58 protein-coding genes and 1 pseudogene (1 of these 59 cut by a window edge) are annotated in these 56,495 nt (G+C 63.4%); 20 read left to right on the forward strand and 39 right to left on the reverse strand.

The window, feature by feature from the left end:
• Positions 1-245 precede the first annotated feature (245 nt).
• Positions 246-1,985 (reverse strand): phosphodiesterase, encoded by a 1,740-nt coding sequence (locus RR42_RS35575; RefSeq protein ID WP_043356956.1) that lies wholly within the window; start codon positions 1,983-1,985, stop codon positions 246-248.
• Positions 1,986-2,348: 363 nt separating this feature from the next.
• Positions 2,349-3,953, reverse strand: a complete 1,605-nt coding sequence (locus RR42_RS35580) for a methyl-accepting chemotaxis protein (RefSeq protein ID WP_052495197.1) — start codon at positions 3,951-3,953, stop codon at positions 2,349-2,351.
• Positions 3,954-4,930: 977 nt separating this feature from the next.
• Between RR42_RS35580 and RR42_RS41890 the strand changes: the two genes are divergently transcribed.
• On the forward strand, positions 4,931-5,296 hold the full coding sequence (locus RR42_RS41890; RefSeq protein ID WP_419188902.1) for a DUF3562 domain-containing protein: 366 nt from the start codon (positions 4,931-4,933) through the stop codon (positions 5,294-5,296).
• 96 nt (positions 5,297-5,392) lie between these two features.
• Here RR42_RS41890 and RR42_RS39275 read toward each other — a convergent pair whose 3' ends face one another.
• The gene (locus RR42_RS39275; RefSeq protein ID WP_330218533.1) at positions 5,393-5,851 is read right to left on the reverse strand and encodes a glycosyltransferase family 4 protein; all 459 of its coding nucleotides are present in this window, start codon (positions 5,849-5,851) and stop codon (positions 5,393-5,395) included.
• A 444-nt stretch (positions 5,852-6,295) separates the two neighbouring features.
• The gene (locus tag RR42_RS35590) at positions 6,296-7,126 is read right to left on the reverse strand and encodes a DUF6969 family protein (protein ID WP_201777378.1); all 831 of its coding nucleotides are present in this window, start codon (positions 7,124-7,126) and stop codon (positions 6,296-6,298) included.
• Positions 7,127-7,453: 327 nt separating this feature from the next.
• On the opposite strand from RR42_RS35590, the gene RR42_RS35600 reads away from it, so the two are divergent.
• The 7 genes from RR42_RS35600 (at position 7,454) to RR42_RS41390 (ending at position 10,737) form a co-directional block, all read left to right on the forward strand.
• Positions 7,454-7,888, forward strand: coding sequence for a c-type cytochrome (locus RR42_RS35600; RefSeq protein ID WP_043356962.1), 435 nt, complete (start codon positions 7,454-7,456; stop codon positions 7,886-7,888).
• 10 nt (positions 7,889-7,898) lie between these two features.
• Positions 7,899-8,285: a thioredoxin family protein gene (locus tag RR42_RS35605; RefSeq protein ID WP_043356964.1), complete on the forward strand. Its 387-nt coding sequence runs from the start codon at positions 7,899-7,901 to the stop codon at positions 8,283-8,285.
• Positions 8,285-9,013 (forward strand): cytochrome c biogenesis CcdA family protein, encoded by a 729-nt coding sequence (locus RR42_RS35610; RefSeq protein ID WP_043356966.1) that lies wholly within the window; start codon positions 8,285-8,287, stop codon positions 9,011-9,013. The genes RR42_RS35605 and RR42_RS35610 overlap by 1 nt, the downstream gene beginning before the upstream one ends.
• Positions 9,014-9,125: 112 nt before the next feature.
• On the forward strand, positions 9,126-9,566 hold the full coding sequence (locus tag RR42_RS35615) for a hypothetical protein (protein ID WP_043356968.1): 441 nt from the start codon (positions 9,126-9,128) through the stop codon (positions 9,564-9,566).
• Between the two features lie 110 nt (positions 9,567-9,676).
• Entirely contained in the window at positions 9,677-9,886 is a 210-nt protein-coding gene (locus tag RR42_RS35620; protein WP_043356970.1) for a YgaP family membrane protein, read from the forward strand.
• Between the two features lie 2 nt (positions 9,887-9,888).
• A complete protein-coding gene (locus tag RR42_RS35625) occupies positions 9,889-10,446 on the forward strand; it encodes an RNA polymerase sigma factor (RefSeq protein WP_043356971.1) in 558 nt (185 codons plus the stop codon).
• A 27-nt stretch (positions 10,447-10,473) separates the two neighbouring features.
• A complete protein-coding gene (locus RR42_RS41390) occupies positions 10,474-10,737 on the forward strand; it encodes a GDCCVxC domain-containing (seleno)protein (RefSeq protein WP_082055234.1) in 264 nt (87 codons plus the stop codon).
• A gap of 109 nt (positions 10,738-10,846) precedes the next feature.
• Here the strand turns inward: RR42_RS41390 and RR42_RS39290 are convergent.
• A pseudogene (locus RR42_RS39290) lies at positions 10,847-11,085 on the reverse strand (EamA family transporter); the annotation flags it as partial.
• Between the two features lie 253 nt (positions 11,086-11,338).
• Here RR42_RS39290 and RR42_RS35630 point away from each other — a divergent pair.
• From RR42_RS35630 to RR42_RS35670, 8 genes are all read left to right on the forward strand, one after another.
• A complete protein-coding gene (locus RR42_RS35630) occupies positions 11,339-11,992 on the forward strand; it encodes an ArsR/SmtB family transcription factor (protein WP_043356972.1) in 654 nt (217 codons plus the stop codon).
• 7 nt (positions 11,993-11,999) lie between these two features.
• Complete coding sequence (locus RR42_RS35635) at positions 12,000-12,350, forward strand: DsrE/DsrF/TusD sulfur relay family protein (protein ID WP_043358518.1); 351 nt, start codon at positions 12,000-12,002, stop codon at positions 12,348-12,350.
• 13 nt (positions 12,351-12,363) lie between these two features.
• Positions 12,364-13,119, forward strand: a complete 756-nt coding sequence (locus RR42_RS35640; protein ID WP_043356974.1) for an MBL fold metallo-hydrolase — start codon at positions 12,364-12,366, stop codon at positions 13,117-13,119.
• The gene (locus RR42_RS35645; RefSeq protein WP_082055235.1) at positions 13,116-14,411 is read left to right on the forward strand and encodes an MFS transporter; all 1,296 of its coding nucleotides are present in this window, start codon (positions 13,116-13,118) and stop codon (positions 14,409-14,411) included. The genes RR42_RS35640 and RR42_RS35645 overlap by 4 nt, the downstream gene beginning before the upstream one ends.
• Positions 14,412-14,469: 58 nt before the next feature.
• Entirely contained in the window at positions 14,470-14,883 is a 414-nt protein-coding gene (locus RR42_RS35650) for a hypothetical protein (protein WP_144410052.1), read from the forward strand.
• A gap of 1,401 nt (positions 14,884-16,284) precedes the next feature.
• Positions 16,285-16,605 carry a hypothetical protein gene (locus RR42_RS41395; protein WP_082055237.1) on the forward strand — a complete coding sequence of 107 codons (321 nt, stop codon included), beginning with the start codon at positions 16,285-16,287 and terminating at the stop codon, positions 16,603-16,605.
• A 91-nt stretch (positions 16,606-16,696) separates the two neighbouring features.
• On the forward strand, positions 16,697-16,963 hold the full coding sequence (locus RR42_RS35665) for a PepSY domain-containing protein (protein ID WP_043356983.1): 267 nt from the start codon (positions 16,697-16,699) through the stop codon (positions 16,961-16,963).
• Positions 16,964-16,984: 21 nt separating this feature from the next.
• Positions 16,985-17,536 (forward strand): cytochrome b/b6 domain-containing protein, encoded by a 552-nt coding sequence (locus tag RR42_RS35670; RefSeq protein ID WP_043356985.1) that lies wholly within the window; start codon positions 16,985-16,987, stop codon positions 17,534-17,536.
• A gap of 503 nt (positions 17,537-18,039) precedes the next feature.
• On the opposite strand, the gene flgL is transcribed toward RR42_RS35670, so the two are convergent.
• The 11 genes from flgL to flgB form a co-directional block, all read right to left on the reverse strand.
• Complete coding sequence (flgL, locus tag RR42_RS35675; protein ID WP_043356987.1) at positions 18,040-19,272, reverse strand: flagellar hook-associated protein FlgL; 1,233 nt, start codon at positions 19,270-19,272, stop codon at positions 18,040-18,042.
• A gap of 37 nt (positions 19,273-19,309) precedes the next feature.
• Positions 19,310-21,223, reverse strand: a complete 1,914-nt coding sequence (flgK, locus tag RR42_RS35680) for a flagellar hook-associated protein FlgK (protein WP_043356990.1) — start codon at positions 21,221-21,223, stop codon at positions 19,310-19,312.
• 215 nt (positions 21,224-21,438) lie between these two features.
• Positions 21,439-22,461, reverse strand: coding sequence for a flagellar assembly peptidoglycan hydrolase FlgJ (gene flgJ / locus RR42_RS35685; protein ID WP_043356992.1), 1,023 nt, complete (start codon positions 22,459-22,461; stop codon positions 21,439-21,441).
• 2 nt (positions 22,462-22,463) lie between these two features.
• Positions 22,464-23,597, reverse strand: coding sequence for a flagellar basal body P-ring protein FlgI (locus RR42_RS35690; protein ID WP_043358519.1), 1,134 nt, complete (start codon positions 23,595-23,597; stop codon positions 22,464-22,466).
• A 14-nt stretch (positions 23,598-23,611) separates the two neighbouring features.
• The gene (gene flgH / locus RR42_RS35695) at positions 23,612-24,295 is read right to left on the reverse strand and encodes a flagellar basal body L-ring protein FlgH (protein WP_043356994.1); all 684 of its coding nucleotides are present in this window, start codon (positions 24,293-24,295) and stop codon (positions 23,612-23,614) included.
• Positions 24,292-25,077, reverse strand: a complete 786-nt coding sequence (gene flgG, locus RR42_RS35700; RefSeq protein ID WP_043356996.1) for a flagellar basal-body rod protein FlgG — start codon at positions 25,075-25,077, stop codon at positions 24,292-24,294. The genes flgH and flgG overlap by 4 nt, the downstream gene beginning before the upstream one ends.
• Before the next feature lie 51 nt (positions 25,078-25,128).
• Positions 25,129-25,872: a flagellar basal-body rod protein FlgF gene (flgF, locus tag RR42_RS35705; protein WP_043356997.1), complete on the reverse strand. Its 744-nt coding sequence runs from the start codon at positions 25,870-25,872 to the stop codon at positions 25,129-25,131.
• Positions 25,873-25,922: 50 nt separating this feature from the next.
• On the reverse strand, positions 25,923-27,164 hold the full coding sequence (gene flgE, locus RR42_RS35710; protein WP_043356999.1) for a flagellar hook protein FlgE: 1,242 nt from the start codon (positions 27,162-27,164) through the stop codon (positions 25,923-25,925).
• 56 nt (positions 27,165-27,220) lie between these two features.
• On the reverse strand, positions 27,221-27,892 hold the full coding sequence (locus tag RR42_RS35715; protein ID WP_043357001.1) for a flagellar hook assembly protein FlgD: 672 nt from the start codon (positions 27,890-27,892) through the stop codon (positions 27,221-27,223).
• A 14-nt stretch (positions 27,893-27,906) separates the two neighbouring features.
• Positions 27,907-28,314, reverse strand: a complete 408-nt coding sequence (gene flgC, locus RR42_RS35720) for a flagellar basal body rod protein FlgC (RefSeq protein WP_006162655.1) — start codon at positions 28,312-28,314, stop codon at positions 27,907-27,909.
• 7 nt (positions 28,315-28,321) lie between these two features.
• Complete coding sequence (gene flgB, locus RR42_RS35725; protein WP_043357003.1) at positions 28,322-28,732, reverse strand: flagellar basal body rod protein FlgB; 411 nt, start codon at positions 28,730-28,732, stop codon at positions 28,322-28,324.
• A 222-nt stretch (positions 28,733-28,954) separates the two neighbouring features.
• Between flgB and flgA the strand changes: the two genes are divergently transcribed.
• The 3 genes from flgA (at position 28,955) to RR42_RS35740 (ending at position 30,658) form a co-directional block, all read left to right on the forward strand.
• On the forward strand, positions 28,955-29,674 hold the full coding sequence (flgA, locus tag RR42_RS35730; RefSeq protein WP_043357005.1) for a flagellar basal body P-ring formation chaperone FlgA: 720 nt from the start codon (positions 28,955-28,957) through the stop codon (positions 29,672-29,674).
• A gap of 165 nt (positions 29,675-29,839) precedes the next feature.
• Positions 29,840-30,145 (forward strand): flagellar biosynthesis anti-sigma factor FlgM, encoded by a 306-nt coding sequence (gene flgM, locus RR42_RS35735; protein ID WP_043357007.1) that lies wholly within the window; start codon positions 29,840-29,842, stop codon positions 30,143-30,145.
• 54 nt (positions 30,146-30,199) lie between these two features.
• Positions 30,200-30,658: a flagella synthesis protein FlgN gene (locus RR42_RS35740; protein WP_043357008.1), complete on the forward strand. Its 459-nt coding sequence runs from the start codon at positions 30,200-30,202 to the stop codon at positions 30,656-30,658.
• A gap of 231 nt (positions 30,659-30,889) precedes the next feature.
• On the opposite strand, the gene RR42_RS35745 is transcribed toward RR42_RS35740, so the two are convergent.
• The 22 genes from RR42_RS35745 to RR42_RS35850 all read right to left on the reverse strand — a co-directional run bounded on the left by RR42_RS35745 (position 30,890) and on the right by RR42_RS35850 (position 54,267).
• Positions 30,890-31,321 carry a flagellar protein FlhE gene (locus tag RR42_RS35745; protein ID WP_043357009.1) on the reverse strand — a complete coding sequence of 144 codons (432 nt, stop codon included), beginning with the start codon at positions 31,319-31,321 and terminating at the stop codon, positions 30,890-30,892.
• Positions 31,318-32,034 (reverse strand): RNA polymerase sigma factor FliA, encoded by a 717-nt coding sequence (locus RR42_RS35750; RefSeq protein ID WP_006162649.1) that lies wholly within the window; start codon positions 32,032-32,034, stop codon positions 31,318-31,320. Before RR42_RS35750 ends, RR42_RS35745 begins: the two co-directional genes overlap by 4 nt.
• Before the next feature lie 40 nt (positions 32,035-32,074).
• Positions 32,075-32,893 carry a MinD/ParA family ATP-binding protein gene (locus RR42_RS35755; RefSeq protein WP_173430744.1) on the reverse strand — a complete coding sequence of 273 codons (819 nt, stop codon included), beginning with the start codon at positions 32,891-32,893 and terminating at the stop codon, positions 32,075-32,077.
• Positions 32,894-32,896: 3 nt separating this feature from the next.
• Complete coding sequence (gene flhF / locus RR42_RS35760) at positions 32,897-35,338, reverse strand: flagellar biosynthesis protein FlhF (protein ID WP_082055238.1); 2,442 nt, start codon at positions 35,336-35,338, stop codon at positions 32,897-32,899.
• A gap of 13 nt (positions 35,339-35,351) precedes the next feature.
• On the reverse strand, positions 35,352-37,439 hold the full coding sequence (flhA, locus tag RR42_RS35765; protein WP_043357011.1) for a flagellar biosynthesis protein FlhA: 2,088 nt from the start codon (positions 37,437-37,439) through the stop codon (positions 35,352-35,354).
• A complete protein-coding gene (gene flhB / locus RR42_RS35770; protein ID WP_043357012.1) occupies positions 37,436-38,578 on the reverse strand; it encodes a flagellar biosynthesis protein FlhB in 1,143 nt (380 codons plus the stop codon). Before flhB ends, flhA begins: the two co-directional genes overlap by 4 nt.
• 263 nt (positions 38,579-38,841) lie before the next feature.
• A complete protein-coding gene (gene cheZ, locus RR42_RS35775; protein ID WP_043358525.1) occupies positions 38,842-39,477 on the reverse strand; it encodes a protein phosphatase CheZ in 636 nt (211 codons plus the stop codon).
• A gap of 10 nt (positions 39,478-39,487) precedes the next feature.
• The gene (gene cheY, locus RR42_RS35780; RefSeq protein ID WP_043357014.1) at positions 39,488-39,883 is read right to left on the reverse strand and encodes a chemotaxis response regulator CheY; all 396 of its coding nucleotides are present in this window, start codon (positions 39,881-39,883) and stop codon (positions 39,488-39,490) included.
• 88 nt (positions 39,884-39,971) lie between these two features.
• The gene (locus tag RR42_RS35785) at positions 39,972-41,048 is read right to left on the reverse strand and encodes a protein-glutamate methylesterase/protein-glutamine glutaminase (protein ID WP_043357016.1); all 1,077 of its coding nucleotides are present in this window, start codon (positions 41,046-41,048) and stop codon (positions 39,972-39,974) included.
• Positions 41,049-41,071: 23 nt separating this feature from the next.
• Positions 41,072-41,734: a chemoreceptor glutamine deamidase CheD gene (gene cheD / locus RR42_RS35790; RefSeq protein WP_043358526.1), complete on the reverse strand. Its 663-nt coding sequence runs from the start codon at positions 41,732-41,734 to the stop codon at positions 41,072-41,074.
• Positions 41,734-42,636, reverse strand: coding sequence for a CheR family methyltransferase (locus RR42_RS35795; protein ID WP_043357018.1), 903 nt, complete (start codon positions 42,634-42,636; stop codon positions 41,734-41,736). Before RR42_RS35795 ends, cheD begins: the two co-directional genes overlap by 1 nt.
• 71 nt (positions 42,637-42,707) lie before the next feature.
• A complete protein-coding gene (cheW, locus tag RR42_RS35800; protein ID WP_043357020.1) occupies positions 42,708-43,202 on the reverse strand; it encodes a chemotaxis protein CheW in 495 nt (164 codons plus the stop codon).
• Positions 43,203-43,223: 21 nt separating this feature from the next.
• Positions 43,224-45,254, reverse strand: coding sequence for a chemotaxis protein CheA (gene cheA, locus RR42_RS35805; protein ID WP_043357023.1), 2,031 nt, complete (start codon positions 45,252-45,254; stop codon positions 43,224-43,226).
• Positions 45,255-45,313: 59 nt separating this feature from the next.
• Positions 45,314-46,336, reverse strand: coding sequence for a flagellar motor protein MotB (gene motB, locus RR42_RS35810; protein WP_043357025.1), 1,023 nt, complete (start codon positions 46,334-46,336; stop codon positions 45,314-45,316).
• An 18-nt stretch (positions 46,337-46,354) separates the two neighbouring features.
• Positions 46,355-47,218, reverse strand: coding sequence for a flagellar motor stator protein MotA (gene motA, locus RR42_RS35815; protein WP_043357027.1), 864 nt, complete (start codon positions 47,216-47,218; stop codon positions 46,355-46,357).
• Between the two features lie 240 nt (positions 47,219-47,458).
• Positions 47,459-48,064 carry a flagellar transcriptional regulator FlhC gene (flhC, locus tag RR42_RS35820; RefSeq protein WP_043357029.1) on the reverse strand — a complete coding sequence of 202 codons (606 nt, stop codon included), beginning with the start codon at positions 48,062-48,064 and terminating at the stop codon, positions 47,459-47,461.
• Complete coding sequence (flhD, locus tag RR42_RS35825; protein ID WP_006162633.1) at positions 48,061-48,378, reverse strand: flagellar transcriptional regulator FlhD; 318 nt, start codon at positions 48,376-48,378, stop codon at positions 48,061-48,063. The genes flhC and flhD overlap by 4 nt, the downstream gene beginning before the upstream one ends.
• 415 nt (positions 48,379-48,793) lie before the next feature.
• Positions 48,794-49,525 carry a DUF4088 family protein gene (locus RR42_RS35830; protein WP_043357031.1) on the reverse strand — a complete coding sequence of 244 codons (732 nt, stop codon included), beginning with the start codon at positions 49,523-49,525 and terminating at the stop codon, positions 48,794-48,796.
• Positions 49,526-49,575: 50 nt separating this feature from the next.
• A complete protein-coding gene (locus RR42_RS35835) occupies positions 49,576-51,399 on the reverse strand; it encodes a methyl-accepting chemotaxis protein (protein WP_043357033.1) in 1,824 nt (607 codons plus the stop codon).
• Between the two features lie 153 nt (positions 51,400-51,552).
• Positions 51,553-53,193 (reverse strand): methyl-accepting chemotaxis protein, encoded by a 1,641-nt coding sequence (locus tag RR42_RS35840; protein WP_043357034.1) that lies wholly within the window; start codon positions 53,191-53,193, stop codon positions 51,553-51,555.
• A gap of 45 nt (positions 53,194-53,238) precedes the next feature.
• Entirely contained in the window at positions 53,239-53,715 is a 477-nt protein-coding gene (locus RR42_RS35845; protein ID WP_043357035.1) for a chemotaxis protein CheW, read from the reverse strand.
• Positions 53,716-53,883: 168 nt separating this feature from the next.
• Entirely contained in the window at positions 53,884-54,267 is a 384-nt protein-coding gene (locus tag RR42_RS35850) for a response regulator (RefSeq protein WP_043357037.1), read from the reverse strand.
• 335 nt (positions 54,268-54,602) lie between these two features.
• Between RR42_RS35850 and RR42_RS35855 the strand changes: the two genes are divergently transcribed.
• Positions 54,603-55,355, forward strand: coding sequence for a hypothetical protein (locus RR42_RS35855; RefSeq protein WP_043357039.1), 753 nt, complete (start codon positions 54,603-54,605; stop codon positions 55,353-55,355).
• A 43-nt stretch (positions 55,356-55,398) separates the two neighbouring features.
• On the opposite strand, the gene RR42_RS35860 is transcribed toward RR42_RS35855, so the two are convergent.
• Positions 55,399-56,495 carry the 3' portion of a putative bifunctional diguanylate cyclase/phosphodiesterase gene (locus tag RR42_RS35860; RefSeq protein ID WP_043357040.1) on the reverse strand. Its footprint extends 865 nt past the window's final position, so 1,097 of the gene's 1,962 nt are visible here — the last part of the coding sequence; the start codon falls outside the window, past its right edge; the stop codon is at positions 55,399-55,401.

Below are 56,495 nucleotides of genomic sequence, written 5' to 3' on the forward strand. Positions count from 1 at the left end.
CTTTCCAAGAAATGCATTTGCTACCATCGGCGGGCCTAGGGTGGAGCAACTCGTCTCCGACATCGGCGGTGACAGGGCGCCGCTTTCGCGTGACCACGCAGCAGGACCTATGCCGTGTTCAAGTACCGCGTGAGCCGAAAGCGGCACTGCTGGGGCCGTGCAGTTCTGTGTCCACTCAAGCCAGGGCGCCGGACACGAGCGCGCAGATGCGTCAGCTCCAGTCAGGCGCAGCAATTGGTATCAGGTCAATTGTTACGACAGACATAAAAGTTGTCGCCAGACCGCTTCGCTTCACGTTTCGCGGCAGCAGCCAGAGTGGCAATATCGTCGCAACCAATATTTGAACATAGGCCAACCGGGACAACACCTACTGCAATTGTCACAAATCCATAGAAGCGCAAATCTCCATGGCGGTCCTCACTCTGGATGCCACCAGCCTCGATATCGACAGGTGCATAGAGTTGTACTGCGCTCGCGTTGAATCGCTTCATCGCTGTGCGGACGCGTGATTCCCAGTCCTCGGTCTGAAAAAGGATAAGAAAATCGTCCCCTCCCACGTGCCCAAGGAAATCCTTGTGCTGGTCGCACGCCTCGCTCAGAACGCCCGCCGCCAGCTTTAGCATTTCATCCCCCAGCCAGTAGCCATAATGGTCATTGAAGGGCTTGAAGCTGTTGAGGTCGCAATAGCATGCATGAAAGGGGGCACCACTCTCAACCAGTCTTCTGATATGAGCATCGATTGGCATATTGCCCGGCAGGAACGTCAGCGGGTTGGCATATCTCGCCGCCTCGATGCGTACTTCCGTGACGGCGCGCACCAAGTCTTCCCCTGTCGCCAGACCGACATACTGACCCTGCTCGACGATGACCAGCCCATCAGACAGATAGCGTTGGTCCTCGCTAGTCAACAGTTGGGCCAACTGCTCCATCGACGCGTTCTTCTCCACCAGCATTGGAGAAGTGTTTGCGAACTCCATGCAACTCCTCCTGCCAAAGAGTTCCCGATGATAAGGAAGCGCGTAGGCGTCAACAAAAGTCCGCCGATTAATCAGACCGATGGGCCTACCACTCTTCACAATAGCGACAGCATGCAGACTCGGATGCCTCGTCAAGATATTTAGGACATCGTCGTTACGCGTTGCCGGCGCTACGCTTGGTGCGTTTATCAAGAGCCTACTCGCCGAAAACGCGCGAGGTGCCAACTTGACCGCTTCTGGAAACACCGATATCGCATTGGCACCAATGGCGGCCCGTGCTTGCGCCTCAAGCTTTACGCTAGGCTTTGGACTTGGCTTGCCAAGCACGAACCCCTGCGCAAATGTAATGCCAATGTCACGGCAGACCGTCAGGTCTTCCACAGTCTCAAGGCCCTCTGCTATCAATATGGCGTTGCCGGCATTGGCGAGCTCCTGCATACACCGCAGCGCAGCAAGGCGAAAAGGAGATTTTGCGACACCGTTGACGATGGAGCGGTCAATCTTGACGTAATCTGGCCGCAAGGCAATCCAGAGACCGAGATTAGCATTGCCCTGCCCATAGTCATCCAGCGCGAGTTGGGCCCCCGCTTCTCTAAGCACGCGAAGGGAGGATTCCAGGGACTCCAGAGGCTCCGGACTAGTCTGTTCGGTGAGTTCGACGACTATCCGTTCAACGGGAAATCGAACCGCGCCCAAGAATTGGCGAACATCGATTTCGCAACTGACCATCTCGCGGATGGCCTCCGCACTGAAATTGAGAAATAGTTTTCCTGGCAGGCCCGCTCGCGCAAAAGCAGCAATGCATACCCGGGCCGCGAACCGCTCCAGCCGAACCATGCGACCCTCGCGTTGCGCCTGCTCGAAGAGTTCCTGAGGACTCTCTAGAGCCGACCCCACGGGGCCTCGAATCAATGCCTCGTATCCCAGAATCTCTCCCGAGGCAAGGCACCCGATAGGCTGGAAAACCGCTCTTAGCAGCTCCTGCTCTATGCATTCTGCAATGGACATAGTCACGGAAAATACCTAATACAACTACGAATTTCTATCCACCTGAACGCCACCGCAAGTACACCAACACGTACTGACTCCCTGGCCACATCAGAATGGTGTCTGACTGCATGACTCTGACATGTCCGGCGAACTCCCAACTAGGCGCGCGGACGTTAACAGAGAAATATGACATTGCGATGACGAGATGCTTACCAAATGCAGCCACGCCGGCAAGAATGACCGGCGCGTGGAGCGTCCAAGACAAATTTCGGGCTGTGCTGGACGGGCCATACTGATATCGGATGCCCCCGGTAATTGCGGTTTAGATGTATCCCCAACAGCGCAGCCAGCCGTCGAGCCAATCTGAACTAGCCGAGTCGGTCATGCTCGGGTAAGACCAGAGACGTCAAGCTTGAAAGTCGCCACATCGACAGAAAGACCTTCAGCCTGTTGATGCAGCATGCTTGCCGCAGCGGCGACTTGCTCGACCAACGCGGAGTTCTGCTGTGTCGATGCGTCCATCGCATGCACCGCTGTGCTGAGCCTTTGAATCTTGTCCGCCTGACTCTGACTAGTCGCCTGCATCGCGGTAGCGAACGCTACTGTCCGCTCAACCGATTGCCGTACGCCGGCCATTGACACAGTCGCGTCGCGAGCCAGAGCCGCACCTGCATCCACGTCCGCTACGGTTCTTGCGATGACTCCACCAATCTCCTTTGCAGCGGCGGCACAGCGTTGAGCCAGCGTTCGCACTTCCGCAGCAACGACCGCAAAGCCGCGCCCTTGGCTACCTGCCCTGGCAGCCTCCACGGAAGCGTTCAACGCCAGTATGTTCGTCTGAAAAGCGATAGTCTCGATAAGCTGCACAATCTCAGCAACCGAGCGGGAATGGCCATGCAAGTCGGTCATCTTTCCGGCGAGACGCTCTGTGACCTTGCTTCCATCTGTCGTCGCTTCCAGCATGGCGGCCGCGATTGCGCTGGACTCCTTCGCTTCGGCCCGGGCTTGGTTGACATCTTCAAGCAGCTCTTGCATTGACGTCGCTGCCCGCTCGAGCAAGACAGCCTGCTGCTCAGTGCGCAACGATAAATCTTGATTGCCCGACGATATCTCCTTCGTCGCGACCGAGACCGAGGCTGCGGCATCCTTAATACCAGACAGAATGTTCCTGAGCTCCAACTGCATCTTGGCCAGATTTGCCAGCATGCTGGAGGTATCCCCCTTTCGTACTGCAATGGCCAGGCTGAGGTCACCGGCAGCGATACGGTCGACGACGCGCGTCGCGTCCGCTGGCTCACCACCAAGCTCGGTCCTCACTTGCCGAGCAATGGCATAGGCCATCGCCACCGAGGCAAGCAGGCTGATGGCAAGCAGTCCCACCATGATGAGTTGGGCTGAGCTTTGCGACGCCGAGGCAGAAGCCATCGTAGCCTTCGCCTGTGCCAATTGCTGGTCTTTGAGCTTCCGGACCGTCACCGTGAGGCGTTGCAGTTGCTCCGCAAGGAAATGGCCATCCACGGATACGGTGGCGTCGAACTGGATGGCATCAAGCGGCTGCCGCAGCATCAGCTCGATATAGGCGCTGGCCATCTCCTTCGCCTTCTTGTGTTCGCTGCGCGCGTCTGCAACGACGCTGTTTGTGGTGAGGCGGGTGTCGGCAAGCAGGGTGTCGAGTGTCTTCATCCCATTCAACATCTCCTGTTTTGCGACCTCACGTTCCTCCCCGCTCGTGGCGGCCGTCAATGAGAGTTGGGCACGGGCGGTCTCGGCGATGGCGGATTGCGCTTGCTCCGCAATCAAGGCGCCACCCAGGTCGTTATCGTACAGATGGTCTGTGGTATGCCTGACAAATACGAGGCTTCCTATCCCGGTCACACCGACGGCTGCACCGAATACATAGACAAAAGCGAGCGCGAAGCATAGCCGAGCGATGAGCGACAGTGAGCGGAAGCGGCGCAAAATGGGAAACTGGGTAGGAAGAGACATGCTTGGACCTAATGAGGGGAGTCCGGCCTTTAACGCCATGGCTTCCGCAATCTTTAGGGAGCATCACAAAAGCTTCATAAAACTCCCTCACCCCGAGCATCATTCAAGGCATCCGCCGACGCTGACAGGATGCTGCTGAAAAGAGTTGAAAATAATGATGTGAGTGCGCCCGGCCAAGGAGCATTTTCCGCCCGCAGAAAATTTCACAAAATTGCAACAATTACGCGCTAGGGTGTCCACCCGGCACACAGGTACATGCTCCGTTGGGGGTGACGATTTTTGACACAATCCGTATCGGTGTGCCTCTCTTCCCGCTAACCTCGCCGACATCTAGCCAGCTTCGAAACTGAGACGTCCTCGCGTACATAGCTGGCAATCGTACTTGGCCGCCGTCAACTCCCATGACGGCTGTGGCTGATGACAAATATGGCTCCATCCAGCGCGGCCCGAGTACCCCGAGTACCTTAGCCCTAGCACATTCAGGTACCCACTGGCGCATGTCGCGTGTTATTGGCATTGAGCCCCCTCATTGCGGACGTAGCCTGCAGACCACTTGTGGAATCGGCCTCCCGGCGGCATTGGACTAGGCGATGAATCTCTTTGATGGCAATGGACCGCTCACGGAGCAAATCCCAGGACCAGTTGGCACCTCAAAGGCGACATGCAGCTCGCCTCTATGTCGGAAATTCAAGGCAACGCGTAAGACTGGGCACCTTGCCAACAAGCGTTGGTCATGTTTTGCATGTGTCGTAATCTCACCTCCAACGAGCGTCGGCGGCGGAAACACACTCACCTCAGCAATGGCCCTAAAAGTTGACTAGAGTAATAAACCGTCCCTACCGGCGGCGCACCGCCTCGGAGGTGATGGGCTTGAGGAGAAGCGGATGCACATGGAGCCCTGCCGTCACATCGAATTGATGGCAAAGAGCAGTACAGCGCTTACGCCCGTTGGCCGCCCAAGAAGAAAGTGGGGAACTATGAAAACAGAGGACCAAGACCATCTAGTCGTAAGAATCGCGATGGAGACAGGCTTCCCCGCCGAGGTCGTCCGGGAAACCTACCTCGCTGCTTTCCTAGAACTAAGCGCCGATGCCCGAGTTCACGTCTATCTGCCTTTGTTCGCAGCAAAGCGCGCAATCGCTCGGCTGCGCAATGTCAACGGCGAGTCCGGAATTCAAACACTCTCCTCCGGCTTGACGGCACAAGAGGCCCTTATGGACTTTCAGGTAGAAGTGGAACCTGAGCTCCGTGCGAACCGCCCCGCCGCGAGCGAGGCCGGAGTTGCGAGCCACCACTCTGCTCACGATGGCGCAGCATTGGTACCGAGCGCTATATGTGGGTAGCTCGACGCGCCCTATTGTGTCCGAATCTTATGGCACCGCGCAACGGGCGCGAAATAGTCCGTGTCGACTCCGTGCAGAATCGTTGTGACCGGCACCTTATAATACGGCGAGTCGCTCAGCTTGGTCGCCACGTAACCGCTTACGGCGATAACATGGTGTTCCTAGCCATGCACGCAAGGAATTGCCCACACTGCGACTCTGGTGGTCATTGTGTTTGGTGAACACAATGCATGGCCGACGGACTGCAACAAGCCTGGTAAGCATAACAAGCTTATGGTCGGAGGAGCCATTGACATGAATGATGTCGAATCGCCCGAAGCTGAGAAGCCGCCAGAGCACCCACAACTCCTTTAACCAAGCAAGACCCCGTGGCGAGAAGTCAAGTGCCTGCAAGCGAACCAATGCGAGTGAGCCCGCCAGCCGAAATAGCCTGCTCGTGTGAGGAACGGCCAGTGTTATATCGTGGTTCCGCGCCAATTCACCCAACAGGCTCATAACGTAAGTATCGTGGCCTCCGCCATTTCCTCGGTGGAAATTCGTGAGTAGAACTTTCATATCTATTCCGTTGCCCGGTTCCCGACGACATGCAAGTTAGGCGATTATTACGGAAAATGACAAGCCACGTTCACTTGGGCTTACCCCGACAGTGGGGTTGGCGCAGGCAAGCCAGGATTGAGCGCTAATAACGCGCGACCTGCGAAGGAGAGAGCATGAGCAGAGGGAGTGCCAGAGAGACGATGACGACTAAGCGTGGAGTACATCGCCACGGGACCGCAAACACTGCCTCGGCGAACGACCCTCTACGATTTCGATGGCACAGCTGATGTCAACATAGCCCCGTTGCAAGACGAGTAAGGTGTTAAGAATTGATGCCTCAAACGTTGCCCTCCGGATTGCGGAATCGCTGTGGCACTGCGCCTACTCGTCGCCAAAACAAGAAAATCTGATAGGGGCGAACTGGGGAAAGCCAAAAGAGGCAGTTGGCCGATAGCATCTCAATCAAGGCCAGGAAGACCTGTGGTCGCTCTGGACCAAAGAATCCAACGACCCATCCCAATCAGAAAGTTTCGAGTCGACGTCAATTGCAAGCTCTGAGAGCACCTCAAGCGACTCGTTGGAAAGCACGCTGTCGCCCTTGAATCCGAAGAGCACCTCATCTCGCCTCACAAGCAAGTCCCGTATTTCGGTTCTAAAAAGGCGCGTGACCGATTCGATGACGGCATCCACATCCGCATTGCCGGTGTCCAGCACCATGCGGTCCAGCAGTTCAGTCGTTGTTTCGGTGCTGAGCATCAAATCGCCGGTCACCCAGCTGTTGACCATAAAGAGGCTCTTCGGAAGCCCCTTGGCATCGAAGCCGATTGTCAGCAGATGCCTCGTGCTGACCGAATGTTCGGCTCCCCCCGTATGTTTTGAGAACACCACTTCTCGCCGCGACCGAAACCGTCGACCCCAAAGTTCGGGGCGCGCAAACAAGTGAATATGTCCATGTTCCGAGGTGCCAGGCCGGTCCTCGGGGGAGTGTGAGTGATAGAACCACTGGTACCCGCTCTTCACGTCGATAGCATCTTCTTCCGGATAGTGCGTCCATTGCCTCGGCGCCTGACCGCGCAACAGGCCACCTAAAAGATGTTCCTCTCGCTGGGCCAGGTCCGCATAGACATTGAGCAAGCGCAAGCCAGCGACGCGCGCGGCGTCACTGGCCGGACTCGTTGACTGCCGGAGCCAGGCCACGGATATCAGCTCTTGGGGGCGCATTTCGGGGCACATTTTGGCGCGCACTTGTTGGCGCCGCACTTTGCCTTCTCCATGCTCTTCCTGGGCGCGCACTTGCCCGCGCATTTTGCACCGCACTTCGCCGTCTCAGCCCTCGGCTGGCACTTTGCTGAGCCCTTCATCTCCTGTGTCTGTGCGGCCGCCGGCAATGCCAAGGTGGCGGCGGTCAGGGTGGCGAGCGATATGAGTTTCAGTGGTGTTTTCATGATGCCTCCTTGGGAGTAAGGTAACGCGAGGTTGCAGCAGGCTTCCTCGACCACTAAGAGGGCCCCAGGCGCCAAGCGGGTTCGCGCCATCAAAGAATTTTTTCTGCGCAGAACGCGAACCGTTTTCGCATCAGGTCGCCTCTTAGTGGGTGTTCCTCCCACGAAAAGGGTCGCCATGAAAAAACTCACGCTCACCGCGCTGATGGCGCTGTGTACTGCCTCGGTCCTGTTCTCCCCGACCGCTTCCGCCGAGGGTGATGCGAGTGCGCTGACCGTGCGCCCTGCTGGCTACAAGCCCCGCGAGGGCGACGCAAAGCTCGGCGAAAGGCTCTTCCACGACCCCAAGCTGTCAACGAACGGGATGTCCTGCGCGACCTGCCACGCCAACCATGCCTCGTATTCGGACAGTTTTGCGAAGCCCTATCCACACACGGTCGTCATGGCTAGGGACCAACTGGGACGCAAGCAGGTTTACCTGGACGAGATGATTCAGGCCTGCATGGTGATGCCCATGGCCGCCAAGCCGCTGCCCTGGGACTCAAAGGAATTGGCGGCGCTGGTCGCCTTCGTTGAACAAGAGCAAAGAACGTTTAAGCCGACGAAACAGTAAAGGAGGTGCTATGAAAATCTTGCGAACAGTCGTTGCGATTGGCCTCACCACTCTGGTTTCGTTGGCCAGGGCCGGCGAAATCCGGCCTTACACACCACAGGTGTTCGACCAACTGACCCACGCGGGCAACCCCGTGGTCGTTGAGGTCAGCGCAACTTGGTGCCCGACCTGCAAGGCACAAAAGCCCGTCATCGAAGGCCTCCTGAAGCAGTCCGCCTACCAGGATGTAACGGTGCTGACCGTCGACTTCGACACCAACAAGGCCGCGCTGAAGAAGTTCAAGGTTGGCATGCAAAGCACGCTGGTGGCCTTCAAGGGCGCTTCGGAAGTCGGGCGGTCGGTTGGCGATACGACGCCTTCCGGCATCGAAAGCCTCATCAGGAAAACGGTCAATTGATGGAACTCGGTTTCGGCTCCTACGGATTTGGCTTTCTGGCCGGGCTCCTTTCAACGCTGTCGCCTTGCGTCCTGCCTCTTGTTCCCGTCCTGCTCGGGTCGGCAACAAGTATGCACCCGCGTGCACCACTCGCACTCGCCGGTGGTCTGGCCATTTCCTACGCAACTATCGGGACCCTGCTCGCCTGGGCCGGGACGGCCCTGAGCATCGACACCGGTGTTTTTCGTCTTCTGGGGGCGACGACGCTCGCCCTGCTGGGCGTCGTCCTGCTGTCAGGTAGCCTGCAGCAGCGCTTCGCCACCGCCACGTCGGGCCTGAGCGCCGCTGGCAGCAGCCTGATTTCCCTGGCACAACCTGACGGGCTGTGGGGCCAGTTCGCCATTGGCCTAATGTTGGGCGTGGTGTGGAGTCCCTGCGTGGGCCCCACCCTTGGTGCGGCTGTCGTGCTTGCCAGCCAGGGTTCGCATTTGCCGCAGGCCGCGCTGCTCATGGGCGTATTTGGAATCGGCGCGGCCTTACCCGTCGTAGCCTTGGCCTACGTTTCTCGTGGTGCCATGGTGAAAATGCGCGGCAACCTCATGCGGGCGGGAAAGACTGGAAAAATTGCGATGGGCGTCATCATGGTGGCCGTCGCCGGGCTTATGCTGAGCGGAACCGACAAGGCCATGGAGGCCTGGCTGGTGGACCATTCCCCTGCGTGGCTCACCGCATTGACCACGCGTTTCTAACCCTGATTCCTAAACATCTTCAAAGAGGCTTCCCGTGCGCAAACATCCAGTCAGCCTTCGCAGGCTCGCTACACTCGCTCTCAGCATCGCTTTCCTCAGCGCCGGCACGGCTATGGCAGCCCCGCTGAACGTACAGGCGACCATGGTTCCCAAGGAGCAAATCAAGCTCGATTTCAAGGACGGCACGGGACATTTCGTGCTGATGGTCAAAAGGGAAGGCACCGCTTCCGGTTCAGGCTTGCTCGATGGAGCACAAATCGTCGAATACGGACGTCACGACATCGTACCCGGCGTTTCCGGTGACCCGAGCGGCTACCTGGTTGCCACCAAGGGCGAGGGCAACGTGGCCTATATCAAGTGGACCGTCCGCGCCGTCTTCCTGCCCGGCAAGGACGGCAAGCCAGAAATTAACGACAACGGCTTCTGGGAGGTTGTCTCAGGCACCGGCAGCTTCAAGAGCCTGAAAGGCGCCGGAACCCTGCACATCAAGTCTGCCAATCCTACTGACCGCATCTTCATTCTGGACGGCCAGATGGTTGCCGCGCAGCAGTAAATGGACGCATGGACGCGTTTCTTTCATTCTCGGCGAACCGTTTTTCCCGATAGAAGCCTCTTAGTTTTCGAGGACGGTCCTCAACTGCTGACCGATAAAAGGAAATCGCCATGTTCTATGTGAAGAATGTCCCGAATTGGGAACGCACCCTGCGCGTCATCATGGGCCTGATGAGCCTGGGCTATGCCGTGATGAACTGGGGTGGTTCGAGCTTGGCCATCGGCCTGGGCATCACGGGCGCGATGCTGGCCATGACCGGCTTGTTCGGCTTTTGTCCCATGTGCGCGATGGTGGGTCGCAAACTGGACAAGAGGCAGTAGCCATGGCGGCGAGCGGAATCGAACGTGAAAACCTGATACTGGCCGCGCAGACGGGAGACCCGGCCGCCATCTCCCGTCTGCTGGCTGTCTGTCAGGCCGATGCGCGGCGCTATGCCTACAAGCACTGCCAGGCCAGCGATGTCGACGATGCCGTACAGGAGTCGCTGCTTATCATCTCGCGCAAGGTCAAAGGACTCAAGGCGGCGGCGGCGTTTTCTTCCTGGCTCTTCATGGTCATCAAGCGCGAATGCCGCAGGCTTGAGCGGATGATGTTCAAACACGACCCGCTGCCGGAGGATATTGCCGAGGAACTGCTGGCCCGCAGAAGTGACGATGCCCTCCGGGTTGACCTCGCCAATGCCCTCGAGTCCCTGCCCGCGCACTATCTGGAAGTTGTTCTGCTGCGCGATTTCGAAGAATTGACGATTGCCGAGATTGCGCAACGCCTGGGCGAGCCCCATGGCGCCATCAAGAGCCGGTTACATCGCGCACGGGAATTGGTGCGCGAATACATGCTGGGTCCGGATATCACCCCGCATCCGCCACCCGCTGGGCCGTGAGCAAGCGGAAGACCAGAGGCGAAAAATATGAGCACGCCCCCAACGGATGCAACTACAGTTCAATTGCGTTCGACACTGACCTGTCCGGCGTGTGGCCAGGCCGTCGAACTTGAAATGCCCACAGATGCGTGCCTCTTCTTTTACGAGTGCGAGGGCTGCCATATGCGGCTTCGTCCGTTGCCTGGCGACTGCTGGGTCTTTTGCAGCTACGGCTCCGTGAAGTGTCCGTCCATGCAGAGAGCTCGTCGCTGTTGCAGCGTCAGCGCGATATCAGAGGTGAGGCCGCAGTAAAGACCACGGTCGGATTGCCGCCGAAGAACATTGGGCCCAAGGCAGGGACGAATAGCGTTTCTGGAGGATGCGCAGCTCCCTCCCCAACAGGGATTGCTGGAGGTTTGGCCTCAACGTTCAGAAGCAATGAAGCTGACGCACCATCAGTCACCACGAGCCCCTCCTTCAAAGGTGCCGGCCAGCCACGCTGCCAGCGAGAATTGCGCCCAATCCCAGCCCAATCCCTAGGTAGAGGAGCCCGGCCAACAACAGCGGAGCAACGGACCCGACCAGCATTTTGGCCAGAGGCGTACTTGCTCCAAAGAGCAGAGCGGCGGCTAACGCAGGTGCGGCAGCGCGGATGGACATGTAGAAATCGGAGCAAGGAAGACAACATCTATTATCGCGCTAACTGCGGCGACCCCGGGGCACTCCAGCACTTGAAGCTCTTTCCTGCGCCCCCACGGCCATCAATGATGACGGCCATCCTCAGTAGTACCCAGGCCGTTTCCACAGGGGCCACTGCGCCCTCCCTCCGAAAGAATGGATGCCTTCCCTTAAGAAGCACTACAACCTCGAAGGTAAACTTGCCGGACATTCTAACACTCTCTAGAATGTCGAAATGAGAGAACTAAAGAACCACCTGTATGAGCAGGTAGCGCGCATCGGAAAAGCTATCGCCAGCCCCAAACGATTGGAGTTGATTGAACTCCTGTGCCAAGGGGAAAAGTCTGTCGAGACACTGGCTGTCCAGGCAGAAATCAGCGTGAAGCTGACGAGTGCGCATCTCAAGGAGCTTCGCAATGCAGGTCTAGTTGAGACCCGCAGGGACGGCAAATATGTGCTGTACCGCCTGGCAAGCACCAGCGTTGCTGACCTATGGGTGAACCTGCGGTCGGAAGCCGAAGAGCGGCTGGTGGACTTGCAGGTGGCGCTCGCGTCTATCGTCGACCACAGCGACGACTTGGAGGAGCTCGACCGGGCTGCCATCCTGAAGAAGGCCAAGGCTGGGGAAGTACTAATTCTTGACGTGCGGCCAGCCGAGGAATTCGCCGCTGCCCACTTGCCGCACGCTCGTTCGTTGCCGTTGAGCGAACTTAAGAAGAAGCTCGCTGCCCTCCCAAAGGACACGCCAGTGGTTGCCTATTGTCGAGGACCCTTCTGCCTGATGGCCAGGGACGCCGTCAAACTGCTGCGAAACAAGGGCTACCGCGCCTTCCACTTGGCTGATGGGGTAGCCGAGTGGCGCGCGCATGGGCTGCCTGTAGAGGCGTAGATTGACCATGAAGACTCTTGTCGTACTCAACGATGCTCCATATGGCAACGAACGTACTTACAACGGCACACGGTTGGCAGGGGCACTAGCTCGCCAGGAAGGCAACGAAGTCAGGGGCTTCCTCATGGGCGACGCGGCATTGGCTGCGCACCGTCACCAGAAGGTGCCAAGCGGCTTCTACAACCTCGAGGCGATGCTCGGCTCCGTTGTCAGCCACGCCGGTGTCATCGATGTCTGTGGCTCCTGCATGGATGCGCGCGGCATGACGGCGGAAGGCCTTATTGCAGGCGCTCACCGCAGCAATCTCGACGAGTTGATGCAATGGACCACCTGGTCCGACAAGGCGCTGGTGTTTTGACAAAGGAGTTCCGATGTTCTTCCGTCAGCGTCTCGCAGAGAACGCCACTCTTTCCTATTTCTTTGGCTGCGCTGGTATCGGCAAGGCCGTTGCCGTCGACGTGGTTGCCGGTGATGAGGACTGGTTCATCGCCGAAGCCAAAAACGCGGGCGTCGTGATTGCCCACGTCATCGACACACATGTGCATGCTGACCACTACTCTGGCAGCCCCGTGCTGGCGCGACGAGTCGGCGCGCCGTATTACCTGCACGAAAGCAACAAGACCCAGGTCGCGTTCGACTTCGCGCCCCTGACCGATGGACAGCGGCTTGAGGCGGGCAATGTGCTGGTCGACGTGTTGCACACTCCCGGCCATACACTCGACAGCGTCTGCTTGCTTGTACGCGACCTGCGCCGAGGCGACGAGCCTTGGTTTGTCATCACCGGTGACACGCTCTTCGTCGGCGCTGTCGGACGTCCGGACCTCGCTGGTCAAGAGCGAGAGATGGCCGCCCGGTTGTACGACAGCTTGCACCAGAAGCTCCTGACCCTGCCTGCCGACCTTGAGATTTACCCGGGACACCAGGCCGGTAGCGCCTGTGGCGCGGGGTTGTCTGGGAAGCCCGCATCCACCATCGGATTCGAGAAGCGCTTCAACCCGATGCTATCCATGTCGCGTGAGGCCTTTGTCGATGCTGTGACTGTCGACATCCCCCCGCAACCGCAAGACATGGCACGCATCATTGAGGCCAATCGGCATGGCATTGCGCCCGAGGTCGCGTGCCCTTGACCCCCTCTTCGATAGACTTCGGTATCCGCGCCAACCTGGGCCAGGTTCTACAGCAACTGCTTCAGGTCCTGCTGGTGGGGATGACCATTGGTATGATGCGCACCGTCGTACCGGCCCTGGCCGAGAGCGAGTTCGGTGTACCGCGTGGCTCGTTCATGCTGCTGGTGGCCTTCGTCGTCGCCTTTGGTTTCGTTAAAGGCGCCATGAACTTTATCGCTGGCCGTCTGGCTGAGCATATTGGCCGCCGGCGTGTGCTGCTCATTGGCTGGCTGGTCGCACTGCCGATTCCTCCACTGGTCTATTTCGCTCCAACGTGGGGCTGGATTGTTTTAGCGACCGTCCTGCTAGGCGTCAATCAGGGCCTGACGTGGTCGATGACACAGACCGCCAAGCTCGACATCACGCGGGCTGACCAGCGTGGCTTAGTCATCGGCCTCAACGAGTTCTCCGGATACATGGGGGTGGCAGTTGCGGGAATCGTCACTGGGTATGCCGCGTCTTGGCTCGGGCCGAGAAATGGGCTGTTATGGTTCGGCGCCGCAGTGATTGGACTGGCGACGCTACTCGCCTGGCTAGCGGTAGTGGAGACCATGCCTTGGGCCCATGCCGAGGTCAAGAAACACGCCAAAGGCGCGTCACCGACGATGCTACGCCCGCGCTATCCCGCCGGTGTCAGCGAACAGCCCTCCACCTTCGAAATGTTCGCTCTGATGACCTGGCGCGACCGAAGAATGGCCGCATTGTGCCAGGCCGGCCTGGTGGAAAAATTCGTCGATGCATTGGTCTGGGCCCTCTGGCCGGTCTATCTGCACCAGAAGGGAGTCAGTTTGCCCGGCATCGGCTGGATTGTCAGCGTTTATGGATTCACTTGGGGCGGCGCCCAGTTCCTTACCGGCAGCTTTTCTGACAAGGTGGGACGCAGACACCTCAATGTCTGGGGCATGTGGGTGTGCGGAACTGGCGTGGCCATGCTACCGATGGGGAGTGGCGCGGTTTGGTGGAGTGTTTCTGCTGCGCTCGCCGGACTGGGCATGGCCATGTTGTACCCCAATCTGAGCGCCGCAGTCGCTGACATCGCGCACCCGAGTTGGCGGGCATCCGCCATCGGTATCTACCGCTTCTGGCGGGACCTTGGCTACGGCATCGGTGCGCTCGGCCTGGGTGCCGCCGCAGCGCTCGGCGGCAGCGTGGAGAGTGCCTTCTGGTTCGTTGCCGTCGCCATGGGCCTGTCTGGCCTTGTGCTCTACCACTGGGGCGAAGAAACGCATCCGCGCCTCAACCCTTCCCCCTAACGGCAAACGTTACAAGCCTAGAAAGAGACGCCAATCAAGAGAAGTTTGAGAACATTTTGTGAATACGATGCCAAATTCTGCAAACGTCGACCGGATTCTCTTCGGTTTTAATAAGTTAGATTTCTTGGATGCCCACTGGCTGCGTGAACGCATGGCAGCAGCAGAATTGGAGTTCGACCCCGATTTGGGGATACGCATCAAGGACATCTTCCCGGAACTACAGTTCACGCCGGAATGGCTGGCACAGGCCTGGTCCCTTTATGCGCGATTTGCAAGACCTTACAAACCAAAGCCAGCACGTAATGAACTCGCCTTCCTACTCTTCATACTCGGCCTCAAGGTTGGCTGGCCAATGCACACGCAATTCTCTCAGGAAGTTTGGGAGCTAGCCATGAAGGACGGCACTGCGCTCGCGCAGAAAATTCTGACGATTGTCTTCATTTTTCATGAGAATTCCGGCCGCTTGCCTTAATTAAATATCGGCTAGACACGATGTTTACTCCTACCCGAACGTAGTGTCTCGAAGGTCCGTCGGCATCGCATCGGCAACCATGGCCGCGAGCAATCTTTGAGGCATCCCTCCGTGTAGATCTCAAAGCAGCACGCGCAAAGCGGGACTGCCAATGCATGCCTCGTGAGCATGACGCCCGCTGCCCTCGACACAGTCATCCACCGAGATGCTGCGGTGCACGTACAATTGCGCCAACGAAAAGCTGGATATTTGAAAATGAAGCGACTTGCAATCATCGTAGCGCTCGGCGGCGCGCTGCTCGCTGTGACGTCTACGGCTCAAGCGCATGTGAACGTCGACATTGGCATCGGCGTACCCGGTGTAATCTATGCTGAACCTGCGCCGGTCTATGTGGCTCCGCCTGTGTATGTTGCACCGCAGCGGGTGTATGTCCCTCGACCGGTTGTCGTAGCGCCAGCTCCCGTGTATGCCCCTTACTGGCGGGGACGCGATGACGACGACGACCAAGGCGAGCGCAGGTGGCGCGGGCGTGGCCACGGGGAGCATGGTCACGGGGAGCACGGCCGACACGGACACGACGACTAGTAGTGGACAATCGCAGGCAGCATGGCATCAGGCAGTCATCGCGTTAATCTGACCTGCCGGGGCGGGTCACGCTCGGGTGAGAGCCGAGCCCTCAAGCTTGCGGTTGCCGCGTCGGCATGCTTGCTGCAGCAGCGACTTGCTCGACCACCAATGCAGAATTGTGCTGGATTGATTCGTCCCTCGCAGGCACAGCTGCGCGTGCCTCTAAACCGCACACCAAATCCTGGTTGCCAACGGACATAAGACTCCGGATCGATTCCTCGATTTGCCCCGCCATCGACGGCGTGGCAATTTCCTGCAGTATCCCAAGGAATTTTCCGAACACCACCTCGACGGAAGCTGGGTCCGTTGCTTCGATGAGCCACCTCCTGACAGGATGGTCCGTCGTGCCGAACGCTCAGGCCATTGCGTCCGTGAGATACATCCTGGCCGTGGCAAGTGGCCGCATTTGGAGGGGCGCTTCGGACTTTGCGGATAAAGGCGGCACTTCCGCAGACGACTGAACAGCAGGCTCGTCATTGGCTTCGCTGACTGTTCGGATGAAGCCCGCATGCAGCAATTGGAACACTGCACTCGCATCTAGTCCGAGTTCCCCGGCGGGGGTCGCCCCGGCGTGTCATCCATTGCCATGCCAGGCGACATACTCCCGGCACCTACGCCCTGCGGACAGATTTGGATACAAAATCCTGGGGCGACTCCGTCAACGAACATTCCGCTCCTCTCGTTTTTGTTGGCAACTGCCTCTGACTTTTCACGCCAGCCTGTCCTGCGGCGAGGTCCATTCAGGTAGGCAGTAATCAAAGAGGATATGTAACCATGAGGAAGATTGTTTCGCTCGCCATCCTGGCGGCGGCCGCCGCAGTTGCATCCGCCGGCGCGCACGCTCATGTGAATGTTGGTGTCGGCATCGGCCTCCCGCTACCCTTCGTAGCTGCGCCGGTGTATGCCCCCGCTCCTGTCTACGCTCCGCCGCCAGTGGTAGTCGAGTCGCAACCTGTGGTCGTTGCTCCTGGATACTATGACGATTGGCGCGAGCGAGCCTGGCGGGAACGCCAGTGGCGTGAACAGCGCTGGAGAGAGCATGAGTGGCGGGAGCGTCACCGCGAGTGGCATCGCTGGCACGATGACGAGGACTGACCTCTGGGTGCTGCAGGCAATCCCGTATTGCGAATTATTATTCGTTTTCGATATGCTATGCGGCCATCCAATACTGAAGTGGAGACCTTCCATGCTGCGGATTTCCTTGCTCGTCCTCGCGGGCGTGTTCTCGACAGGCGCATTCGCCGGCGCCAAATGCGCCGCGCATCCCAAAGCCGAATGGATGAAGGAAGCCGATGCCAAAGCGAAGATTGAGGCGCAGGGCTACAACATCAAGAAGTTCAAAGTAGATGGCAACTGCTATGAAATCTATGGCACCACGAAGGAAGGCAAGAAGGCCGAGATTTACTACGACACCAAGACGCTGGATGTCGTGAAATCGGAAATCGAGAAATAACGATAGCCGGTTGAGCTCAACATGGTGACAAGCACCGCGTCGGTACGCGTCTGGGATATGGTGGTTCGTCTAACCCATTGGAGCGTAGCGACGCTTGTGCTGTGGAACTTGTTCGAGGACTCCGGCGGACCGCTGCATCGCGCCGCCGGATATGTTGTCACGGGCCTCGTCCTGTTTCGTATCCTCTGGGGCTTCATTGGCACGGAGCCTGCACGGTTTTCTACTTGGGTCCCCACGCCCTCCCGGGTCATCACGGACCTCGCAGAAATCATTGCCCGCCGACCAACACGGCATCTAAGTCATACACCGCTCGGTGCTTTGATGATGCTCACGATGTGGACGCTCATCCTTGCTCTCGCGGTAACGGGCTGGATGTCGAGGCTAGACGCGTTCTGGGGCGAGGACTGGCCGAAGGATGTGCACGGGCTACTCGCGGATATCTTGATGGTACTGATAGCGGTACACGTCATTGCCGCCATCGCCATGGGCAAGGTTCACAAAGAGAACCTCATCGTCGCCATGCTGACTGGTCGCAAACGACGGGACGAGGACCCTGAGGACCCAGCTCTTTAGGCTCGCGAACAACCCGCATATGCTCGCAATCCCAACTTCATTTGGCCAGTTGGCGGCGTCAGCCTGCCTCCAGCGGAGGGGGAAATTGGGACCGAGGGCAGCCGGGGGAGACAAGGATTGGGGCTTGCTCCTGGCCCGGCGGAGGATGGTGGCAAGGGTGACCTTCAGCAGGACAGCGAGGTCGGAGGTATCAAGGTAATTGGACAATGGTTGCATGCATAGCATAGCGAACCAGTTTTACTACTGAGGCTACGGGGTGGGCTAGTGGCCGACCGCGCTGAAGCGATATGCGAGGTCCGTCTAAATCGATTTGGACGCGCCGTTCCGCGACCCTAGTAAGCCGGCAGTGAATAAAACAACGAAACGAATGACAAATACATAGCCGCAACCCTTGCCCAGCAAGGGCCGCAGCCAGACTCAGCAGTGCAAAACACTTATCTGTTTGCGCGTTCCGCCGTTATGTTTTTTTCGTTGCCATTTTCGCCAGGCGCGAAAAGCCGCGCCTACCCCAGATACTTGAACAGGTTCATCCCCTGGATCTGCATGAACGACTGCTGCGCCGCCTGCAGCGAAGTCTGGCGCTGGTAGTACTCGGTCATGGCCGAATAGTAATCCAGGTCCTGCAGGCCCGAGAGCGTCTCGGTGTAGTTCAGCCCGCGGTTGGTGCCGATGGTGTTGAGCGCATCGAGCTCATTCATGCGCGAGCCGACCGAGGTCTGCACCGTGCTGACGTTGTCCAGCGAGTTGGCCATCTGGCGGTTTGCCGTGGACAGCGCGTTGGCCAGCGTGGCGCGGTCGGCGGTGGTGACGATCGGCTGCTTCAAGGCGTTGATGACGCTCTGCAGGTTGGCAAAGATGTCGGTGCCTGCTTGCTTCGCGGGTTGCAGGTTGACGACATCGCCATCCTTGGGCGTGCCCTTGATCGACAGCGAGAGCCCGCCGACCGAGATGCCGGCGCCGTCCACATAGTCCACCGGGGCGCCAACGGCGGCCGGCGGCGCGGCGCTCTGGTCCATTACCTGGTACTGCATCTTGCCGGTGACGGCATCGGTGGCGAAATTGAGCGATAGGCTGTGGCCGTACAGCGCATTGGTCGGATCCGTCACCGAGATCGCGCTGAACTCGCCGGTGCCCGTATTGGCGCTGGGCGAGGAGGCAACGTAGGTGGCGGTGGACTGCACGCTCATGAAGATCGCGTTGCCGTTGTCGTTGGTGGGCATCTGACGGGCAACGTCGACCTGCAGCAGTTGCTGGCCGGTATCGCCGCCATAGACCACCGCGCCGCTGCCGTTCTTCGCGAACGGCGGCGTGGACGACTGGTAACCCGCGAACAGGAACTGGCCGTTGCCGTCGTCGGCGTTGGACAGGCCGAGCAGCTGGTTGTATGAGTCCTGCAGCGCCGAGGCGACCGAGGCGCGGTCGGCATCGCTCATGGTGCCGTTGCCGGCCTGCACCACCAGCGTCTGGATGTTCTGGACGGTGGTGACGACGCTGTTGAGCGAATTCAGCTCCATCGACAGGTTGGTGTTGGCCTGTTTGCGGGACGTGGCGTACTGGTTGTTGACCGCACTGGATTGCGAGACCACCAGCGCCCGGGTGGCGCCCACCGGGTCGTCGGACGGGGTCAGGATACGGCGCCCGGTGCCGAGCTGTTGCTGTACATGCAGCAACGAGCCTTGCTGGCTGTTCATCGAGGCCAGGCCGAGTTGGTAGAGCGTGGAGCTTGCGACGCGCATGTCTGTTCCTTTGGGAGATCCGGGTATTCAGAAGCGATCAGCGGCCGATACCGATGATGGTATCGAACAGCGTGGTGGCAGTCTGGATGACCTTGGCGTTCGCCTGGTAGAGCTGCTGGAAGCGCAGCATGGAGACCGTTTCCTCATCCATGTTCACGCCGGAGATGCCTTGCTGCGCCGTCTGCACCTGGGTAGTGACGCTGTCCTGCGACGTCGATGCGATCTGGACCGACTTGGCGCGGCTGCCGACGTCGTTGACCAGCTGCGCGAAGGCGTCGTTGTAGCTCGACACGCCGCCGATGGTCTTGGTGGTTTGCAGCTTGGCCAGCGCGAGCGCGTTGCCGTTGTCGGAAACGCCGCTCAGGTTGGGCGCCAGCGTGAAGCTGTCGCCGGTCTTGGGCGTGCCGTCGAAGCTGACGGTGACACCGTTGAACGCGTATTGCGTTGCAGTGCCGCTGGGGGTCGGGCCGCTGGTGGGCACGACCGGAGCACCGGTCGCATCGGTGAAGACGTAGTTGGCGCCGTTGAACTTGGCCGTGATCGTGGTAGCGGGCAGGCTGAAGCCTTGCGCAACATTGCTGACCTTGGCCGTGCCGGTACCGGTGTTGGTGGTGCCTGCGCTGACGCGCAGCGGGCCCGCGGCGGCGATCTTGGCGGGGTCGGTAATGGCCATGTCCATGCTGGCGGCCACATTGCGGGTCGGCTGGATCTGGTAGGAATCATTGGCCGACATCGCCGTCGGGATCTTGACGTCCACGCCGTCCGCCGACAGCGTCAGCGGATAGGTGGCGGTGGCGCCCGCCTGGGTGGCCACGACCGTGTTGTCCGACATGCGCGTGAGCGAATAGTTGGTGCCGTCGTAGGTCAGCGTGTAGTCGCTGGTGGTCAGCAGCGACGTATTGCTGATGCTGGCCGATACCAGCGAGGTGCCGGTATTCGAGCTCTTGGGCAGCGTGACGGGCGTGCCGAGCTTGAACAGGTTGCCGCCGATCTGGCCGGTCAGGTCCACGCCGAGCTTATGCTGGTCGTTGAAGGTCTGGGCCAGCGTCACCGACAGCCGCCCGATGGCGTTCTGCGCTGGATCCAGCGACTCGGTGCGGAACTTGAGCAAGCCGCCGACGGAGCCGCCGGTGAGGGTGCTTTCGTCCATCTCGGTCACGTTGCCGTTGGCCTGCGTGTAGGCGATCGTGATACGCGACGGATCGGCCGACGATTGCACCGCCTTCAGGTCATAGGAGTTCGAGCCCATCACCAGGGGCTGGCCGTTGCCGACGAACACGTTGTAGGTGTTGTCCTGCGGCACCACCTTGACGCCTACCAGCTGGGTCAGCTGCGAGACCATCTGGTCGCGCTGGTCGAGCAGGTCGTTGGGCGGCTGGCCGCCGCCGGCAGCGGTAGCCCGCGTGATCTGGTCGTTGAGCTTGGCAAGCTGCTGGGAGTAGGCGTTGATCTGCGTCACCGAGCTCTGCAGCTGGGTATTGACGCCATCGCGCAACTGCTGGAAGTAGGAGTTGGCGGCGCGCACCTGCCCGGTGAGCGATTGCCCGGCATTGATCATGTTCTGGCGCGCGGCCGGATCCGCCGGCGTATCCGATACGCCTTGCACGGCGGCGAAGAACTTCTGCATCAGCGGTGCGATGCCACCCGTCTGGTCGGCCAGCAGGTTGTCGATCTGGCCGATCTGGCTGGAGTACGTCGAGAGCTGGGCGCTGGCGGACTGGGCGTTGCGCAGCTGGCCGGTCAGGAACTCGTCGTAGACGCGGACCACCGAGGTCGTGTTGGAACCTTGGCCGAAGAAGCCGCTGCTGGTGTACTGGCCACCTGCGGACGCGATGAGGGTGTTCTGCCGCGTATAGCCTGCCGTGGCGGCATTGCTGATATTGTGGCCAACCGTCGTCAACGCGTTCTGCGCCGTGTTCAGGCCGGAAAGTCCGATATTGAAGAGAGACATGCTCTAACCCCGCATCTGGTGGCTGCCGTGTGCCTGACCCGGCGATCCGTGCACCGTGGCCGCTTGTCGCGAAGCCTTCGATGCCGGTTCGCCGCTGCCGGACATGGACGGCGGTGAATGATGTAAGTAACGGCAGAAGTACAAGGAGACTTTAGTGCGCGGCGCCGACAATTTGCATCCGGCCGGCCTGCGCCCTGCCAGGGCGCGGCATGCGCTCAGACGGGCACTTTCCGCATGATCCGGACCAGCTTTTCACCGTAAGCCGGATCCGTGGCGTAACCGGCACGCTGCAGCCCCCGGGCGGCGTCGTCCGGCGTAGCCGCGGCCAGCACCTCGGCGTAGCGCGGGTTGTTGCTCAGCAAGCGGCCGTAGTCGGCAAAGGCTTCGTCGTACGAGCCGTATGCGCGGAAACGCGCGCGCACCTTTTGCGGCTGGCCGTCGACATATTCGGTGGTGGTGATTTCCGCGACCTGGCCCTTCCAGTTGGCGCCCGCCTTGATGCCGAAGACATTGAAAGTGGTGCTGCCGTCCGGGTAGGCAATCTCGCGCCGGCCCCAGCCGGATTCGAGCGCGGCCTGACCCAGGATCAGCTTGGCCGGCACGCCGGTGGCGCGCGCCGCGGATTGCGCCGGCCCCGCCATGCGGGAGACGAAGGCGCTAATGTGGGCCGGCGTGTCTTCGGGCAACACGGCGTTGCCGCCCTGCCAGGCCCCGGTGTCCTGCGACTGGTACTGACGCAAGCCCGCGGTGGGGTTCCAGCTGGTGCCGGCCACCACGCTGCCCGCACGCGGCGCGTCCGCGTCGCCATTGCGCATGTCCAGCGTGCGCGCAAGGCCGGGGGCCGCGTCGTCCATGCCCGCCTGCACGGCGGCCTGCTTCGCGGCCGCGCCGGCGAGCTCGGGCGGCAGGCCCGCGCCGCTGGCGCGCGCGAGCTGGCGCACCATGACGTCGGCCAGGCCGATGCCGCGCGTGGACATCTGCTGGGACAGCTGCTGGTCCATCATCGACATGTACAGTTTGGTCTGCTCGTTGTCGAACAAACCGTCCTGCGGCGTGGCGTCGCGCATGCTCTTGAGCACCATCTGCGTGAACACCGCCTCGAACTGGCGCGCGGCGGTGCGCAGCGTTTCCGGGGTGGCGCCGGTACGGGCACTTTGCTTGAGGCCTTCGAAGCCCTGCGTATCCAGGGCGAAGCGTTGCGAGAGTTCGGCCTGTGCGGCCACGCGGCTGGCTGACATGATCAGATGATCTCGAGGTCGGCGCGCAGCGCACCCGCGGCACGCATGGCTTCAAGGATGGTCTGCAGGTCGGCCGGCGTCGCGCCCAGCGCGTTCAGGCCCTTGACCACCGCGGCCAGCGAGGCGCCTGCCTTGACCATCTGCAGCGCGCCGCCTTCTTGCTTCATGTTGATCTGCGAAACCGGCGCCACCACCGTCTGGCCGCCACTGAATGGCGCCGGCTGGCTGATCACCGGCTGCGTATTGATCACCACCGACAGATTGCCATGCGCCACCGCGCAGTCGTCCACCGTCACGGCCTGGTTCATCACGATCGAGCCGGTACGCGCATTGAGGATGACCTTGGCGGCGGCCTTGGCGCGCGTGACCTCGATGTTCTCGATGCGTGCCATGAAGCCTACCCGCGCGCTCGGGGCCGCGGGCGCGCGCACCTGCACCACCCGGCCGTCCAGCGCGCTGGCTACGCCGCCGCCCATCGCGCGATTGATCGCCTCGACAACGCGTTCGGCCGTGCCATAGTCGGTTTCACGCAGCTCCAGGTTCAGGATGCCGCCTTCAGGCTGGAACGCAGGCACCGCGCGCTCCACGATGCCACCATTGGCGATGCGGCCCACCGCCAGCTGGTTGACCTGCACCTTGCTGCCGTTGGCCGACGCGCCCGCGCCGCCCACCAGCATATTGCCCTGCGCGATCGCATAGACCTGGCCGTCGGCGCCCTTGAGGGGCGTCATCAGCAAGGTGCCGCCACGCAGGCTCTTGGCATTGCCCATCGACGACACCACCACATCGAGCTGGCTGCCGGGCCGCGCGAATGGCGGCAGCGTGGCGGTGACCATCACCGCGGCCACGTTCTTGAGCTGCATGTTCTTGCCCGCCGGCAGGGTGATGCCGAGCTGCGAGAGCATGTTGGTCAGGCTCTGCGTGGTAAACGGCGTCTGCATGGTCTGGTCGCCGGTGCTATCCAGCCCCACCACGAGCCCATAGCCCACCAGCGGGTTGTCGCGCACGCCCTGGAAGTTGGCCAGGTTCTTCAGCCGTTCCGCGTGCGGCGCGCCTGCTAGCAGGCCCAGCGTCAGCGCCAGGAAAAGAGCGCGGACGAAGCGGCTGCGCGAGGCGGGGAGCGAAGACAGGGACATGACGCGGTCAGTGATCAATACGGTGAAACATTGAGGAAGAAACGCTGCAGCCAGCCCATGTTCTGCGTCTCGTCGATATAGCCCTTGGCGGTGTACTCGATGCGTGCGTCGGCCACCTGCGTGGACGGCACCGCGTTGTCGCCGGTGATCGTGCGCGGATTGACCACCCCGGAGAAGCGGATGTATTCCGCGCCCTGGTTGATGGCCATCTGCTTTTCGCCGGAGACGATGAGGTTGCCGTTGGCCAGCACTTCCAGCACGGTCACGGTGATGGTGCCGTTGAACGTGTTGGTGGCGCTGGCGCCGCCGCTGGCCTTGAGCGCATTGGCGCCGCTCATGGTTGCGTTCTGGGCGCTGCTGAACAGCCCGCCAAGCGCCCTGGGCACCGCGTCGAAAGCCAGCGCGCTGTTGGACGTGCGGCTGGCGTTGGTGCCGGAGTTCTTGCTGGCGTTGACGTTCTCGCTGATCACGATGGTGAGGATGTCGCCCACGTTGCGCGGCCGGCGATCCTCGAACAACGGATTGCCCGCGTACGACGACTGGTAGATCGATCCGCTCGCCGGCGCCGGCGCGCGCACCTCTGCCCGCGCGGAGGTGGGCAGCTGGACCAGCGGCTCGCGCGGCATCATCGCGCAACCTGTCGCGAAGCAGCAAAGGGCAAGCGCGCCCAGGCGAGTCAGCGAGGCAATCATGATCATCCCAGCTGGGTCAGGCGCTGCAGCATCTGGTCGGAGGTCTGCACAGCCTTGCTGTTGATTTCGTAGGCGCGCTGGGTCTGGATCATGCTCACCAGCTCTTCGACCACGTTCACGTTGGACGCTTCGACGTAGTTCTGCTGCAACGTGCCGGAGCCGTTCAGGCCAGGCACCGTGGTGTTCGGCGCGCCCGACGCATCGGTCTGCACGTACAGGTTCTCGCCCAGGCTTTCCAGGCCGGCCGGGTTCGCAAAGGTAGCCAGTTGCAGCTGGCCGACCTGCACGTTGGCGCTTGAACCGGGCTGGGTCACCGAGACCACGCCGTCGCGTGCGACCGTCAGCGCCGTGTAGTTGGCCGGCAGGGTAATGGCGGGCTGGATCACGAAACCGCTGGACGTCACCAGCTGGCCGTTCTGGTCCGTCTGGAACGAGCCATCGCGCGTGTAGGCGGTGGTGCCGTCGGGCATCGTGACCTGGAAGAAGCCCTGGCCGATCACGGCCACGTCCTTGCTGTTGCCGGTCTGCTGCGGATTGCCCTGGGTATGGATGCGCTCGGTAGCCACGGGGCGCACGCCGGTGCCCAGCTGCAGGCCGGACGGCAGCGTGGTCTGGTCCGAAGACAATGCGCCGGGCTGGCGCACGGTCTGGTACATCAGTTCCTCGAACACGGCACGCCCACGCTTGAAGCCGTTGGTGGAGACGTTGGCCAGGTTGTTCGAGATCACGTCCATCTGCGTTTGCTGCGCATCGAGGCCGGTCTTGGCAATCCAGAGAGAGCGGATCATGTTTGTCCTCACAAGGCTGCCGCGAGCCGCGGCAGCACATCAATTCAAAGTTCAGTTATTCGAGAGCAGTTGATTGGCGCGCTGATCGTTGGTGTCAGCGCCCTGGATCATCTTCATCTGCATCTCGAAGCGGCGGGCGTTGGCGATCATGTCGACCATCGCCTCCACCGGGTTGACGTTGCTGCCTTCGATCGCGCCGGAAACGACGCGGATGTTGGCGTCAACCTGCAGCGGCTGCGCGCCGGGGCGCAGCCGGAACAGGCCATCGTCGCCTCGGGCGATCGAATCGGGCGGTGGATTGACCAGCCGCAGCTTGCCCACCTGGGCCAGGCCCGCTGAGGTCTCGCCAGGGCCGCGCGCGGTGATCGTGCCATCGCTGCCGATGGTGATCTGCGCGCCCGGCGGCACCGCGATCGGGCCGCCGTCGCCCATCACCTGCAGGCCGGTGCTGGTAACCAGCTGCCCGTCGGCGGACACCTGCAGCGAGCCGGCGCGGGTATAAGCCTCCGTGCCGTCCGGTGCCTGCACCGTCAGCCAGCCGTTGCCCTGCAGCGCCACGTCCAGCGGACGCTCCGTGTAGGTCAGCGGGCCGGCCTTGAAGTCGGCGCCAGGCGTGGAGGCCAGTGTGAATGCGCGCGTTGGCGAGGCTTGCCCCACCACCGGCACCGCGCGGAACATATTGACCTGCGCGCGAAAGCCCGGCGTGGAAGTATTGGCCAGGTTGTTGGACACCGCGGCCTGCTGGTCGAGCGTCTGCTTGGCCCCCGACAGGGCGGTATAGATCATGCGGTCCATGGCGTCCCTTTAGTTCCCGTGCGTGCGGCTCGTCTTGCCAACGCTGCGCATTACAGGTTGACCAGCGTCTGCATGACGGTGTCCTGCGCCTTGATGGTCTGCGCGTTGGCCTGGTAGTTGCGCTGCGCCACGATCAGGCTGACCAGCTGGCCGGACAGGTCCACGTTGGATGCCTCCACCGCATTGGACTTGAGCGTGCCAAGGCTGCCGCCGGCCGCGCCGACCACGGCCTGGCCCGATGCGCCGGTCGCGGACCACACATTGTTGCCCTCCGGCTTCAGGCCCTGCACGTTGCCGAAGCCGGCCATCACGACCTGGCCCAGCCCCTGGGTCTGCTGGTTCGAGTAGCTGCCAAGGATGGTGCCATCCGGCTGGATCGCGAAGCCGAGCAGGCTGCCCGCGGTATAGCCGTTCTGCACAGGCGGCTTGGTGTCGTTGGCGCCGGCGAACTGCGTCGTGCCGGTCAGGTCCATCGCGATGGCCAGGGGTGCCGCACCGTTGGCGGCGGCAATGTTGATGGCGGTGGTAGCGCCGGCGGCCGGCGACTGCAGCGTGCCCTTCGAGTCGAACTTGAGCGTGATCGGCGCGCCAACCACGTTGCCCGCCGCATCGGTCAGGTTCATCGTCCAGTCGGTGCCGCCGCCGCCCGCTGCCGGGAACGTGCCCGCGCCGGGCGTGCCCGTGGAGAAGTACGCGGTGAGCTGCTTGGCGTTGCCCAGCGAGTCATAGACGGTGACGCCGGAGCTGTAGTTGAACATGCTCGACGTCGGCAGCGCGGCCGGGGTGCTGGCGAACGGCGTGGTCGGCACGGTGCTGCCGGAGTTCAGGTTGAAGGAAATGCCGAGGGTGGTGGTCGCCTTGGCGGCCATGGTGGTGTTCGGCACCACCAGCGGCTGCGGCTGCACAGCGCCGCCGCCCGTCGTGCCAGCCGGGTAGCCGGTCAGTTTCAGGCCTTGCGCGTTGGTGATGCTGCCGTCCTGCTGGCGCTGGAACTGGCCATTGCGCGAGTAGAACACCGAGCCCGAGGAATCGGCCAGGCGGAAGAAGCCGTTGCCATTGGTAATGGCCACATCGAGCGCGCTGCCGCTCGATTCGATATTGCCCTGGTTGAACGACTGCACCACCGAATTCACGGTCGTGCCCAAGCCGATCTTGGTACCGGCGTACACGTCGGCGAACTGCGCAGTCGATTGCTTGTAGCCGACCGTGTTGGCGTTGGCGATGTTGTTGCCGATGACGTCCAGATTCGATGCGGCGGCATTGATGCCGCTTACCCCTTGACCGAAACCCATGATTTTCTCCTAGTTACCTGACATCCTGCCGGCGCGTCTCGCGCGTGGCCACGTGATTAAAGAATGCGGCGAACGCCGTCGACCGGTGCGGTGCGGCCGCCGCCGATGTCGACCAGCACGCCCGTGGAGTCACCGCTGATGCTGTTGACCTTGCCGTAGACCAGCGCGACCGGCACGACATCCTTGCCGTTGGCGGTCGCGGCGACCTTGAAGCTGTAGTCGCCGTCGGCGACCGCAACGCCTGCATCGTTCTTTCCATCCCAGGCAATGTCGTGCACGCCGGCGGTCTGGCCCTTCATGTCGATGTTGCGCACCACGTTGCCGTTCGCGTCGACCACCTGGACCGTGACCGCGTCGGCGGTCGACGGCAGGTCCACGCCGATCTGGCCCGGCACGCCGCTGGCCACCGTGGTGGCATTGCCCGGCACCATCACGGTGTGGCCGATCAGCGCTGCCGAATCCATCGCGCGGCTGGCGCTGACTTGCGACAGTAGCGAGTTCAGCGTGGTGTTCAAGGTCTGCATGCCGCTCACCTGGCTGATCTGCGCCAGCTGCGAGGTCAGCTGCGAGTTGTCCATCGGGTTGAGCGGATCCTGGTTGTTCATCTGCGTAACGAGCATCGTCAGGAAGCTGTTCTGCAGGTCGGCGGCGGAGGCGCTGCCGCTTTGCAGGGTATTGGCGATCCCGGCGGCGCTGGTGCTGCTGCCTGTGGAGGAAGTCGTGGTCATTGCGTATCCCGGTTTTACTGACCGATGGTCAGCGTCTTGAGCATCATGTTCTTGGCGGTGTTGAGGACTTCCACGTTGGCCTGGTAGGAACGCGAGGCCGAGATCATGTTGACCATCTCCTCCACCGGGTTAACGTTTGGCATCGTGACGTAGCCGTCGGCATTGGCCAGCGGATGCGTGGGGTTGTGCACCATGCGCGGGGGCGACGGATCTTCCATCACGCCCTCCACCTGCACGCCGCCCACGTCGTTCTGGCCCGGTGTGGCGGCAAGGCCGAACACCACTTGCTTGGCGCGGTAAGGCTGGCCGTTGGGGCCGACCGCGCTGTCGGCATTGGCCAGGTTGGACGCGGTCACGTTCATGCGCTGCGACTGCGCGGCCATGGCCGAACCGGCGACTTCGAAGATGTTCATTGCTGGCATGGCGTGCTCACTGCTGGATAGCCGACAGCATGGTCTTGATCTTAGCGCTCATCACGGTCAGCCCGGATTCGAAGTGCACCGCATTGTCGGCAAAGGCGACGCGCTCGGTGTCCATCTCGACGGTATTGCCATCGATGCTCGACTGCATCGGGATGCGGTAGTCGAGTTGCATCTTCTCGGCGAACGCAGACGTCACGCCCGGCAAGTGGCGCACCGAGGTGGTGGACAGCGACACGCCTTCGGCTTGCTTTGTGCGTTCGACGCTTTGCGCCAGCGTGCTGGAGAAATCGAAGTCGCGCGCCTTGTAGCCGGGTGTATCGGCGTGAGCGATGTTGGAGGCAATCACCGATTGCCGCTGGGTCCGCAAGCTCAGCGCCTCTTGTTGGAAGCGCAATGCCGCATCGAGTCTGTCAATCATGTCTGTGTCTCGCTGGAGGGGGAGAGCAACGAAGGTCGACCTTCTTCAGGTGTGCCATCTTAGGGGCGGCCCCGCCATGCCAATCGCGCGAATAGGGCAAAGAAAACCGCGCATTTCGACTCGAGCAAGAACGCGGGGCTGCCTACAATAGGACCCGTTGACACGCACGCGGCACCCGCCTTCGCGGTGCGGCCCGCGTCGTTTCCTTGCCTGGATGTACACATGACCCCTCGTTTCCGGGCCGCCGCGGCGCGCGCCCTGCTCTGCGTGCTGGCCGCCGGCGGCACGCTGCCCGGCAGCGCCGGCGCGGCGCAGCCCTCGCCGTATCCCGAAGACCCCGTGCGCGCCGCGGTCGAACAATTTCTTGAACGCCAGACGGCCGGCCTGCCCGGCAAGGCCAGCATCCAGGTAGTACCGCCTTCGGGCGGGCGCGCGCCGGATTGCCCGCTGCCCGAGCCGTTCCTGCCGCCGGGCGCGTCCCCGTGGGGCCGGGTCTCGGTCGGCGTGCGCTGCGCTGGCGAGCGCCCCTGGACCCGCTACGTGCAAGCGCGCGTGTCGGTGGTGGCCGACTACTATGTGGCCAGGCGCAACCTGATGCCCGGCGAGGCCATTGATGCAGCCGATATGGAAGTCCGCCAGGGCGACCTGGCGTCGCTGCCGCGTGCGGTGGTGACGGATCCCGCACAGGTGAGCGGCGCGGTAGCGGCCAACCGCATTGCCATGGGCTCGCCAATGCGGATGGATCTGCTGAAGAAAGCCATTGCCGTACGCCAAGGCCAGAACGTGACGGTGCTGGTGGAAGGCGATTCGTTCCAGCTCAGCAGCGAAGGCAAGGTCATGGCCGAGGCTGCGGTGGGCAACAACGTCCAGGTGCGGCTCAAGAACGGTCAGGTGGTCAATGCGCTGGTGCGCAACGGCGACACGGTGGTGCTTCAGCAATAGGGAATCGGTGGCGAAGCCTGGAGTTGCGTACGCGTCTCATAGGCCTGCGCATGAGACAATATCGCGCGCTCCGGGGCCGGAAATGCGGCGCCATGGTGCCGCAATTCGCCCTAAAGTTTCGCCCGAAGCCTCCGATAAGCCAAAGGTACCCAGCAAGGAATCATCGTGAAGATCAATCAGACCACCTCGTCAAGGCCGAGCGACGCCATCGACGGCGCCGTGCGCAGCGTGGCCGGCGCCCCCGGATCGACGGCCGCCCCGGAAACGTCCAGCGTGCGCGTCAGCAGCCCCCTGTCGGCCCAGGTGCGCGAGATCGGCGCGCGCATGGTGGAAGACCATGACGACGATATCGACACCGCCAAGGTCGAAGAGATCCGTCAGGCCATCTCCGAAGGCCGCATCAAGATCGACCCAAGCAAGATCGCCGACGGGCTGCTCGCGTCCCTGCGCGAACTCAACGGCGGCGCCTGACACCGCGGCTTGCTACGGGCCGCATCGCCAACCCCACCCTAAGATAGGCAAGCCATGAGCCAGTCCCTGATCCAGAACCTGCGCCGCGAAACCGAGCTCGCGCAAGCGTTCGCCACCGTACTAGGCGAAGAAAGAAGCCTGATTAAGGCCGGCGATTACCAGGCCCTTGCCGGGCTGCTGGAACGCAAGGTGGAACTGGCCGGATTGCTGGGCGCCCTGACGCGCGCGCGCGAGGCGCAGATGGGCGCCCTGGGGATTCGCACCGGCGCGGGCGGCCAGCTGTTCGGGCGCCAGATCGATCCGTCGGTGGAAGCCGCATGGCGGACGCTGGTGTTTGCGGCACGCACTGCAAGCGACGCCAATGCGCTGAATGCCGCGGTTGTGGATGCGCATCTCGAATTCACCGAGGAAGCGATCCTGGCATTGCGGCAACGGGGTGACAACACGACGCTGTATGGGCGCGACGGGCGCGCGCAGACCGGGCCGCAAGGGGTCAGTCTGGCAACGGGTTGAATTAAGCAGCAGTTGAGCCGGGTAGATTGTGGCGTCTCGTTCTTGCGAGTGCCCGCCCTCTCCCCCGGCCCCTCTCCCACAAGTGGGAGAGGGGAGCAAACCAGCGGGAACAGAAGACGATTCGGTGTAGCCGCGCGACCGGCCACCAGGCGGTGAACACCCCAGCGCGATGCGAAGCGGTCTCTTGACGTTGAAGTTAAGCCGCAGCTGCGAAGCGACTACGGCCCCCCCTCACCGAAACCCAACCGTAACCTCATTGGCCTGCCCGATCAAAACCGGCGTGAGCGGCCCCTTCCCCGGCACCTGAAAAGCAAACACAAAGCCCTTGGCGGCGTCATCCCCGCTAAACGCCTCGGTCAGTCCTTCAGCCCCCGAGAGCAATACACATCGTTGCGCATTGCATAGGTAAGCCTGCAGTTCATTCGGCGGCGTACGCGAGAAGCGATAGCGCCACCGCACCGTCGTGATCGCGCCCTGCGCCTGCGGCAAGTAGCCGGTCGGTGAAATCGGGACGGAAATGGTGCGCAAGCCTTTGCCGTACAGCGCGGGCCCGTTCACCGAGGCCGACCAGCTATGCAGCGTCTGCCCACCAGGCGCTGCCAGTGCCGGCCAGCACCCCACGGCCAGCGCCGCCGCGGCGAAGCGTTTGGGCCAGCCGCTCACAGCAACCCGCGCAACTGCGAACGCAGCCGTGTAATCGCCTGGCTACGGATCTGGCACACGCGCGACTCGGTGACTTCCAGCACCGCGCCGATTTCCCGCAGGTTCAGCTCCTGGTCATAGCACAGCGACAGTACCAGCTTCTCCCGCTCGGGCAGGCGCTCGATGGCACGGATCAGCGCTTCGCGCATGCCGCTTTCCATCAGCACCGTGAGGGGATTGCCGTCATCGCTCACGCTCAGGTGCCGGTCCAGGAAGTCTTCTTCGCCGGAGCGCTCGAAGTCTTCATAGTGCAGCAACTGGCAGCCATAAACCTCGTTGAGCAGCGTCTGGTATTCGTCGAGCGGCAGCTCCAGCTCCTGCGCCACTTCGGAATCGAGCGGCGCACGGCCTAGCGTTTGCTCCAGGCCGCGCACGGTGCGCTCGATCCGCCGCGTGAACTGGCGCAGGCTGCGCGACTGCCAGTCGTTGGCGCGCACCTCGTCGAGCATGGCGCCGCGGATGCGCTGGCTGGCGTAGGTCTCGAAACGCGCACCGTGGGTGTCTTCGTAGCGCTTGGCGGCGTCAAGCAGGCCGATCATGCCGGCCTGGATCAGATCATCGAGTTGCACGCTGGCAGGCAGCTTGGCTGCCAGTTGCAAGGCGATGCGACGCACCAGCGACGCATGCGCCGTCACGGTATCAGTCTGCTCGAGCTTTCCCTGAATCGTATACATGGTGGAATTCTCGTGAGTCCTAGCTTGCAGGTCCCGGCGCTTAAGCCAGGGCCGTGGCCGTCGGCGCCATCGGCACCGACAGGGTTGAACGGGGATCGGCGGACATTGGCCAGCTGGCAATGCCCGTGGCAATTCGGCGTAATGCGGCGGTGGCGGGCGCTGCCGGAAAGGCCTCGACCACGCAACGGCCCAATGCGGTACTGCGCTCAACCAGCGGATCGTGCGGCAGGCTGCCCGCGGGGCTGGCCTCAACGCCAAGGTACTGGCTGGCGGTACGGGCCAGGTTGCCCAGCACCGCACTGGCGGCGGCGTCCCCGGCGGCGGCATTGATCACCAGGTGGAAACGCCGGCAAGCGTAAAGGTGATTGAGCTGCTTGATGCAGGCGTATGCGGCTTTGATCGAGGCCGGCTCCGCGCGCAGCACCACGATGAGGTTGTGCGCCGCGCCAGCCATTTGCGACAAGCCGCCATCCGCATCGCTGCGGGCGTCGCTAAGCACGGTGCGAAACGACTTGAGCAACTGCAGGTCGCCATTGGCCTGGGGGCTGCCCGGCAGCACGGCGATGGTGCCCGCGGGACGCTTGCCGAGCGCGGCATCGAGCGTCACCGCACCACCCAGCACCGCGGCCAGGGTGCCTTCCGGCATGGCGCCGGCAAGCCGGGTGGCGCGGGCGCCGAAACGGTCCTCATCGACGAGCAGTACGCGTTCGCCTTGCAGGGCAAGGGCGTTGGCCAGCCCCAGTGCCACCGTGGTGGCGCCGGCACCGGCATCGCTTGCGACCACGGCAATGCGGCGTGTGGCGCGGGGCGCCAGCATGCGCCGCAGGCTTTCCGCCTGGTCGGATGCGAGTGAATTCACGGCTTATTCTCCTTGCGCCAGCGTCTCGAACACGCGGCTGCCGCTCATGCGCGCCTCGAGCACGCCGCCGGCGCCGCCCAGTTGGAACGTCTGCGGCGAGGCTTCCTGCACAATGGGCTGCGTGGCGCGGGCGCCACGGGCCGGATAGTTTTCCAGCACGTCGAGCAGGGCCAGCAGACGGCCAATGCCTTCGACCAGCACAGCGCCGCCGCAAGGCTGGCGAGTCGGCGCGCGGCCAGTCAGTCGCGCCAGGAATGCGCCGACCGAGTCGTCGCAGGCCTGCTCGAGGCGCAGCGCGGCCACGCCCATCTGCAACGCGAGCAAGCGGGCGCAGGCCTGCGCTTCGGCCTGCGCGGGTTCGTTGCCGCCGTCGCCTTGGCCCAGGTGGTCCAGCGCATGGCGCAGCGTGCGCAATTGCGCTTCGCCGGCCTCGGCCCAGCGAGCCCAGCGGGCCAGTTGCGCGCCCTCGGCCGACAGCGCCGGGTCGCACAGCAGGTAATGCACAGCGAGCGTCTGGCCGTTTTCACGGTCGACGACGCGCGACACCAGCAAGCCTGCCTCGGTGCCACCCTCGGCGATGGAGCGGGTGCCGCGTGCCTGGCCTTCGAGCACGCGGACCGGGCTTTGCGCGATCCACTGCACAGCATCGCGGCCGCGATAGTCCATGTCTTGCACGGCGTGGAAGGTCAGCGTCTCGGCCAGCGCATCGAGCTTGAGGGCAGCCCCGCCGCTGGCCACCCGAGTGGTCTTGCGCGCGGTGGCCAGCCAGCGCTCACCGGTTTGCTGCCAGCGTGCCAGCACGGGGGCGGCAGGCATGGCGTCAAGTACGTTGACCACGGTGCGGGCGGCGGCGATGGCGGCGCACAGCGTGGCGGCATCGGCCTCCCATCCGCCCTGGCCGCCTTGCAGTGCCGGGCCGGTACGGCCGGCGGGCGCGGCGGCGGCGGCCAGCGGCAGGCCGTCGCGGTCCGCCAGGAACAGCGTGTGTTGCCAGGGGCGCGGTGCGCGCCGTCCCGCCACCGGTGTGGCCACCGTGGCGCTCAGCGACAGCACGAAGCGGTCGCAATGGCGGGTGAGGTCGCGGCAGGCGGCTTCGCGCACTTGCTGCGCCATCAGGCGCGGCGAGGGTGCGCTCTCATTGCGTTGCTGCCACAGCGAGCGGACCAGCTCAAAGCCATAGCTGCCAGCGCTCAGTTGCTCCACGCAATCGCCCACCGCGTTGGCACTGTCGGTCAGCGAGCGCAGCATGCCGTCGGCTCCGCCGGGGCTCGCCGCGCGCGTGGCTTCGCTATCGTCCTGCGCCGGCATGGCGCGACGCGCGGCTTCCGCGTCGGCAAACACCGAGCCGCGGCGCGGCGTCTGGAAGGCACGCTCGACAAGGGCCGCGCCGTTGGCAAGCTCAAGGTGCTCGGGCACGCGCTGGCCGGTCGAGGCGTAATACACCGGCAAGCGGTGGCGGATCACCACGTCGAGCACGGAGCCCAGGTGCGTGGCCTCGTCCAGCTTGCTGACGATGCAGCCGTCGATGCCGCCGTCGGGCGTGGCATCGTGGCGGTAGGCGTGGACGACTTCGTTGAGCGTGTCGCCGTGGCTGGCGCCGTTGAGCAGCAGGATGCGCTGCACCGGCGCCTGCACGCCGGCCAGCATGGCAATCTGCTCGGACAGGTTGCGGTCGCGCTGGCTCATGCCCACCGTGTCGATGATCACCAGGTGCTTCTCGGTCAGTGCCGCCAGCGCAAAGCGCAGGTCGGCCGCATCCTTGACCGCGTGCACGGGCACGCCAAGGATGTCGCCATAGATGCGCAATTGCTCGTGTGCGCCAATCCGGAACGTGTCGGTGGTCAGCAGCGCCAGGCGTTCCGGGCCGTGCTTGAGCACGAAGCGCGCGGCCAGCTTGGCGGTGGTGGTGGTCTTGCCCACGCCGGTGGGACCGACCAGCGCCAGCACGCCACCCTGGGCAAAGAGCGCATCTTCGTCGTTCAGCACCGGCACCTTGCGGGCGAGCTCCTGGCGGATCCAGGCCATGGCGGCAGGCCGGTCATGGCCCAGCGGCAAGTGACCCAGCAGCGAACGGGCGAGCTGCCCGGAGAAGCCAGCGGTCACTAACCAGGTAAACAGCGAATCGCGCAACGGGTCTGCGCCGATCGACGGCAGGCTGTGCGTGCCCACGCCGGAGAACTGGCGCTCCATCATGGCGCGCATGGTCTGCAGTTCGCCGCGCAGGTCGCCAAGGGCGCCGTCGACAGCGACCGCGGCAGCCGGCGGCGGCGTGAAAACCGGCGCGTTGCTGGAAATGGCGCCGAGGTCGGTGTCGCGCATCGCGACAATCTCCACGCCACCTTCAACGGTGCGGTTGGACAGCACCACCGCGTCCGGTCCCATCGCCTCGCGCACCTGGCGCAAAGCCTCGCGGCCATTGGCCGCCACGAATTTAGCTACGCTCATTTTGCGAAACCCCTCACGCTGTGCCACCGATCATGGCGGTGATCCTGATATTTCGGTTGTCCGGCACCTCGGCATGCGAGAGCACCTTGAGTTGCGGCATGGTCCGGCGCAGGAAGCGCGCCAGCAACGGGCGCAGCGGATGCGGCACCAGCAGCACCGGATCCAGCCCCAGATGTTCTTGCCTGGTCACCGCGCCTTGCGTCTGCTGCAGCAGCGCATCGGCCAGGCCCGGCTCGATGCCGCCGCCGTTAGTGAGCGCTTGCGACAGCACGCGCTCCAATCCGGCGTCCAGGCCGATGACCTGGAGGTCGGCGCCGTTGGGGAACCACTGCTGGGTAATGGCACGGCCCAGCGCCACGCGCACCAGCGAGGTGAGCTCGTTGGGATCGCTGACCTTCGGCGCGTGCTCGGCCACCACGTCCAGCACGGTGCGCATGTCGCGGATCGGCACACTTTCGTCCAGCAGGTTCTGCAGGATCCTTTGCAGCGCGGTAAGCGTGATGACCTTGGGAACCAGGTCTTCGGTGAGCTTGGGAGATTCCTTGGCGATGCGGTCGAGCAGCGCCTGCACTTCCTGGCGGCCAAGCAGTTCAGCCGCGTGCATGTGGATCAGGTGGTTGAGGTGAGTCGCCACTACCGTGCTTGCGTCCACCACGGTGTAGCCGTAGGTCTGCGCCTGCTCCTTGAGGCCGCTCTCGATCCACACCGCGGGCAGGCCGAAGGCCGGGTCCTGGCTGGGCGTGCCCGGCAGCGCGCCGGACACCTGGCCGGGGTTGATCGCCATCCACTGCCCGGGCGCGGCTTCGCCGCGGCCGATCTCCACGCCCTTGAGCGTGATGCGGTAAGCATTGGGCTTGAGTTCCAGGTTGTCGCGGATATGCACTACCGGCACCAGGAAGCCGATCTCCTGCGCCACCTTCTTGCGGATGCTCTTGATGCGCCCGAGGAGCTCGCCGTTCTGCGCGCGGTCCACCAGCGGGATCAGGCGATAGCCCACCTCCATGCCGAGCGGATCGACCAGGGTGACATCGTCCCAGCTGGCTTCGGTCGATTCCGGCGCCACCGCGGGGGCGCGTTCCTCGCGCTTCTTTTCCTGCGCCTGCGCCACGTCGCGGCGTGCCACATAGCGGCCGAACCACACCAGTGCGCCGGCAAAGGCCAGGAAGGCGACGTGCGGCATGCCCGGGATGATGCCCATCATGCCAATGATGGCGCCGGTCAGGTAGAGCACGCGCGGATTGGAGAACAGCTGGCCGGTCAGCTGCTGGCCCACGTCCTGCTCGTTGGAGACCCGCGAAACGATCACACCCGCGGCGGTGGAAATCACCAGCGCCGGGATCTGCGCGACCAGGCCATCGCCGATGGTCAACAGCGTGTAGTTGCGCACCGCGGTGGCGAAGTCCAGGTCATGCTGCACCATGCCCACCACCATGCCGGCGCCGACGTTGATGAACATGATCATCAGGCCCGCCACGGCATCGCCGCGCACGAACTTGCTGGCGCCGTCCATCGCGCCGTAGAAGTCCGATTCCTGCGAGACCTCGGCGCGGCGCTTCTTGGCGCCTTCTTCATTGATCAGGCCTGCATTGAGGTCGGCATCGATCGCCATCTGCTTGCCGGGCATGGCATCGAGCATGAAGCGCGCGCCAACTTCGGCGATACGCCCCGCGCCCTTGGTGATGACCATGAAGTTGATCACCACCAGGATCGCGAACACCACGATGCCCACGGCAAAGTTGCCGCCGACCAGGAAGTGGCCGAAGGCCTCGATCACCTTGCCCGCGGCGTCCGGCCCGGTGTGCCCTTCCATCAGCACGACCCGGGTCGAGGCCACGTTGAGCGACAGGCGCAGCAGCGTGGTGAACAGCAGCACCGCCGGGAAGGCGGCGAAGTCCAGCGCCTTCTGGGTGTACATGCCCACCAGCAGCACCATGATCGACAGGGCGATGTTGAACGTGAACAGCAGATCCAGGATAAAGGGTGGCAGCGGCAGGATCATCATGCCGAGGATCATGATGATCAGCAGCGGGCCGGCCAGGGCCTTCATCTGCCCGCCTGTCTGGCCCCCCGGCAGTTTGAACAGCGAGGTCAATGCGTTCATGCTTGGCTTTCCGGTACGGCTAACTCGTCAGGCACCAGCAGATCGGAGGGTGCCGCCGGATGCGGGCCGCTGCTGTGGTGCCAGTGTTTCAGTTGATAGACCCAGGCCAGGACTTCGGCCACGGAGGTATACAGGCCGGCAGGGATTTCCCTGCCCAGCTCTACGTGACGATGCAGTGCGCGCGCCAGCGGCGGCGCGCTCAGCAACGGCACACCGTTCTCGACGGCAATCTCGCGGATGCGCGCGGCAATCGCGTCACTGCCCTTGGCGACCACGCGCGGCGCGCTCATGCGGCCTTCTTCGTAGCGCAGCGCCACGGCAAAGTGGGTCGGGTTGGTGACCACCACATCCGCCTTCGGCACCTCGGACATCATGCGGCGCTTGGCCATGGCACGCTGCTGCTGGCGGATGCGCCCCTTGATGTGCGGGTCGCCTTCGCTGTCCTTGTGCTCCTGCTTGACCTCTTCCTTGGTCATGCGCAGCTTCTTGTAGAAGGTCCAGTACTGCCAGGGCACGTCGAGCGCGGCCACCAGCACCAGCGAACCCGCCACCATCGCGGAGCAGCTCAGCACCATCTCCAGCATGTGCAGCAGCGCTTCGTGGATCGGCGCGCTCATCAGCGCAATGGCCTCGGGCAACCGCCGCCACAGCACCCAGCCAGCCACGCTGCCAACCAGCAGCGCCTTGGCAATGGCCTTCGCCAGTTCCACCAGCGACTGCGAGGAGAACAACCTGCCCAGCCCCTTGAGTGGCGAGAGGCGGGAGAAATCCGGGGCGAAAGACTTCGCGGAAAACATCCAGCCGCCCAGCAGCATGGGGCCGGCCAGCGCTGCCGCGCCAAAGAACAGCAGCAGCGGCAGGAAGGCCAGCAGGCCCTCCCAGACTGCGATGCCAAAGCGCGACATCATGCGTGTCGTGTCAAAGGCAATCGCCGGCTCGAAGGCCAGGCTGGCGTGCAATACGGCATCGAGCTTGCTGGCAAGCGTGCCGCCCAGCGTCCACAGGCCCACTACGCCGCTCATCAGCATGATCAGCGTGGCGAGCTCGCGCGAACGCACGACCTGCCCCTCTTCGCGCGCCTTTTCCAGGCGCCGCGCTGAGGCGGGTTCGGTTTTCTCGAGATCGCTTTCTTCGGACATGGCCGCTCCGTTACGAAGCGGCATGCGGCCGTTCGTCAGGATCGATTATCGGAGCGGAAACCGGCGGCCATTAGCCGGAATAGGACTGGGATTCTGGCGCTGTTTGCGCGATGGCGCCGCTTGGGGCGGGCCGGGCACGCGGGGCAGGGGCGGCATGCGCGATGCGCCGGGGGCGTTGCGGCGGCGCACCCCGGGGAAGGGGCGTGCGCGGGACGGTGCGGCGCCGCTAGCGGCGCCGCGCTCCTTGCCTGGCGATCAGAAGATCAGAAGCCCAGGCTGGCGAGCAGGTCGTCGACCTGCGACTGGTCGGAAACCACGTCGGCCTTGCCTTCGGGGTTGACCTGCGGTCCATTCATCAACGTAGCCGGCGCTTCCACGCGGCGATCGGCCGGGACATTGTCGATCAGCACCTGCAGCAGTTCCTGCTCCAGGGAGTGGATCATGTCCATCATCTTCTTGATGACCTGGCCGGTCAGGTCCTGGAAGTCCTGCGCCATCATGATGTCGAGCAGGTGGCTGCCGGTGGCGCGGGCCTGCTGCGGCACGTCGGTCAGGAAGGCGCGGGTGTCGAGCACGAGCTCGCGCGCGTCTCCCAGCTCCACCGGCGTTTCGAACCAGGCTTCCCAGCGCTTGTCGAGCGCCTCGGCCTGTTTCTCCATGCCGGACTGGATCGGCTGCGCCAGTTCCACCGCGGTCAGCGTGCGCTCGGCAGCCTGCTCGGTCATGGAGGCGATATAGCTGAGCCGGTCGCGCGCATCGGGGATGGCCTGCGCGGCACGCTCGATTTCCTTGTCGAGCCCCAATTCGCGCATATTGTCGCGCAGCATCCGCGTCAGGGCGCCAATGCGCTGGAACAGCTGCTCGGCAGATTCGTTGCTGAGAGTCGGAGTCGTCGACATGTCGCCCACCTTATGCCCCTTCCTTCGCCAGTTTCTCGAAGATCTTGGTAATTTTCTCGTCGAGCGTCGCTGCCGTGAATGGCTTGACCACATAGCCGTTCGCGCCGGCCTGTGCCGCGGCGATGATGTTCTCCTTCTTGGCCTCGGCCGTCACCATCAGCACCGGCAGCTTGGCCAGCGGCCCTTCGGCGCGAATCGCCTGCAGCATGCTCAGGCCGTCCATGTTCGGCATGTTCCAGTCGGAAATGACGAACTGGAAGCTGCCGTCCTTGACCTTCTCCAGGCCCGCGGCGCCGTCTTCGGCTTCCTCGACGTTGGCAAAGCCCAGTTCCTTAAGCAGGTTGCGGATGATGCGACGCATGGTGGGGAAGTCATCGACCACCAGGATCTTCATGTTCTTGTCCACTCTAACGGCTCCAATACAGTTGTGGAAAGTTGCTGCAATACTTGCGCTGGCCCGGCCGGCATGCGGCCGGGCCAGCGCTTGTGCCCTGTCAAACTCGCTGCGCGCGCGCCCCGAAGGTGGCCAGGCGCGCCATCACGCGCTGGCTCATCGCGTGCAGCGGTACTACCTCATGCACCCCACCGGCGGCTATCGCCTCCTTGGGCATGCCGAACACGATGCAACTGCTCTCATCCTGTGCCAGGTTATAGGCACCGGCCTCGCGCATGCGCAGCATACCTTGCGCCCCGTCCTTGCCCATGCCCGTCAGCATCACGCCGATGGCGTTCTTGCCTGCGTGCTTGGCGGCCGAATCGAACAGCACCTCGACCGACGGCCGGTGGCGGTTGACTGCCGGCTCCTGCGACAGGTGGGCCACATAGTTGGCCCCGCTGCGCGCGAGCAGCAGGTGCGAGTCGCCCGGGGCAATATAGGCGTAGCCGGGCAGCACGCGCTCGCCGTGCTCCGCTTCCTTGACCGTGATCCGGCACAGGCCGTCCAAGCGCTGCGCGAACGAGCGCGTGAAGCCGGCCGGCATATGCTGGACGATCAGCACGGCGGGGCAATCGGGCGGCATCGGCATCAGGAATTCCTTGATGGCCTCGGTGCCGCCGGTGGACGCACCAACGATAATCAGCTTTTCCGTGGATAGCAACGGGCTGCGCAGCATCGGGGTAGCCGGCGCGGCCGCTTCCCCGCTGGCGGGTGCGTTGCTGCGGATGCGCGCACGCGACGCGGCACGGATCTTGTCGGCGATGGTGTCGGTGTAATCCATCAGGCCGTCGCGGATGCCGAGCTTGGGCTTGGTGACGAAATCCACCGCGCCGAGCTCCAGCGCGCGCATCGTGATTTCCGAGCCGCGCTCGGTCAGCGACGACACCATCAGCACCGGCATCGGGCGCAGGCGCATCAGCCGCTCGAGGAAATCCAGCCCGTCCATGCGCGGCATTTCCACGTCCAGCGTAAGCACATCCGGATTCAGGCGCTTGATCAGGTCGCGCGCCACCAGCGGATCGGGGGCGGTACCCACCACCTCCATATCGCTCTGGCTGTTGATGATCTCCGTCATCAGGCTGCGTATCAGCGCGGAGTCGTCCACGCACAATACCTTGATCTTGGCGGCAGTCATGTCTGGATAAAGTCCTTGTCGTATCAGGAAACGGCAGCCGACGGCGCACGCCGCGAAAACAGTTCCGCGCCGCCCTTTGCGGGCGCCGTCGCGGAGCTGGCAATGGCGCGTGCCAGCGCGCGTTCGTTGCGCTCGACCACCACCTGGTCGTCCTGTCGGGTGAGCCGGCGCACCAGCGCCAGCCCGGTAAGCGGGAAATAGCTGACGCGGCGCGCGTGCGGGCCACGCAGGTCCTGGGCGGCCACGCGGATCTCCTCGGCCTTCAGGTACCTGAGCACGAACTCGGCGTTGCGATCGCCGATATTGAGCGTGGTCATGTTGGCCAGCACCGCGCCGCCGCCGAACACCTTGGCTTCGAGCCGCTCGCGGCGCGCGCCCATCTTCAGCAATTCGTTGATCAGCACTTCCAGCGCGTAGGAGCCGTAGCGCATCGATGCGCTGAGCAGCCGGTCCGCACCCGCGCCCGCACCATCATCGTCCGGCAGCATGAAATGGTTCATGCCCCCGACCCCGGCCGTCTCGTCGCGGATGCATGCTGCTACGCACGAGCCGAGCACCGTGGTCAGCACCACGTCCTCGCGGGTCACGTAATACTCGTTGGGCAGCAGCTTGATGGCTTGCTTGCCGAATTCCCGGTCAAAGTAGCTGCGGGTGGCAATCGCCTCGGGCAATTGGGGCGTGCGCATCATGATCCTCCCAGCCGGACCGACTGCGGCGCCAGTTCATAGACAGTCTGCCCGCGCAGCTGGAAGGCACGCGTCACGTAGGAGAAATTCTCGGAGTGGCCCGCGAACAGCAGTCCGTGCGGCTTGAGCAGCGGCACGAAGCGCTCCAGGATCTTGCCCTGGGTAGGCTTGTCGAAATAGATCATGACGTTGCGGCAGAAGATCGCGTCGAACTTCTCGCGAATCCCCCAGTCCGGCGCCAGCAGGTTGAGCGGCTCGAAACTGATGGTGCCCGCCAGCTCCGGCTTGACCTTGACCGCGCCTGCGCGCTGGCCGGTGCCCTTGAGGAAAAAGCGCTTGAGCCGCTCCGGCGAGAGCTTGTTCACCTGCTCGGCCGTATAGACGCCGGAGCGGGCCTTGGCCAGCACCTGGGTGTCGATATCGGTTGCCAGCACGGTGGCGGCGCGCTCGCCGAGCGCCTCGGCCAGTGTGATGGCGATCGAGTAGGGTTCCTCGCCGGTGGACGCGGCCGAGCACCATACCGAGTAGGGCCGGCCGGTCTTCTTGGCGTGTTCCGCCAGCAAGGGGAAGTGATGGGCTTCGCGGAAGAACGACGTCAGGTTGGTGGTGAGCGCGTTGGTAAAGAACTCCCACTCCTCCGAGCCGTCATCGGCATCCAGCATTGCCAGGTAAGTGCCGAAATCGACCAGCTGCAGCGTGCGCAGCCGTCGCGCCAGCCGGCTGTACACCATCTCTCGCTTGTGGCTGCCAAGCGAGATGCCCGCGCGGCGATGAATCATCGCGCGGATCTTCTCGAAGTCCCGCTCGGTCAGCAGGAAGTCACGCGGCTCGTCGCGCCGCAGGGAAGCGGGCTGCGCTGATTGCGGGCCGGCGGCAAAGGCGGTTGGGCGAAGCTGCGTCATGTGTTGCGGGGGCTTTTGGCCGTGGTCTTGCTGGGGCTTGCTTTGGTGAACTCAGGCGGATCTGTGCGGGATCAGGCGAGCTCGGCTTCGACCAGTTCCATTTCGGCACTGGTCATCAGCTTCTCGATGTCGATCAGGATCAGCATGCGGCCGTCGACAGTGCCGAGGCCGGTCAGGTGATCGTTGGAGACCGAGACGCCGAACTCCGGCGCTGGCTTGATGGCTTCGCCGGTCAGGGTCAGCACGTCCGATACGCCATCCACCACGATGCCAACCACACGGCCCGCGATATTGAGGATGATGACCACGGTGTGGTGGTCGTAGCGCACGTTGCCCAAGCGGAACTTCAGGCGCAGGTCCACGATCGGCACGATCACGCCGCGCAGATTGGTCACGCCCTTGATGAAATCGGGCGCATTCGCCAGGCGGGTCACCGCGTCGTAGCCGCGGATCTCCTGCACCTTGAGAATGTCGATGCCATACTCTTCGCTTCCTAGCGTGAAAACCAGGAACTCCTGCCCGGAAGCTTCGCTCCCGGGGGTATCGATGTGTCCGATGCCGGCCATGATGTCTTGTTCTCCTGAGCGTTAAGCAAGCGCCGGGTCTTGGCGGCGCACTCCGGTGCGCTGCAGCGCGCCGACGTCCACGATCAGTGCCACGCTGCCGTCGCCCAGGATGGTGGCGGCGGAAATGCAAGGCACCTTGCGGTAGTTGGTTTCGAGGTTCTTCAGCACGACCTGGTGCTGGCCGATCAGTTGGTCCACCAGCAGCGCGAAACGCTTGCCTTCGGCCTGCAGGATCACGGCGATGCCCTGGGTCGGTTCCTGCACGGCTTCGGCCACGTTGAACACGCGATGCAACTCCAGCAGCGGCAGGTACTCGCCGCGCACATGCATCACGCGGTCGTTGTTGGCTGCCGTGTGCACGTCTTCCGGCTTGGGCTGCAGCGACTCCATCACGCAGTTCAGCGGCAGGATGAAGGTCTCGGCGCCCACCTTGACGGACATGCCGTCCAGGATCGCCAGCGTCAGCGGCAGCACGATGCGGGTGGTGGTGCCCTGGCCGGGACGCGAGGTAACCTCGACGTGGCCGCCCATTTCCTGGATGTTCCGCTTGACCACGTCCATGCCCACGCCGCGGCCGGACAGGTCGGTCACCGCTTCGGCGGTGGAGAAGCCCGGCGCGAAGATCAGTTGCCAGACTTCGTCGTCGCTGATGTTCTCCGACACCGGCAGGCCGTTCTGCAGCGCCTTGGCAAGGATCTTGTCGCGGCGCAGGCCGCCACCGTCGTCGCTTACTTCAATGACGATGTTGCCGCCGTGATGCTGGGCCGACAGGATCAGCTGCCCGGTGGGTTCCTTGCCCGCGGCAACACGCAAGTCCGGGGTCTCGATGCCGTGGTCCAGGCTGTTGCGCACCAGGTGGGTCAGCGGATCGATGATGCGTTCGATCAGGCTCTTGTCGAGCTCGGTGGCCTTACCGAAGGTGACCAGGTCGATCTGCTTGCCCAGCTTGCCGGCGAGGTCGCGCACCAGGCGCGGGAAGCGCGAGAAGACGTAGTCCATCGGCATCATGCGGATCGACATCACCGCTTCCTGCAGGTCGCGCGCATTGCGCTCGAGCTGGCCCATGCCGGAGAACAAGCGGTCGAACAGCACCGGATCGAGCGCGGACGCGGTCTGCGCCAGCATCGATTGCGTGATGACCAGCTCGCCCACCAGGTTGATGATCTGGTCCACTTTTTCGGTGGGCACGCGGATGGAGCCGGACTCCTGCGCGTGAGCGGCCGCGGCGGGCTGCGCCTTGGCTTTTTCCTTGACGGGCGCGGCCGGGGCCTGCGCCGGTGCTGCGGCGACCGGCGCGGGCGCAGCAGCCTCAGGGACCGGCTCGGCTGCGGCCGGCGCTGCGGCCGCAGCCGGCGCATCCGCCGCTTCGACGACGATCTGGTCGCCGTCGACGACGAAGCAGCACACCGCGATGATGTCATCGGCGCTGCACTGGCTCGACAGCCACACGGTGAGATCGCCGCCCTCTTCCTTCTGCCCGGTGATCTCGCCCAGGTTGGCAAGTTCCTCGCGCAACAGCGCCTGGTCCGAAGGCGACACCTTGACCAGCGTCACCTTCAGGCCGCCGCCGGCGGCTGCCGGTGCCGCCGGTGCCGCGGCTGGCGCTGCGGCAACAGGCGCAGCCGGGGCGCTCGCCGCCGCCGGCGTGCCGCCCGCAGCCTCGAGCGCCAGTTGCTGAAGAACGGCGCAGATACGCGCCAGCGTTTCCGGATCGGGTTCCGTACCGTTACGGTAGGCGTTGAGCTGATCTTGCAACACGTCCTTGGTTTCCAGAAAAGTGTCGATGATGGTCCGGGACAACGCCAGTTCCCGCCGCCGCGTACGGTCAAGCAGGTTTTCCAGCAGGTGCGTGGTTTCGGTCAGGGCAGCGAAGCCGAACGTGGCCGCGCCGCCCTTGATAGAGTGCGCCGCGCGAAAAATCGCGTTGAGCTCTTCCGCATCGGGGGATTCGAGATCCAGCCCAAGCAGCAGTTGCTCCATTTCCACGAGGAGCTCTTCCGCCTCCTCGAAAAAGGTCTGGTAGAACTGCGTGATATCGATATCGACAGACATAACCGTCCTGGCTCACTGAATTTTGCTGCGAAGTCCGCTGCCGGCATGGCAGACGGTCTTCATTGAACACTGCCCGGCTTGGCCGGGGCCGCGGCGGCGTTGCCCGGCGCAGCCGCAGCCGGGGCGGCCGAAGCGGCCGGCGCGACTGCGGTTGCAGGGGCGGAGGCGGCCGCCAGGCCTGCCTGCACTTCCTTGCCGGCTTCACCGGCCTTTGCTGCGATCGAAACCTCGGCGGCGCTGGCATTCTCAGCCTCGATCCGAGACTGCGCGCGCTGGTTCAGCACCACGATGCTGATGCGGCGATTCACCGGCGCGAGATCGTCCTTCTTGTCGAGCGGCATGGTCGCGGCCAGGCCAATCACACGCAGCACCTTGCCCTCGTTCATGCCGCCGGCAACCAGCTCGCGCCGGGAGGCGTTGGAGCGGTCTGAAGATAGCTCCCAGTTGCTATACGTGCGCTCGCCATTGGAATAGTTGGCGGAGTCGGTATGGCCGGACAGGCTGACCTTGTTGGGCATCTCGTTGAGCACCGGGCCGATCTCGCGCAGGATGCTGCGCATATACGGCTCGACCGCGGCGCTGCCGGTACGGAACATCGGCCGGTTCTGCGTATCCAGGATCTGGATGCGCAAACCTTCGCTGGTGATATCGAGCAGCAACTGCGGGCGGAACTGGCGCAGCACGGGGTTGTTCTCGATGATCTGCTCAAGACGCTTCTTGAGCGAGCGCAGGCGCTCGGCTTCCTGGCGCTCCTTGGCCTTTTCCGTGGCGTCTTCAGGCGTCTTCCTGACTTCCGCGTCCTGGCGGGTCACGTCAGTGCCGCCGCCAGGGATCACGCTGGAAGACAGGCTGCTCTTGTTGCCGCCCGCAATGGCCACTTTCAGCGGCGTGCGGAAATACTCGGCCAATTGCACCAGGTCCTTGGGCTGGGCAGCCTTCAGCAGCCAAAGCACAAGGAACAGCGCCATCATTGCCGTCATGAAGTCGGCGTAGGCGATCTTCCACGATCCGCCATGATGCCCGGCGCTGCTCTTCTTGATGCGTTTGACGACAATGGGGTGCGCACCGTGCTCACTGCTCATCGCTGTCGCTCCTCTTCGTCAGGTAATGCTCTTGACTTCGCGGACGTGGTCGTCCAGTTCGAGGAAGGATGGCCGCTCGGTCGAGTACAACACCTTGCGGCCGAACTCCACCGCCACCAGAGGTGCATACCCATTGAGCGAAGCCAGCAGCGTGACCTTGATGCACTCGTACATCTTCACGGCTTCGTCCACTTGGTGCTCGACCCGCGCCGCCAGTGGCGAGACAAAGCCGTAGGCGAGCAAGATGCCGAGGAAGGTACCGACCATGGCGTGTGCAATCAGCGCGCCCAGTTCGGCCGGCGGCAGGTCTGCCGAGGCCAGCGCGTGCACCACGCCCATCACCGCGGCGACAATGCCGAAGGCGGGCAGGCCATCGCCGATCCGGGTCAGCGCATGCGCCGGCACCTCGGCTTCGTGGCGGAAGGTCTCGATCTCGTGATCCATCAGGGTCTCGATCTCGAAGGCGTTCATATTGCCGTTGACCATCATGCGCAGGTAGTCCGTCAGGAACTCCATCATTCCCGGGTCGGCAAGGATGCGCGGATACTGGCTGAACACGCTGCTGGCCGCCGGATCCGCGATTTCCTTCTCGAGGAACAGGATGCCTTCGCGGCGGGCCTTGGACAGCAGGACATAGAGCAGCGCCATGACTTCCATGTACAGCGCCTTGCTGTACTTGCTGCTGCGAAACAGTGTCGGCAGCACGCGCATGGTGGCCTTGATAGCCTTGCCATTATTGGAGCTGATGAACGCGCCGACTGCAGCGCCCCCAATGATGACAAGCTCTGCCGGCTGATAAAGCGCGCCCATATGGCCGCCGGTCATGGCGTATCCACCAAGCACCGCCACTATCACGACAACAAAGCCAATTACAACTAGCACGATTGATTCCCCGTCAGAAAAACACGCGTCAGGCACGCACAAGCGTCACCCCTCCAGCCAGGCGGATAGACCGCCTGCCTTGGCTGGGCTCAGCTGTCACGCAGGCTGCCATCGGATCTGAGACCTTGGGACTATCGGGCCTTGAAGCCTTGGGTCCTGAAGTCCGGTCCGTCTTAAGACTTAACGACTGAAGGCGGCAAGACTTGAAGACTTAGTGCCCTATCGACCCAAGGATTTCAGTCAGGCGACAGCTTGCGCTGGTGCGATGTCCTTCGAGAGCTTCTTGGCTTTGCCGGCACGCGAGGGCGGACGGCACAGGCTGCATACGAAATTCGCATGCGGCTCGTACGCGTGCGCAACGAAACGCCCGCCGCAGCAGGTGCAGCTGGAAAGCTGCAGCATGTTGCTCTCGAAAAACCGTACTAACGTCCAGGCACGGGTGAAACTTAAGACAATTTCGCTTTCGAGCAGCGATACGTGCTCAAGATAGAGCCGATAGGCTGCCACCACGCCGCGGATGCCAACCGTCTCTCCCTGCTGGACCATGAACTGATAGGCCGAGAAGAACAGCGAGGAATGGATGTTTGGCAACCAGGTGGTGAACCAGTCGGTCGAGAAGGGGAGCATGCCCTTGGGCGGCGAGGCGCCGCGCAGCTCCTTGTAGAGGCGGATCAGGCGATCGCGCGAGAGCGTGGTCTCGGCTTCGAGGACTTGCAGGCGCGCACCCAGGCCGATCAGCTCAATGGCGAGCTGGGTCTGGTTGGCATCCTGCAGGACGCTCTTGCGATTGGGGACGGGAGTGGCCGTGGTACTCCGGGCTGACGGGGCCTGCAGGAGCGCGGTCAATTGAGCGACTCCACGGGCTGCCGTGCGAGCAGGATCGCAGCATGGATCTGCTGCATATCATGGCTCTTGGCCGTATGGGTGAGTGTCGACAGCAAGGCATGGTCGTCGAACCGAAAACGGCATAGGACCATGTTTGATGCTGCCAGTTTGACAAGCTGGGCCGGTGTCAACTTGGCGAGGATGTCGGCAATTTCCTTGCTGACACCAAGCCTGAACATGGCTTCCAGATGATTTTCGCGCACCAGGCGTTGCGCGAGCAGCAGATAGGCGAGATTGACCTCCCTGATCTCCTGGAGAACTTCACTGCTTTCCAATTTTTCCCCGCTACCAAAAAAAGCCCTTCGACCGCTTGTCCGGCGCTTACCCGCAGCCGAAGGCTGAAGGCGACCAGATCGTTTGAGTGCGTGTGCGACGGGTACTGCGTACGACTACGGAACTGCGCTTGGTCAGACCTATCTGAAACGTTACAAATGTTACAGAGTGTAAGTGCGACTGACAGTGTTATATCGGCAATCTGATCGGACTGCCAATCCCCTCTTACGTTGGGGTACGGCAATGTCGCATGAAACATACATGGGATTCAAAGTTTGTAACGGTCATCTCCTTGTCATGTGATTTGCATCAAAACTGTTACGCGTATGTAACAGAAGAAAAGCACTAAATTAGCCCGTTAGGTCATCCCGTCCGAGGGTGTACTAGTCGCATTCCTCTATTGACGAGCTAGCCTCACTACACTAGGACCCTGCGCAGCCATGCAGCCACCCGTGCGAACAGGTCGTCGGGCTCTTCGCGGAACAGATGCGGGCAGGTTTGCTCCACCTGCTCCATCACGCGCGCGGCTTCTTCGGCACTCACGGTGCCGTAGTCCATCGATAGCCCCAGCAACGCGCGCAACTCGCCCAGCCGCGAGCGTGCCGCGCCGGCGGTGCGCTCAGTCTGCACCATGTACATAAGGTCGTAGACCCGGCGGCGCAGGCTTTGCGCGACGCGCCATGCCGGTGTCTGCATCTGCTCCTCGAGCGTACGGATATCCACCGCGGAGGTGGCCAGCTGGGATGCCAGGGGATCGGTAAAGGCTAGGTCAGCCCCGGCGTCCTCCAGGATCTGCCGGGACCAGTCACGGGCGTGCGCAAGGCGCTCCTGGGGCGTCCACTCGTAGCGCACCGCCAGGCCGTAGCCATAGCGCTGCGCGTCGCGCATCAGCGTCGCCATGGCATTGGGCAGCTGCTTGTTGAACACACGCTTGGCCCAGGCGTACTCCCCACCCGAGAGCAACCGCGTGACGGCGCGCTCGGTCAGCGGGCCGTCATGGTGCAGCAGGCGCGCCCGCAGGAAGTCATCGAAGCCGGGCGGCGTGAACTCGTTGTCCAACCCGGTCGAGAGCTTGACGAAGTGCTCGAACTCGGCGCGCAGCTTGGCCGCAGCCTCTTCGGGCAGCGCCAGGGTGATTTCAGTAGTCATGATGTGCAGGTCTGCCTATGCCGCTGACGGCGGGAGCACCTTATTCGCCGTCAGAAAGCGCTCCAGTCGCCGCTTTCCGAGGTAGCCAGGGCTACGGGACGAGCCGCGCGCGCCGTCACCGGCGCAGGCGCTTCACGTCCGCCCTCGCGCTCAGCCTTGTCCACCGGCGCGGGCTCGGCGTGACCGGACTCTTCGTGGCGGATGGCGGGTGCCGACGGCTCCATGCGCCTGGGCTTGACCTTGGTCGCAGCGATCACCTTGGGCTGCGGCGCTTGCGCGCGGGAGCCGGCAAAGCCATCCGTTTCGGCCAGGCGGAAGCTCGCTACCGAGGATTGCAGGCGCGTAGCCTGATCTTCCAGCGAACCGGCGGCAGCTGCGGCCTCCTCGACCAGCGCCGCGTTCTGCTGCGTCACCTCGTCCATTTGCGCCACCGCCTTGTTGACCTGCTCGATGCCCGAGCTCTGCTCGGCGGACGCCGCGCTGATCTCGCCCATGATGTCCGTCACGCGCTTGACCGCCTGCACGATCTCACCCATGGTGTGCCCGGCCTGGCCCACCAGCGTCGAGCCGTTGTCCACACGCGCCACCGTGTCTCCGATCAGGCCCTTGATTTCCTTGGCCGCATTCGCGCTGCGCTGCGCCAGGCTGCGCACCTCGCCTGCCACCACCGCGAAGCCCCGGCCCTGTTCGCCGGCGCGCGCGGCTTCCACTGCCGCGTTCAGCGCCAGGATATTGGTCTGGAAGGCAATGCCTTCGATCACACCAATAATGTCGACGATCTTCCTGGATGCATCGTTGATCTCATCCATGGTCTTCACCACGCGGCCCACCACTTCGCCACCCTTGACCGCGGTCTCGGAGGCGTTGGCCGCCAGGCCGCTGGCCTGGCGCGCGTTGTCCGCGTTCTGGCGCACCGTGCTGGTCAGCTCTTCCATGCTCGATGCGGTTTCTTCCAGCGAGGCCGCCTGCTGCTCGGTGCGCTGTGACAGGTCGCTGTTGCCCGCGGCAATCTCACGCGAGGCGGATGCGATCGATCCCGCGGAATCCTTGAAGTCGCGCACCATGGCCGAGAGTTGCTGCTGCATCTGTTTCATGGCGTGCAGCAGGCTGTCCTTGTCGCCCGCACGCAACTTCACGTCTGCCGAGAAATCGCCCTCGGCGATACGCGAGGCAATGTCCACCGCGTAGGCCGGCTCGCCGCCCAACTGGCGCGACAGCGTACGGGCCAGGAAGGCGCCCAGCAGCACAGAGACGGCCAGGCCGCCCAGCACCAGGCCCAGCATCCACAGGCGGGAGCTTTCGTAGACGCCACGTGCTTCGTCCATATTGGCCAGCGCGCGATCGTCGCGGCGCTTGACCATCTTTGCCATGATGTCTTCGAGCGCACGGCTATCCTTGATCAGGTCGGCGCTTTCGCTAAAGACCTGGCTTTCAAACTGCGAGGTATCGAGCGGCTGCTTGCTGACGAGCGCCACATACTTGCCCAGCCGCTCACGGTAGGCCGGCAACAGGGTATCGAATTGCTTGACGAGGGCGATCCCCTCGGGCTGGCTGAACGCAGGACGCGCACGCTTTACGCTCTCGTCCAGCAGGACCAGCGACTTTTCGATCTGTTCCTTCTCGGCGGCGCGCTCACCCATGGTCGAAGCCGACAGCAGCGCGATCTGCGCGCGGCTGGAATAGAGCAGGTCGATGTTGCCGCTCTGCACCGCCTTGAGCGCCTGCAGGTCGTCGTGATAGATCCTGCTGGTCCAGTCCGTCATGCGCCCCATGTTGATGACGCCCAGCAGACCCATCACCGCGCCGATAAGCGACACGACCAGAAAGCCAACGACCAGCTTGGTCGTGACGCGGAGCTGATTGAACCATTGCATGCAGACTACCTCTTTTTTCTGAATGACTTGACCGGGGGCCTCATCTGTCCGCTGCCGGCGGGTTGCCGGCGATGCGCACGACAGGCGCTACTTCTTCTTTTAGAACACGCTTTCAGGCCGATTGCCTCGACACTGCTTGATCTCTTTCTCTTTTCAGGCTTGCGCCAGATGCGGCGCGTCGCCCTGGCGGGCGCGCACCGGCCGTGCTTCAGGGCGCAAGCTGACGCGGAAGGTAGCCACCGCATCGCGCAGGCGCCCGGCCTGATCTTCGAGCGCGCCTGCCGCGGCCGCGGCCTGCTCGACCAGCGCCGCGTTCTGCTGCGTCACTTCGTCCATTTGCGCCACCGCCTTGTTGACCTGCTCGATGCCCGAGCTCTGCTCGGCGGACGCCGCGCTGATCTCGCCCATGATGTCCGTCACGCGCTTGACCGCCTGCACGATCTCGCCCATGGTCAGCCCGGCCTGGCCCACCAGCGCCGAGCCGTTGTCCACCCGTGCCACCGTGTCGCCGATCAAGCCCTTGATTTCCTTGGCCGCGTTCGCGCTGCGCTGTGCCAGCCCGCGCACCTCGCCCGCCACCACCGCGAAGCCCCGGCCCTGTTCGCCGGCGCGCGCGGCTTCCACCGCCGCGTTCAGCGCCAGGATATTGGTCTGGAAGGCGATGCCTTCGATCACGCCGATAATGTCGACGATCTTCTTCGATGCACCATTGATGTCATCCATGGTCTGCACCACACGGCCCACCACTTCGCCGCCCTTGACGGCAATCTCGGAGGCGTTGGCTGCCAGGCCGCTGGCCTGGCGCGCGTTGTCCGCGTTCTGGCGCACCGTGCTGGTCAGCTCTTCCATGCTCGATGCGGTTTCTTCCAGCGAGGCCGCCTGCTGCTCGGTGCGCTGCGACAGGTCGCTGTTGCCCGCGGCCACCTGGCGCGTTGCCGTGGAAATGCTCGTCATGCCCTCCTGTATCTCGGCCACCACCGACAGCAAGCTGCGCTGCATCGTGCGCATGGCACGCGCCAGCGCCCCCACCTCGTCGCTTGCGCGGTAGTCCAGGCGCGTGGTGAGATCGCCCGCGCCCATGCGCAAGGCAAAGTCGAGCATGTCCTGCACCGGCCGGTTCACGCGTGCCAGCAGCAGCGTGCCGCCGATAAAGGATGACGCGACCGCCAGCCCGAAGCCGCCCCACAGCCAGGGCCGCAACTGGCTAATGGCTTGTGCCCCGGCCAGCGCCTCGAAGGCCAGCAGCGCCGCGAGGAACCACACCAGGCCCGCCGCCTGCGACAGCAGGATGCGCCGCTTGAGCGTGATCTTGCCCAGGCGAGCCGGCAGCCCAGCCAAGCCCCTGCGCACCACGGCACCGTCGCGCACGGCCAGGCCCGAGCCGCTGCCCTCGCGCAGCCGCGCGTAGGCGGCGCCCGCTGCCTCAACCTGCTCGCGCTGCGGCATCGAGCGCACCGAGGTGTAGCCCACCAGCTGGCCGTCGACAATCGTGGGCGTCACCGTAGCGCTGACCCAGTAGAAATCACCGTCCTTGCGGCGGTTCTTGACAATGCCAACCCACGAGCGACCGGCCTGGATGGTCTTCCACAGGTCGACGAATGCCTCCGGCGGCATGTCCGGATGGCGGACCAGGTTGTGTGCGGCGCCGAGCAATTCCTCGGGTTCGAATCCGCTGGCTTCGATAAAAGCGCGATTGGCGAACGTAATGCGCCCCTTCAGGTCGGTCCTGGAGATCAGGTAATCGTCTGCGCGGAGCTTGTACTCGCGGGAGGTAACGGGTTGATTATTTCGCATGGATGGAAGACTGCGTGGATCGGACTCTCGCTACGTGCGCCCGCCTCAGGCGGCCGCGGCTGCCTCAATGGCTGCGAGTTCTTCGGTGTCTAGCAGCTTCTCGATATCGACGAGGATGAGCATGCGGCTTTCGAGCGAACCGATGCCGCGGATGTAGTCCGTCTCGCCGGAGAGCTGGGGTGCTTGCCGGATCTGGCCCGGGGCCAGCGTCAGCACGTCGGATACGCCGTCGACCACGATGCCGGTGGTGCGATCGTGCAGGTCGACGATGATCACGACCGTGTACTGGTCATAGTTGATCTTGTCCTGGCGAAACTTGATGCGCAGGTCGATGATCGGGACGATGATCCCGCGCAGGTTGACCACGCCCTTGAGATAGGCTGGCGCATTGGCAATCTGCGTGACGTTCTCATAGCCACGGATCTCCTGCACCTTGAGGATGTCGACGCCGTACTCCTCGCCGCCCAACCTGAACGCGAGGAACTCCTCCCCCGTGCCCTCTGTCTTGTTCCCGGTTTTCATTTGCTGGCTCCCGCTGCCATGACCGGCCATGCGGCGCTGGCAAAGCCGCAGCCGGCCGGCCCGCGGGAGGGCAGCCAGGCCGAGACTCTGCCTGCGACGAGGCACGAATATCGTTTACCTCTTAACGGCAGTCCTGGACGTGACTGAAGGGCAACAATACCAAGGCATTTACCCTACCTTGGAGGGGTCTAGCAGCGCATTCACAGCCTCCATCAGCTGATCCGGATCGAACGGCTTGGCCAGGAAGCCGGACGCGCCGGCCACGCGAGCCTGCTCGCGCACCTGGCTGTCGGCCTCGGTGCTCAGCATCAGCATCGGGACGGCGGCATAGGCGGCGCGCCCGCGCAGCTTGCGGATCAGGGTCAGGCCGTCCGTTCCCGGCATCACCTGGTCGGTCACCAGCATGCCGAAAGTGGCGTCCAGGGCGAGCGCCAGCGCCTCGTCACCGTCGGCGGCTTCGGACACGCCGTAGCCCCCCGCGCGCAAGCAGGCGCCAATCATGCGGCGCAAGGAGGGAGAATCATCGACAACTAGAATATGAGGCAAAGACATAGCGGCTCCGTTGACAGCACGATGGTGAGTCCACAAGCCGGGGTTCTGGCCCGGTGGACCGATGTTCCTGCGGACGGGGCTGCGGTGTGCGGCGAAGCGCGACTGGAGTGGCCGGTGCAAACAACGCCCCTTTGGGGCATATCGGCAGCGGTGGCCGAATCCGTAGTACGGTTGCGTGGATCGGCGGGATTTGTTACCCCACGAGCATGGGGTGCATCTGCCGGCGGCGGGTGGGCATACTACGGCCTCGCCGTAAAATGGCCCTCGCACCGGTGGGCCATGGCACGCCTGCGCTACCCGCGACTGAGGCACTGCAATACCATCGGAACGTGATCATGTCGAACTTGCCAGGCCCGCAGTGGAGCAAACGGGATACCCCTGACCCGTGCCAACCCGACAAGCTCACCGTCTTCGTCCAGGGTGCCCCGGACGCATTGCTGGCGTCGCTGCCGGATTTTGGTGGATGCCTGCACTGGGTATCGCGGCGCCCGCGCCAGCCGGCTGATGCGCAGCTTGTGATCGTGGAGCGGCAGATCAGCGCTACCACCGCCCAACGCCTGCGCTCCCTGCGCCATCCCGATCGCCTGGTGCTCACATTGCTGGTCGACGGCCTGCCACATGCCGCCACTGGCTGCGGGCCCATCGTGCCGACCACCGCCGAGGCGCTGCCGCGCACCCTGCAGCTGCTGGCTTCGGTGCTGTTCGCGCCAGTGCTCAGCGACGGACCCATGCCACTGAACTGGCGCGATGTGCAGACGGTAGCCAATCGCGACGCCGTTGGCCTGCCCTTGCACCTGGACACCAGCAGCGAGGCCGGCATGTCGGATGAGCTGCTGATGCAGCTAGCGCGCTTTCACGGCCGCACGCGGATCGAGCCGGAGGCGCTGCTGGCGAGCATCTACCTGCCGCGCGGGCTGCCGTCGCTGGTTAGCTGCAGCCAGCAGTTGCGCCGGCTTGGGGCCGTTACCGGGCACTATTGCGAGACTCGCTTTGCCTTGCTGGTGCCGGAGAGCGGGCGGTTTACCCGCCTGTTGGCATTGTTTCCGCCTGGAGGTGCCTTACCGGAGCCTTTCACACCCAGAAAGTGAGGTCTGACGGCGAGGCGTCGTTCGCCCGGTTCGCCCGCCCCCCTCACGGTCCCGACAGCAAATTGGCAAACGTGGCAGGGTCCAAGGGATGCGACAGCAAATACCCCTGCGCCTCGTCGCACCCCATCCCCGCCAGGATATCCAGTTGCGAATGCGACTCCACGCCTTCCGCCACCACCCGCATCTTCAGCTCGTGGGCCAGCGCCACCATCGACCCGACAATGGCCCTGCCCTGCGCATCGACATCCAGCCCGCCAATCAAGGTCCGATCGATCTTCAGCGTCCCGACCCGCAAGCGCTTGAGATAACCGAGGCTTGAATAGCCACTGCCAAAGTCGTCCAGCGCCACGTGGATGCCCAGCGCCTGCAGCTCCAGCAGCGTCTCCAGCGATTGGGCGATGTCCTTCATCGCCGCGGTCTCGGTGATCTCGAGCGTGACGGCCGATGGCGGGATGTCATGCTGGTGGATCTGCTCGAGCAGGTACTGCGGGAAGTCGCGGCTGGCAAAGCGCAAGCCAGAGACGTTGATGGCCACCGGCACCACGGGGATGCCGTCGTCCTGCCACTGGCGGATCTGCCGGCAGACCGTGGCGATCACCCAGTCGTCGAGCTTGTCGATCTGGCCGGACTGCTCCGCCACCGTGATGAACTCGGCGGGATTGACCTGCCCCAGGGTCGGATGGCGCCAGCGGCACAAGGCCTCGGCGCCGATCACGATGCGCTGGCGCACGTCGAACTTCGGTTGGTACTGCAAGGCAAGGCCATCGTCCTGGATGGCCAGCCACAGGTCGCGGCGAATCACCCGCATGCGCCGCGCGCGTTCGCCGGCTGCCGAATTGAATACGCGCACCTGGTTCGAGCCGCTTTCGCGCGCCTCGCTCAGGCTCACGCGTGCCGCCTGCATCAGGGCCTCGGAGGTTTGCGCATCGCGCGGGTAGATGGCGATGCCGATGTTCACCCCGATCTGCATCTGCAGGCCACGCGCGGCCACAAACTCCGCGAGCGAGCCCAGCAGGCGCGCGCCCAGCTCATTGGCGCGGTTCTGGTGCACCATCTCCGGCACGCCGACCGCGAATTCGTCCCGCGCCAGGCGCGCCAGGAAGTCGTGCGGCTCCAGCGCTGCCTGGGCAAGCGCCCCGG

It is taken from the genome of Cupriavidus basilensis, from assembly GCF_000832305.1.
GTDB classification, from domain to species: Bacteria; Pseudomonadota; Gammaproteobacteria; order Burkholderiales; family Burkholderiaceae; genus Cupriavidus; species Cupriavidus basilensis_F.

Coding starts and splice junctions, on each gene's coding strand:
- RR42_RS35575 (WP_043356956.1), bottom strand. CDS start 1,985: ATGTCCATTGCAGAATGCATAGAGCAGGAGCTGCTAAGAGCGGTTTTC.
- RR42_RS35580 (WP_052495197.1), bottom strand. CDS start 3,953: ATGTCTCTTCCTACCCAGTTTCCCATTTTGCGCCGCTTCCGCTCACTG.
- RR42_RS41890 (WP_419188902.1), top strand. CDS start 4,931: ATGAAAACAGAGGACCAAGACCATCTAGTCGTAAGAATCGCGATGGAG.
- RR42_RS39275 (WP_330218533.1), bottom strand. CDS start 5,851: ATGAAAGTTCTACTCACGAATTTCCACCGAGGAAATGGCGGAGGCCAC.
- RR42_RS35600 (WP_043356962.1), top strand. CDS start 7,454: ATGAAAAAACTCACGCTCACCGCGCTGATGGCGCTGTGTACTGCCTCG.
- RR42_RS35605 (WP_043356964.1), top strand. CDS start 7,899: ATGAAAATCTTGCGAACAGTCGTTGCGATTGGCCTCACCACTCTGGTT.
- RR42_RS35610 (WP_043356966.1), top strand. CDS start 8,285: ATGGAACTCGGTTTCGGCTCCTACGGATTTGGCTTTCTGGCCGGGCTC.
- RR42_RS35615 (WP_043356968.1), top strand. CDS start 9,126: ATGGCAGCCCCGCTGAACGTACAGGCGACCATGGTTCCCAAGGAGCAA.
- RR42_RS35620 (WP_043356970.1), top strand. CDS start 9,677: ATGTTCTATGTGAAGAATGTCCCGAATTGGGAACGCACCCTGCGCGTC.
- RR42_RS35625 (WP_043356971.1), top strand. CDS start 9,889: ATGGCGGCGAGCGGAATCGAACGTGAAAACCTGATACTGGCCGCGCAG.
- RR42_RS41390 (WP_082055234.1), top strand. CDS start 10,474: ATGAGCACGCCCCCAACGGATGCAACTACAGTTCAATTGCGTTCGACA.
- RR42_RS35630 (WP_043356972.1), top strand. CDS start 11,339: ATGAGAGAACTAAAGAACCACCTGTATGAGCAGGTAGCGCGCATCGGA.
- RR42_RS35635 (WP_043358518.1), top strand. CDS start 12,000: ATGAAGACTCTTGTCGTACTCAACGATGCTCCATATGGCAACGAACGT.
- RR42_RS35640 (WP_043356974.1), top strand. CDS start 12,364: ATGTTCTTCCGTCAGCGTCTCGCAGAGAACGCCACTCTTTCCTATTTC.
- RR42_RS41395 (WP_082055237.1), top strand. CDS start 16,285: ATGAGGAAGATTGTTTCGCTCGCCATCCTGGCGGCGGCCGCCGCAGTT.
- RR42_RS35665 (WP_043356983.1), top strand. CDS start 16,697: ATGCTGCGGATTTCCTTGCTCGTCCTCGCGGGCGTGTTCTCGACAGGC.
- RR42_RS35670 (WP_043356985.1), top strand. CDS start 16,985: ATGGTGACAAGCACCGCGTCGGTACGCGTCTGGGATATGGTGGTTCGT.
- flgL (WP_043356987.1), bottom strand. CDS start 19,272: ATGCGCGTCGCAAGCTCCACGCTCTACCAACTCGGCCTGGCCTCGATG.
- flgK (WP_043356990.1), bottom strand. CDS start 21,223: ATGTCTCTCTTCAATATCGGACTTTCCGGCCTGAACACGGCGCAGAAC.
- flgJ (WP_043356992.1), bottom strand. CDS start 22,461: ATGTCAGCCAGCCGCGTGGCCGCACAGGCCGAACTCTCGCAACGCTTC.
- RR42_RS35690 (WP_043358519.1), bottom strand. CDS start 23,597: ATGTCCCTGTCTTCGCTCCCCGCCTCGCGCAGCCGCTTCGTCCGCGCT.
- flgH (WP_043356994.1), bottom strand. CDS start 24,295: ATGATCATGATTGCCTCGCTGACTCGCCTGGGCGCGCTTGCCCTTTGC.
- flgG (WP_043356996.1), bottom strand. CDS start 25,077: ATGATCCGCTCTCTCTGGATTGCCAAGACCGGCCTCGATGCGCAGCAA.
- flgF (WP_043356997.1), bottom strand. CDS start 25,872: ATGGACCGCATGATCTATACCGCCCTGTCGGGGGCCAAGCAGACGCTC.
- flgE (WP_043356999.1), bottom strand. CDS start 27,164: ATGGGTTTCGGTCAAGGGGTAAGCGGCATCAATGCCGCCGCATCGAAT.
- RR42_RS35715 (WP_043357001.1), bottom strand. CDS start 27,892: ATGACCACGACTTCCTCCACAGGCAGCAGCACCAGCGCCGCCGGGATC.
- flgC (WP_006162655.1), bottom strand. CDS start 28,314: ATGCCAGCAATGAACATCTTCGAAGTCGCCGGTTCGGCCATGGCCGCG.
- flgB (WP_043357003.1), bottom strand. CDS start 28,732: ATGATTGACAGACTCGATGCGGCATTGCGCTTCCAACAAGAGGCGCTG.
- flgA (WP_043357005.1), top strand. CDS start 28,955: ATGACCCCTCGTTTCCGGGCCGCCGCGGCGCGCGCCCTGCTCTGCGTG.
- RR42_RS35740 (WP_043357008.1), top strand. CDS start 30,200: ATGAGCCAGTCCCTGATCCAGAACCTGCGCCGCGAAACCGAGCTCGCG.
- RR42_RS35750 (WP_006162649.1), bottom strand. CDS start 32,034: ATGTATACGATTCAGGGAAAGCTCGAGCAGACTGATACCGTGACGGCG.
- flhF (WP_082055238.1), bottom strand. CDS start 35,338: ATGAGCGTAGCTAAATTCGTGGCGGCCAATGGCCGCGAGGCTTTGCGC.
- flhA (WP_043357011.1), bottom strand. CDS start 37,439: ATGAACGCATTGACCTCGCTGTTCAAACTGCCGGGGGGCCAGACAGGC.
- flhB (WP_043357012.1), bottom strand. CDS start 38,578: ATGTCCGAAGAAAGCGATCTCGAGAAAACCGAACCCGCCTCAGCGCGG.
- cheZ (WP_043358525.1), bottom strand. CDS start 39,477: ATGTCGACGACTCCGACTCTCAGCAACGAATCTGCCGAGCAGCTGTTC.
- RR42_RS35785 (WP_043357016.1), bottom strand. CDS start 41,048: ATGACTGCCGCCAAGATCAAGGTATTGTGCGTGGACGACTCCGCGCTG.
- cheD (WP_043358526.1), bottom strand. CDS start 41,734: ATGCGCACGCCCCAATTGCCCGAGGCGATTGCCACCCGCAGCTACTTT.
- RR42_RS35795 (WP_043357018.1), bottom strand. CDS start 42,636: ATGACGCAGCTTCGCCCAACCGCCTTTGCCGCCGGCCCGCAATCAGCG.
- cheW (WP_043357020.1), bottom strand. CDS start 43,202: ATGGCCGGCATCGGACACATCGATACCCCCGGGAGCGAAGCTTCCGGG.
- cheA (WP_043357023.1), bottom strand. CDS start 45,254: ATGTCTGTCGATATCGATATCACGCAGTTCTACCAGACCTTTTTCGAG.
- motB (WP_043357025.1), bottom strand. CDS start 46,336: ATGAGCAGTGAGCACGGTGCGCACCCCATTGTCGTCAAACGCATCAAG.
- RR42_RS35830 (WP_043357031.1), bottom strand. CDS start 49,525: ATGACTACTGAAATCACCCTGGCGCTGCCCGAAGAGGCTGCGGCCAAG.
- RR42_RS35835 (WP_043357033.1), bottom strand. CDS start 51,399: ATGCAATGGTTCAATCAGCTCCGCGTCACGACCAAGCTGGTCGTTGGC.
- RR42_RS35840 (WP_043357034.1), bottom strand. CDS start 53,193: ATGCGAAATAATCAACCCGTTACCTCCCGCGAGTACAAGCTCCGCGCA.
- RR42_RS35845 (WP_043357035.1), bottom strand. CDS start 53,715: ATGAAAACCGGGAACAAGACAGAGGGCACGGGGGAGGAGTTCCTCGCG.
- RR42_RS35850 (WP_043357037.1), bottom strand. CDS start 54,267: ATGTCTTTGCCTCATATTCTAGTTGTCGATGATTCTCCCTCCTTGCGC.
- RR42_RS35855 (WP_043357039.1), top strand. CDS start 54,603: ATGTCGAACTTGCCAGGCCCGCAGTGGAGCAAACGGGATACCCCTGAC.